The organism is Pseudoalteromonas prydzensis (assembly GCF_001661495.1).
GTDB lineage: Bacteria > Pseudomonadota > Gammaproteobacteria > Enterobacterales > Alteromonadaceae > Pseudoalteromonas > Pseudoalteromonas prydzensis.
In genome coordinates this window covers 230,687-288,019 of sequence record NZ_BDDT01000005.1, presented here as the reverse complement: position 1 = coordinate 288,019, position 57,333 = coordinate 230,687, and the positions used below count along the sequence as shown (strand labels likewise).

Below are 57,333 nucleotides of genomic sequence, written 5' to 3'. Positions count from 1 at the left end.
AGCGCGAGTAACAATGCTTGATTGTCTGGGTCTTTCTTCAATGCATCTTGTAAACTTGCTTGTAATTTAAGTGCATCCCCAGGCGCTGATACTTTTAAAACCTGAGCAAGCTCGTTGTGCTGCTCTGGTTTTTTCAGCATTTTTAATAAGCTTAGCTCTATTTCATTTAGGCGCCCTGCTTTTGCCATCGCAGCTAAGTAACAGCTATGCGCTTTAACTTTTAGGTTTTTAGATAGTTGCTGATACTTATCGGTTAATTGCGATTCTGGTTGTGCCATAAAATAGCTGGTTAATAATATCGACCACTGGCTGTCAGTTAACGCTTTTTTACTCAGTAAACGCGGCATAAACTGCTCAAGCGCAGCCCACTTTTGCTGTTGTACAAGTACTTCGGCATACAGTTTTAGTTCCAAGGCGGTGGCTTTTTTAGCTTCTGCCAAGGCTTTCAATTCACCTGTTACAGTACTGCTGTCACCACTGGCAAGCCATAACTTGACAGCTTTAAGCTGATTGTCTGGACTAATTTTATCTAACTGTTCGATTGCTTTGCTGGCATCATTATTTTGTAGCGCTGCTTTAGCAAGCATCGCATGACGTAGATCCTGCCAAGGCTCTGCCACACTGTTATTGGCAAGCGCCAGTTCAAGCTGTTCATAGTCGCTATTTACTAAGCTCCAAACACCTTGCTCTATCGCGGCTTGTTTACGCTCCTCACTGCGAGCGAAAAAACGATGACGAGTATTGCTGTACATAGACCATATATAGCGAATAAGTTTATAAGTTAAATATAAACCGAGCGCGAAAACCAAAATGGTCGCGCAAAATGCGACGATCGATCCTTCAATAGTGGTTTGATTAAACGAGATTAATACATAACCCACTTCACCTATCAACATAGGTGATACAGCAAGTAAAACTGCAATAGCTAAAATAACTAATATTAAGCGGATCATTTTGCCCACTCCTTGACCTGCTCAGTACTTTGCAAGGTGATAGATGGGCTAAAGTTTAATTGTTCCTTGCTCAGCTCCTGCAGTGCTTTAAGCGTACTTTTAGTTAGCGCATCATCGTGTTTAAAATAATCTTTTACTAATACTTCAGCCTGGCTCAGTGCCGTAAAATAAACGCTGGCTTGTTTCGTCAACAGTGCATCCTGCGCTTGTGCTAAATATAAGCTCAATCGTTGTTGAATTAAGTGACGCTCTTGCTCTGTCAATAATGGTTCTATAGCAATATCTTCACGCTGACGAATTTTAATAAAGTTATCTTTAAATTGCTGCCAAGAATTAGCTAAGTTTTGCTGCCAATCACTGACGTTTTCACTCAATGCATGCTGATCTTCTTGCTCCACTTCTTGTGGTAATGCTACAGCATTAAAAACAAGTTTATCGATTTGTCCTAGCAGGCCATGTAACTGTAAATAAATTGCTTCTATCGCAACGGGTTCAACGGTGCTAAGTGCTTGCAAGTCTTGGTGTATCGCTTGGCGAATAGCGCCCGTGCCCGGATGTTCGGCAAGTAACGTATCTAAGCGAGTTAGTACGGCCGTTGCACCTTGGTAATCTTTTTCAGCCCACAATTTAAACTCAGCCATACGCTGCAAGCTGGTTACTTCTTGTGGGTTAAGGCTATACGCTTGTTGCTCTGCTCGCTGTAACGCGCTTTCTAATTGCTGCTGTGTTTCAGTTTTGCTTGCAGCTAAAGCTGCGGTCACTTTTTGCTCGCTATTAAACAACGCTTGTTGCAAGGTTTGCTGAGCAACTTTAACGGCTTGTAATTCCTTACTAAGTAGTTGATTGTCAGCTGATAGCTGATTGATCAATTGATTGGCTTGCTGCTGCGTATTTAATTTTTGATAAAACTGATAACCCACACCAGATGCCACAATCAACGAAATTAATAATGCTAAGCTGCCAGTTTTACTTACTTTTTGTTTGTTAGTTGGGTTTGTTTTTTGATTCATAGCAAAGTCTTTTTTTGTTGCCGAAGGAGAGTCTGCAACCTTAGCATTCACTTTGGTTGTACTGCTTTGTGCTGCCTTTGTGTCAGCAGGCTGAGATGTTGGCTGTTTATCTTCACTCATAAGGGTACCTTCGCTGATACAAGTAAACATTGCGCTATCACTTGCACCCGCGGCAATGTGTATATTTGCCGAGTCAATCTGCTGCGCCGCAAGGTGTTCGCTAATGCGAGCACTGGCAACATAAAACTGACAGTGTCTTAACCATTCTAGTTGCTGTACGCTGAGCTGGCGAAAAATCGCATCAACGGCCGCATTACTTGTTATGACTATACCTTTAACATCAATGCTTTGCCAGTGGTCTAGCCAGTCAGTTGAATTCCCCTCAACAGGGCTACGTTGATAAACCACTAAATTATTTAAAAATGCACCACGCTGCTTGAGAGTCTTTGCAATAGTAGGGCGGCCGTCTTTGCCTTTCACTAAAACAATATTCTGCCCATCAATCTGCTGTAATGACTTAAGCGCTAACAACCCTTCTGAATCATGTTGCTTCGGGACCGCGGCACGTACGCCAAACGCCTGCCAAATGGCTTCTGCGGTTTGTTCACCAACGGCATAAAACTGTGCTTTGGTATTTATATCCGGCTTAAGGCTCAGCAGCGCATTAACAGCATCTTGAGAGATAAAAATAATTTTATCGGCATTCAATAAGGGGCTGAGCTGGGTGTTGCTTGGAGTGAAATAATCAATCTTTAAAACCGGAAATAAGGTCGCCTGATAACCCTCCTGCGACAGTTGCTGCGCAAGGTCAGCGCCTTTTCCATGTGGGCGAGTTATCAGGATCTGTGACATTTATGCGTCTCTATATACGTCTGCTAAAATTTTATCTGCGCCTAATGCAAGTAATTGCTCGGCCAGTTGTACACCCAGTTGTTCTGCATCAATTGCCTTACCACTGATTTCTGCGCGTAATATTTCGCTGCCATCAATCGCACCAACTAAGCCGCGTAAATGCACTTGTTCGCCATCAACTAAAGCATAAGCGCCAATGGGTACTTGGCAACCGCCTTCTAAACGGCGATTCATGGCACGCTCTGCATTTACCCGAATGCGTGTTTCATTGTGCTCCAGTGGTGCAAGTAGCGCTTTGGTTACTTCATCATCAATACGGCATTCAATACCGACTGCACCTTGGCCATTGGCTGGTAGTGATTGCTCAGGCTCAATAAAAGCTTTAATACGGTCATGCATTTCTAAACGAATTAACCCAGCGGCGGCTAAAATAACCGCATCATATTGGCCATCATCAAGCTTAGCTAAACGAGTATTCACATTACCACGTAAATCACGAATTTCTAAATCAGGTCGCAATGCGCGTATTTGGCACTGACGGCGTAAACTAGATGTACCAACAATAGCACCTTGTGGTAACTGTGCAATGTTATCAAAGCTATTTGATACAAACGCGTCGCGTGGATCTTCACGCTCACAAATAGTGTGTAATGCTAAACCTTGTGGGAAATCTACCGGTACATCTTTCATCGAATGCACGGCAATATCAGCACGGCCATCTAGCATGGCTTGTTCAAGCTCTTTAACAAACAGTCCTTTGCCACCAATTTTTGCTAAAGGTGTATCGAGAATAATATCGCCTTGGGTAGACATAGGCACTAACTCAACAGTAAGGTCAGCATGGAAATGCTCAAGTTGTGCTTTTACAAATTCAGCTTGCCATAATGCTAAGGCACTTTTACGTGTAGCAATACGGATAAGTTGAGATTTTTGTGTCACTTTTTCAGTCATAAAAGGAGTCCAATTAATTTTCTTTGCTAAGTCTTAAAATATGCTAATCAATTACTCAGCTAAAATGCGAAATTCTTTTTGTGCCAATAAACGGCCCTGTTCATCAACAACATCAACGCGCCAATTGCCAACTTGTTCAGGTAAAATAGTTTTATTTGAGAAAGTACGATAGCGAGGAGAGGTCACATCAAGTTCAATGCTTGCTTGCACTTCATCTTCATAGCGCCAAACATGCTTTACTTTTTGTCCTTGCAGATTTTTAAGTTCGCTAAAAAATGCCATCGTGTCAGTAAATTCATTGAAACGTACATCTGCTTTAAATACATTCACAGGTTCACGATCCACAACTTCACGCGTCAGTACCGCACGACTTACTTTGTCAGTATCAATTCGTGCACCAAGTGCAACACTGGCAACATGTGCTGAATCGGAAAAGCTATCAACGGGGTCTGCTACGCCACTTTGTTCTAGCAACTCATCATTGCTATCAGGTGTAACTACAGTGCTAACTGCTGGAGTCTCACTTTGTTCAGGCTCACTCACAGCAACAACTTGTGGCTCTGGCTCAGTTACTAATGCAGTAATATCACCCTGGTTGTTTTCACTAACGGCTGCGATAACGGGCGCTGCCGGGGCTGGTTCAAGCTCTTCACCTTCATTATCTGATGTAGCAAGTGGTATGGCTTCATCTGCAACGGCCTCACTAACTAACGGAGTCGGATTGTCTGTTGGTTGTTGTTCATTCTGCTCTGCGTTAACCGAGCCTAATAGGCTATAAGTAAAAATAACTAACGCAAATACCACTAATAACATAACTGTCAGAATGCGCTTCCAGTGCCATTGATAGGTTACTTCAGGGGCGATAGGTGCTGCCGCACGACTCATATTTGCTGTGATCACTATTTTTTGTTTCATTTTAGCCTCGGCTACTCAACACTATTAACTTAAGCGAGCAATCAACCAATGACGGATCGCCAAAAGCTCTTCCCCACAGACCTGGTGGCCCATTGGGTAATCTTGCCAACTTACCTCCATGTTATGCGCTGTTAATACATCAAACGCATGACGACCAGCCTCACAAGGAACAACTGGATCTTGACTACCATGAGCCATAAATACATTTAAATCTGTGTGTTTTGCTTCTGCGGTTAATTTCTCAGGCACGCACATGTATGTCGACAGCGCCATTACACCAGCCAGCTTCTGCTGTAAGCGCGGTGCTAAATGCAGCGTAATAACGCCACCTTGTGAAAAACCCGCCAAAATAATTTTATCCGCAGCAATACCATTATCAAGCTCTTGGTTAATTAGCTGCTCAACTTTAGCTGCTGATTCACGAACTCCAGTTTCATCAGCCCGTTTGTCTAAATCCATTGATTTAATATCATACCAAGAACGCATTGCCATACCACCATTAATGGTGACCGGTTGCACTGGCGCATGAGGAAACACAAACCGCAAACCTAGCTCATCAGGTAACGCAAGTTGTGAGGCAACAGGTAAAAAACCATCGCCTGAATCACCTAAACCATGTAACCAGATAATCGTCGCTTTATGTTCACCCTTAGCTGGGTACTCTACAAACGCTAAACTCATAACTCTGATTGCCACTGCACAGTTTGACCTGCTTGACGCGTGGCTGCTTCATTCATAAATTGCCAAAACTCAGCGCCTGAGCGGTTATCAATCCACTGATCACCACGTAATTCAAAGTGATGACCATTAAACTTAGTCGCAACCCATACTTGATGTAAAGGCGCTTGCTTATTAATGACAATTTTACTGCGATCCGCAAAAATAATTTCCAAAATGCCTTCGGCAGATTCATAGTCTAAGTCGGCTTCACAGTCATCCACTTGTTCTTCAATAGTGAACATAAGTGCTTCGGCTAATTGGTGGTATTCATGATCAGTCATAATTGTTTCCTTTTACGGGCATTTAGCCAGGTATTCGGTACGAATTGCATGCAGACAGTGTAACAGGAATAAATTCATCCGCGAATAGCTGCATTTTTTAGATATTCTGTTAATCTGCGATTATAAAGCCAGCAACACGATTAATCTAATGAAAGAGATGCATCTTAAACAATTAACACGACTTTCCCCACTCAGTGTACTTCTTATCGCTTTAGCTGGTTGCGGACAAAGCGGGCCATTGTATTTACCAGACGATAAAGTCGAACCAAATCAAAAAGAACAAGTAGCGCCACCCGCTACCAAAACACCATCATCAACAACCGAATCGAAACAGGACCACTAATGGACTTTTTTGACTATAAAAATAATCAACTGCACGCTGAAGACATCGCTGTCAATGAGCTTGCAGCACAATATGGCACCCCTTGCTATATTTATTCACGTAAAACCTTTGAGCGCCATTACCTTGCCTTTGCCGAGGCTGCTAGCAATCACAAAAACTTAGTCTGTTATGCGGTTAAAGCTAATTCAAACATCGCGGTGTTAAACGTGTTAGCTCGTTTAGGATCAGGGTTTGATATTGTTTCCAAAGGGGAACTTGCACGCGTCATTGCAGCCGGTGGTGATGCTAAAAAAGTGGTGTTTTCAGGGGTTGCTAAAACAGCTGACGAAATTGCCTATGCACTAAAGCTGGGTATTAAATGCTTTAACGTTGAGTCTGTATCTGAACTAGACCGCATTTCTCAGGTTGCCAGCGAACTTAACTTGGTCGCACCTATTTCGATTCGTGTTAATCCAGATATCGACGCTAAAACTCATCCATATATTTCTACAGGTTTGAAAGAGAATAAATTTGGTATTGATATTTTGACCGCTGTTAGCGTTTATCAATATGCTGCGTCTTTACCTGGTTTAAAAATCACTGGTGTTGATTGCCACATCGGCTCGCAGCTAACAGAGATCAAACCATTTCTCGAAGCGCTAGACAAAGTACTGGCTCTAATTGACGATTTAAAAGCCAACGGTATTGAACTCAGCCACTTAGATATTGGCGGCGGTTTAGGCGTACCATACAACGGTGAAACCCCACCACACCCAAGTGAATATGTGGCACATATCACCAAGCGCTTAACCAACTACCAACACCTAGAGCTGATTTTTGAACCAGGCCGTGCCATTGCCGCCAATGCGGGAATTTTAGTAACTAAAGTTGAGTTTATTAAACAAAACCAAGATAAGTATTTTGCAATTGTTGATGCAGGTATGAACGATATGTTGCGCCCAGCTTTATACCAAGCATGGCAAAACATTGTGCCGGTAACACCGCGTAATGACGACACACCAACCTGTAACTTTGACATTGTTGGCCCTGTGTGTGAAACAGGTGACTTTTTAGGTAAAGATCGCATGTTGGCATTGCAACAAGGTGATTTACTTGCGCAGCGCAGTGCTGGTGCATACGGCTTTACTATGAGCTCTAATTATAATTCGCGCCCTCGCGTGGCAGAGATTATGGTTGATGGCGAGCAAAGTCATTTGATCCGCGCTCGTGAAACTCTTGAAAGTCTATGGCAAGGTGAGAAAATTTTACCATAAACTTTTTGTAACCAGGCTGCTCTGTGGCATGATTAGCGCAGAGCAACCCGAATTAGAGCGCTATGTTAGTTAATTTTTCCAAAATGCACGGCCTAGGCAACGATTTTGTTGTGATTGATAACATTACACAAAACGTTTTCTTGTCACGAGACCAAATAAAAAAACTGGCAGATCGCCACTTCGGCATCGGCTTTGACCAGCTATTGATGGTTGAAGCGCCTTACTCTCCCGATCTCGATTTCCATTATCGTATTTTCAATGCCGACGGTAACGAAGTAGAACAATGTGGCAATGGTGCTCGCTGCTTTGCTCGTTTTGTGCGGATGAAAGGCCTTACCAACAAGCATAAAGTCACTGTATCGACTAAATCAGGCAACCTCACGTTGTATATCGAAAAAGATGGCCAAGTTACAGTAAATATGGGCCATCCAAATTTCGAACCAAGCAAAATTCCGCTCAAAGCCACTAAGCGTGAACTCACTTATATTATTCGTGCTGATGAACATACCGTATTTAGTGGTGCAGTCTCTATGGGTAATCCGCATTGTGTACTTGAAGTTGACGATATAAACACCGCAGATGTAACGACTTTAGGCCCCTTGCTTGAGAACCACGAACGTTTTCCACAGCGGGTTAACGTAGGTTTTATGCAAGTGATCAACCCTGAGCATATTAAACTGCGGGTATGGGAGCGCGGCGTTAACGAAACGCTGGCTTGCGGTACCGGCGCTTGTGCCGCTATGGTGATAGGCCAAATTCAAAGTAAGCTCTCTACCACGGTACAGGTCGATTTGCCTGGCGGTAGTTTGCAAATTCGTTGGCAAGGTGAAGGCCACCCGGTAAGGATGACAGGCCCTGCTGAACATGTATTTGATGGACAAGTTGCTTTATGAGTCATATTACACCTGAACAAGTTGCTGATTTTTTACGTGAAAACCCTAGTTTTTTGCAGCAAAATAACGACCTTTTGGCGCAACTAGAGCTCCAGCAACATGCACAAGGTGCGACTTCATTAGTACATATTCAGCAACGGCAATTACGAGAGCACAATACGATGCTTAAGAGTAAAATTGCCACCTTAATTGCACATGCCAAAGAAAATGAGCTCATTTATAGCCTGTTTAGCGAATGTCATCGCCAACTGTGGACTAACTACGACTTTAAAACTTTAGCAATTAACCTGCGTAATATTATTTGCACTAATCCTGCCATTAGCGAATGTCACTTGCTAAGGTATGAAAGTCAATTTGATAAGCTAATTGCTCATCGTTTACAACCTGACGGCGTTTATCTAGGTCGCGTGAATCAGCAAGAGCGCGACTTACTGTTTAACGTTGAGATCCAATCAACCGCCCTCTATTTAATTGGTAACAGTCAACACCCAATCGCTATTTTGGCGTTTGGTAGTAAAGATCCTAACCACTTCGAACCAGCAAAAGACAGTTTGTTTGTGCTTGAATTTGTACGCTCATTACAACTTAGATTGCTGGAGCTGGAACAGGAACTTGCATGAGCGAACAGCTCCCGCCTGATATAGATGAACTTTGCGAACAGCTGAGCGATGCATGGCGTACGCCTATTCAACAATTTAGCGACTACCTAAAATTTGAGAAACAATACTCTCCACACACAATAATTCAATACACCAGCCAGCTTGGCTTTGCCGCTTTGTATTTCAGCAAACTTTGCAATGATTGGTCAAATGTGCAAGGCGAGCATATTCGTCGTTACAGTATGCAACTGCGCAGCAAACAATTAAGCGGGCGCACAATTAGCTTAAAACTTAGCTGTATTCGCAGCTTGTATAAATTTTTAAAAACTAAAAATACTAGCCAACAAGCTCATTACCATAATCCAGCAGACGCAATCAAGGGGCCTAAATTTGCCAAGCCATTACCGAAAAATCTCGATGTCGATCAGATGGCTCGGTTACTTGATATTCACGACGACGATCCGCTGGCAATACGTGACCAAGCGATAATGGAATTAATGTACTCTTCTGGTTTGAGGATCAGCGAGCTAGTAGGCGCTAACTTGCAAGATATTAACCGTAGTTCAGCTGAGATTTTAGTCAGAGGTAAAGGTAATAAAGAGCGGTTGTTACCTGTCGGCGGCAAAGCACTCGAATCATTAAATAAGTGGCTAAAACTTCGCCCACAATTTGCCCACCCAGATGAAGTGGCCATCTTTGTCAGCAGTAAAAAATGCCGGATCTCAGCCCGCCATGTACGCCTGCGCATGCAAGAATGGGGTATAAAACAAGGTATTAGCAGCCAAGTACATCCGCATAAATTGCGCCATTCATTCGCCTCACATATTCTAGAATCATCAGGCGACTTACGAGCTGTACAAGAGTTACTAGGACATAGCAGCTTATCAGCAACACAAGTGTACACGCATTTAGATTTTCAACATTTAGCAAAAGTGTACGACAACACTCACCCTCGCGCTAAAAAACGCTAAAATACCGACGAACAAGGAGCTGATATGATCCGCTTTAACCGTGCCATTACCCCTTTTTCTGTACTCAGTTTTGATTTAGATGACACTTTATATAACAACCATCCAATCATCAAAGCGGCTGTACAAGCGCAATTTGACTACCTAAACACACTCCCCAACTGGCAGGCACAAGGCAAAGACTATTGGCAGCAATGCCGAGAACAAGCTGCAATTGATAACCCTGAGCTTGTCGATAACGTCACACAATGGCGGAAAAGCACCCTTCGCGTCGCACTTGCCAAGTTAGGCTATCAAGGCGCTGAGCTTGAACAACATGCCAATAATGCGTACCAAGCATTTGCCGATGCACGCAGCCAGATCACAGTCGGTAATGACGTTCTCGAATTACTTGCACAACTAAGTAAGCATTACCGTTTAATTGCTATAACCAATGGTAATGTTGAAATAGAACGGTTTAACTTAAATGGTGTGTTTGAGCTGGTGCTACAAGCAGGCATTCATGGCAAAGCAAAACCCCACGCGACCATGTTTGAGCAAGCATGCAGCCATTTAAACGTAAAGCCACAGCATATTTTACATATTGGTGATAGTCTAGATACTGACGTACACGGCGCGCACAACGCTGGCTGCCAATCTTTGTGGTTAAATAATCAAGCTGCAAACTATGCTTATAAGGGGCTAGCCGACGTTGAAATTAAAGATATTCAAGCACTAAAGTATTTTTTAAAGTAGCTGAGGTTTAACATGAAAAGGACATTCTCCACAGGCATACTCGTTATAGTGCTTACGGTATCTATTGTACTAAATGGCTATTTATTATGGCCAACAGAATTAGTAAAGCCCAATATAGAAGTTGCTTCACAGCCTCAATTAAAGCAACCGCTGGCTAATTTACATAGCCCTCACTACCAACAAGCGATACAGTATTTTAACCAACAACAATTTAGTGCCGCCGTTGCTAGTTATCAACAACTGCAAGCTGCACAGCCACTACAAGCTGAGCAGCTGTATTTTCAATGGCTAAATAGCGTTAAAGATTGGCTTAACGATAATCAACTAACAACCGCTGAGCGTTTTTTGCATGCGTTTTTAACCAGCCATCCATACAACGTCAACATGTTACAACTTGATGCCGAGCGCTTAGTAAAAAACCAGCAGCCCAACCAAGCGATAGTGGCATTGTTAGCAATTAAACCCCTTGCCAATGAAAGCCAGCTAGTCGCCATCAATATGCGCTTAACGCAACTCACTATTGCGCAACTAAAAGCGCTGCATGAACGCCGAGCATGGCAAACTATTACTGAGCAAACTCTGGCATGGCTTGATTATGATAATGAAAATCCACGTTTTCTATTCGCCCTTGCGCATGCTTATTATCAGCTCAATGATCTGGCCAGTGCGCAGTCAAGCTTAGACCGTTTACCAATAGAGCATCCCCTGCAAAGCCAAACAGCAGCACTACAGACACAAATTAACAATGCCATTAACGGCCTTGATAAAATTCCCTTAGAAAAACGAGGGGCACATTATCTTATTGATATCACTATTAATAACGATGTAAATTCGCAACTGATGATAGATACTGGCGCAAGCTTTACGGTGCTACCAAAGCAACTGCTAGAATCTCTGTACCCACAACCAAAATATATCAACAAGATGAGCGTAAATACGGCAAATGGCCAAGTAAACGCAGAGCACTACCGAGTTGATACTATTAAAATTGGCCAACAAATTTTGCACGACTTTGACATTTTGGTGATCAACAATCATAGTGGCTATGGCCTATTAGGAATGAACTTTTTACAACACTTTAAATTTAATATTAATCAGCTCGACAATCAGCTTGAACTAGAAAAACAATAACCTATATTAAGGACAACCATGACACTCAACGATTTTTTAAGCCGCTTAGCTGAACAACCACAACAGCTTGAATTTAGTGACAGTATGGCAGTGATCGAAGCGAATTATAGCTTTACACCGAGCGCTTTTAATAACCACGGTTTAAAAAGTGCTGCTGGTGAAAATAATGGTTCGTGCAAAATCTTTGCGTTTGCAAAGCTCAATCAACTGAGTAAACAAAATACCTTAGATTGCTTTGGCGCATTTTACCGCGAGGATGTATTAGGTAACCCTGACGGCCACGATCATATGAACATTCGTACTTTTATGTTGGCACCAGAAGCGACGCCATTCTTAGGGCTGACTTTTGAGCAAGAAAACGTACTTATTACATCTATTGGCAGCGAAACCGAAAAATAGCGTATATAATTCAAAATGTGAATTTTAAATAACATCAATGAAGGGGTTTATATGACAGACACCACCAATGCAATAAAGCGTATATCACAAGTATCACGTAAAGACCCTCTTATAGATTTAAAAACTCTCAGTGCTATTGCGAAGTCAGCGACAGTGCACGCAAGATTGAGGGCCAAAATGAATCAAGCGACGATTACTATTTCAAAAAATGGGTACATAGTTAAAGTCTCACCTGATGGTCAAGAGACCAAGGTAAAGTCCCTAACAGCTATCAATAACTTCCCTTCTTTAGCTGATGATTTATGCCAAGGCTAAGACTAATTGCAGGACCTAATGGCTCAGGAAAAACGACACTCACGGATGAGTTAAGACAAAAATACGATGTACCTTTAGGTCAATACACCAACCCCGATGAAATTGAGAAGTCACTGTTAATTGATGACCCAATTAAAAGGTCACAACAAGCTCAATTAATATCAAAAGATTTACGACAAAGCTGGTTAGAAAAGAAAATCTCGCACAGCTATGAATCTGTCATGAGCCACCACAGCCATCTTGATTATATAGCCCAAGCAAACGAGTTGGGATTTCAGAGTTATCTTTACTACGTATGCATAAATGATCCTGAAATTAATTTAGGCCGTGTTGATGAACGCGTTATATCAGGAGGCCACCCTGTCCCTCCCGACAAAATTCTAAGCCGCTATCAACGCAGTCTAGAGCAGTTATATGATATGACTAAGCTTTGTCATAGGGCTTATTTTTTCGATAACTCTAACCAGCTTACCCCTTTCGCTGAAGTAACCCCCAACGGTTTTTTAGATATTAAAGAACAAGCTTATAACAAACTACAACCAGTGTGGTTTCGTAGCCATGTACTACTAAAATGGAAAAAAGATAAAATCCGTATTATTCGCTAATTTCATGCCTAAAGTCGCTTTTCCATAAAGTAGCGAGAGCCTGAAAGCGGGTAATTATCTAATTGGTATTTGACTGTATAGCCGTTTTTTTCATAAAACGGTTTTGCTTGAAAATCTAAGGTGTCTAACTGGGCCCACTTAGCGCCAAGCTGTTGCGCATGTTCTTCAATTGTGTGCAATAGCTGAGTTGCTAAGCCATGACCCCGTGCGATATCAGCGCACCACAACCAACTTATCATTAACCAATTGCCAAATACTTGGCCTGTTATCCCTGCCATTACCTGTTGATTTTCGTCAACTAACTTAAATCCTAAAGGAATTCTTTGCGCATCAAAATGTGTTTGATTAAAGGCAACAACCCGGCCTTTCAGTTGTATTAAAAATTCCTCACTGGCATCATCAATCAGTGTGTACATAAGCACCTAGTCATTAATCAAAACCTTAGTATAAATTATTTTTCCCATAAGGGACTTGTAACATATTACTGGTTATTTTCTCGCTCTGGCCACACATTTCGTCATAGGCACTAGTATGTCGCAGTAGCATTTGCATATAACTGAGGTGCTCAAAGCGTTTTTGAATATGCAGTGGGCTTAACCCGCGAATAAAATCGCCCTTGTCGTCCGTAACATAGTATTCAACGTTATTAATCATCACAGAAACTTGATACAGCGCCATTTCCAGTGAATGTACAATGACTTTTTGCAAAGGCTGGTGATTTTTAAGTTCTGATAATTTAATCGCCATCGGGTAACCCTTTTAACAGTAGATTAAGTTATCTGTACGCAGTTTTGATATACTTTGATCAATTTAAATCGTAGTGAATTAATTAATGAGCGAGAAAACCCGCCTAGCTAAATACCTTGCCCATGCAGGCGTCTGCTCTCGTAAACAAGCCTCACGTTTAATTGATGACGCGCTAGTAAGCGTAAATTCTCGCCCTGCAAACCATATTGATCACGTTGATGATAGCGACGATATTCGTGTCAACGGCAAGCGCATTCAAGGTAAAGCCGCACTGGTTTATTATGCCTACCACAAACCTGTGGGGATCGATTGCAAGCTTAATCAGCATGATCCAAGCAGCTTAATTCATCATCTACCAACAGCGACCCGAGTTTATCCAATTGGCAGACTAGATAAAGATTCTCGAGGCCTGCTAATACTGACTAACGATGGGGCGTTTTGTAATCAGCTGATCCACCCTGACTTTCACCAACCAAAACGCTATTTGGTCACCGTTGATAAACCTTTGGATGACGACTTTTGTCAAAAAATGGCGCAAGGCGTTCCTGTAAATAAACAAATAACCTTACCTTGTACGGTACAAAAAATAGCGCAGTGCCAGTTCAGTATCATTTTAAAACAAGGACTTAATCGCCAAATCCGGAAAATGGCGCATTACTGTGGCTATAAGGTGATTGATCTATATCGTGAGCAAATTAGCGATCTTAATCTGGCTACGCTCAACCTCCCTGAAAACAGCTACCTTAAAATCAATAAATTCGATATCTTAAAAAATTAATTAATTTTTGCACAAATTAGTTGCAAAAAATGATTACAGGTGTAATCTTAACTTAAAGATTACATTTGTAGGCTATATATTGATGATTGAATTATCCAAAGCTGAGTTTGAAGTACTTGATGCACTGTGGCTTAGCTACCCAGCTACAGCAAGCCAGATCATTGAACGTTTAAGCGATGAAAAGCAGTGGCACGAAAAAACCATTAAAACCTTACTCGGTCGTCTTGTTAAAAAAGGCGCTCTGAGCTTTGAAAAAGATGGCCGCCAATATATTTATACCCCCTGTATGGAACGTGCTGAATACACCCTCAAAGAAAGCCAAAACTTTATTGAACGATTTTTTAGTGGCCGCATTGCACCTTTAGTAAGTGGTTTTGCGAAATCGGAGCAACTTTCTCAACAAGACATCAACGAGCTTAAAAAAGTCATTGATGACTGGGAAAAGCAGCAAAAGTAAGGATTCAAGATGCTAGAAATAACTTTTAACTGGCTTATTGAGCAACAGTGCCTGCTCAGCATCCTGATAATTAGCCTGCTTCTTTTAGAGCGCTATGCATTAAAATGGCTCAGTGCAAACTTTGTCTATAAGCTGTGGCTGTTAATTCCCGTTACGCTGCTACTCGCTAATTTACCAGCGCACTTAAAACCACTCCAAAATGCCGCAATAAGCACTATGCTGATCACCCCAAATCAAGCCTTGCTGCCTGATTTCAGTATTAATTGGGCGCTGCTATATGGCCTTGTATTGTGTTTATTAGCTTTTATCGCCATGTTGTCACATCAACGCTTTATCAAACAACTGCGTTTGACTGCTCTTAACGATGAGCTATTTGCTAAGGATAATCCAGATATTCAGTTACTACAAAGTGATGCTATCAGTACACCGATGGTGATTGGTTTATTACGTACTCAGTTAGTGCTGCCAACGGGCTATCTGCAGAAAACCGATAGCGCTTCGTTAAAACTCATCATTGAACATGAACAAGTACATATAAAGCGCGCCGATAATCTACTCAATACGTTGCTACTGATGACGACTTTGCTGTTTTGGTTTAACCCATTAGCATGGCTAGGATACTTGAGCTTTAGACGCCTGCAAGAGCTTTCATGTGACGAAAAAGTACTAATTAATAAGAGCACCCAACAACGAATTTTATATAGCAAGGCCCTCATAAGTTGTGCTGCGAATAGCCGTGCAGGCTTGATGGCTTATTCATACTATGGAGATAAAAACACTATGTTACAACGACTCAATCAAATCAAACATAACGGCAATAGTTCAATGATTGCCAAAGGGGCACTGCTGATTTTCGCCGCAGGCATGTTAAGCAGCGTGGCGATTGCTAAACAACCAGCAGCAAAAACCGCTAAGCAAGCAATTTCACCGACTATGCGAATTGAGCCTTTCTACCCAATACAAGCTGCTGAACAAGGTATAAGTGGTTCAGTGGTTTTAAAGTACGATATTAATCCAGCAGGAAATACGGCCAATATCTCGGTAGTTAATGCTAAGCCTGAAGGCGTATTCAATAGGGAAGCGAAAAAAGCATTAAAGCAGTGGCAATACAAGCCTTCAGATTCAGGCTTTAAAGATGTATTGGTACAGCTAGACTTTGCTATAGATAAGCATTACACATCAGAAGATCTAATTGAAAAAATAACCGTCGCGGCTAAATAGGTAATAAAACGCAAAGACCCTAAAGCAAGCGCCTTGTTTAAGCCGCTTGCTTTGGCGTTTTAGTTGTTTTTAAATACACACAACAATCATGGCAACTGCGGTTGCTAATCCAGCAAACCAGACTAATGAGCGCAATACATCTAAATTTAGATAATAAAAGATACAATATAAAACACGCAAAATAATATGGGCGATAGCTAATAATTCAGTAACTTGATGAACATTATTAGTTCCTAAAACAACCGCTAACGCCACTGCAAATACTGCCAGTGATTCAAAGCAATTTTGATGTGCAGCCAACGCTCTTGCACCAAAGCCCGTTAGTTTAGACTGCTGCTCTCTTGGGTGTTTATTGTCGTAGCCATTTAGCTTGTTCATCGCAATCGCTAAGGGTGCTTTTGCAAGGTAAGGCATCAACACAGCGAGTAGCGCACAAATTAATAAAGTAGTCATTGTTGCTCCTTATCATTATTCTCATCAACTTAACATAGCTAAGTGGATAGTGTAAAAAATCGAGCAATAAAAAAGCCGCCATTGCTTACTAAACAATGGCGGCTAACAATAACATCACTTTAACTATAGCTCAGTGCGAGTATTTTGCAGCTGTGACATATTGTCGCAGTTGAGATATTTTCATTTTTGCTATTCTTAGTTCGCTTTAAAACCTCGGCACTGATACCGTATCCAACTCCCTTACTTGTTGTTTTTTCATTATGACTTGGATATTTTTAACAATTTTAGCCGCTTTTATGCAGTCATGGCGCAACGCTTTACAAAGTAAGCTAAGTGCACATGTCAGTGTTGCCGGCGTTACTTTAGCGCGCTTTATACTGGCAAGTCCGCTTGCATTAGCTTATTTAATTGCATTATATAGCTACCAAGATGCGCCACTGCCCACTTTCAATGTTAGCTTTATGGGTTACATTATTGGCGCCAGCATAGTACAAATTATTGCCACAGGGCTGATGGTAAAATTATTTAAAATGAACAACTTTGCCGTTGGTGCTGGGCTTGCGAAAAGTGAAGCGTTGGTTGCTGCTATTTTAGGAGTGTTATTTTTTGGCGCGACACTATCTTTACTCGGCTGGCTTGGCGTATTTCTAGGTTCAATTGCAGTATTGTTATTAAGTGGTATTACTAATATTAAGCACTTTAGCCTCAAAACCGCCTTGTTAGGTTTAGCTTGTGGCACTGCATTCGCCCTTTCTTCATCATGGATCAGAGAAGCAAGCCTAAGCTCAGGACTTGCGTTTCCTTATTCTGCCGCCTGGGTTTTACTGCTTATTATTAGCCTACAAACTATCATGCTCTGTGGCTACATAGCTGTACGGGAACGCCCTACATTTCGCGCAATGTGGGAACATAAAAAAACCACCAGTGCCGTCAGCTTTTTTAGTTGCATTGGTTCAATTGGCTGGTTTAGTGCGATGAGTTTACAACATGTCGCCTATGTTAAAACCTTAGGGCAAGTAGAAGTATTTTTTACTATTTTGATCTCAGTGTTGTGGCTCAAGCAACCATTAAAACGCCAAGACAGCGCAGGGCTGCTATTAATTGCCATTGCGGCGGTGTTAGTGATGTTGCCTTCGATATAAGCAACAACGGCGGCTCACTGCAACGTGGCCGCCTTTCATTTTTTAATCCACTGGATTAATGACTAATTTTTAAGGTGATCACGCCGCTGATGATCATCAACACACCGGCAATACGACCAAATGTCGCCGCATCGTTATAAAATAAAATACCGACAATAAATGTTCCAGCAGCACCAATACCAGTCCATACCGCATAAGAAGTACCCATAGAGATATCACGTTGCGCCAGCCACAGCATAAAACCACTGGCGACCATAAACACCACTGCGATACCTATACCCAACCAGCGGTTTTCTCCATCCTGTGACATTTTTAACCCCACAGGCCAACCAATCTCCAATAAACCGGCAATAATTAAATAAATCCACGCCATTAACTTTCTCTCTTTTTCAATATTACGTCATATAAGTCTTTACGACGGTCTTTTAAATTACGCACTGTGCCCTCACTGTGCAGCACTTTTAATTTATCCATATCTAAATCACTAAATAACAGCATTTCAGTATTGGGGGTTGCTTCATTAAGCGTCGCATCATGAGGGAATGAAAAATCAGACGGTGTTAATACTGCTGATTGTGAATACTGCACATCAAGACTTTCTACTTCCGGTAAATTACCCACAGAGCCGGCAATAACCACGTAGCATTCGTTTTCAATCGCCCGTGCTTGTGCACAGTGACGCACTCGTAAATAACTGTTTTTGGTGTCAGTCCAAAATGGCACAAACAAAATATCTAACCCTTGTTGCGCTAAAATACGCGACAGTTCAGGGAATTCCACATCGTAGCAAATTTGAATACCAACACGTCCGGCATCTGTATCAAATACCGCTATTTTATCACCGCCTTGGATCACCCAGTCATTTTGTTCGTGCGGGGTGATATGAATTTTACGTTGTTCATCAATTTTACCGCTACGGTGACATAAATAACTGACATTATAAATTTTATCGCCTTCGGCCAAGGGCATTGAGCCGGTAATAATATTAGCGTTATATTCAATTGCCATACGCGACATCGCATCACGGAAAGTCTCTGTATATTCAGCGAGATAACGAATAGCCTCGGTTTGATTTCTTTGCTCTGACAGCCCCATCAATGGCGCATTAAAAAATTCAGGGAAGAGAATAAAATCACTTTTGTAATCAGACACAGTATCTACAAAGTATTCAACCTGAGTAAGCATTTCTTCAACCGACTCAACACTGCGCATTTGCCACTGCACCGCACCAACACGTACTATCGATTTTGTTGATTCAAGTACCGTATCAGTCGGTTCAAACATAATGTTATTCCACTCCAATAACGTGGCATAACCAACCGAGTTTTGATCTTCAGGTAGGTATTTTTTAAGTAGACGCTTCACTTGAAAATCATTCGATAATTGAAAACTTAAAATTGGGTCATACAACTCTTTATGATCAACTTTGGCAATATATTCTGTTGGGCTCATGTCATTACTGTGATTGTAATAACGTGGGATCCGTCCACCAGCCAAAATAGCCCGCAGGTTATACTGACGACACAACTCTTTACGCGCATCATAAAGTCTGCGCCCTAAACGCATGCCACGATGTGTAGATGAAATAACCACATCTAAGCCATATAAGGCATCACCATCAGGATCACTAAATACCCGATCATGACCATCCACAATATCTTCATAAGTGTGCGGATTTGAAAAGCGCGTGTAATCTACTTGCACACTCAAGGCAATGCCCACGAGTTTACCATCGTCGACCATCCCCAACTGACCTTCAGGGAACTGATCAATCAGCCGGAAAATAGTATGGCTAGGCCATGCCCCCCCTAAATCTGGATAAGCTTGATCCATTAAGGTCTTTATTTGTGGATACTGCTCTTTCGTTAAATTACAAATCTCAAGATGGGTTTTTTCTGCCGACATACACAACTCCTTTAGGCGTAGGACATTAAATTCGGTTAACCAACTGGCACAATACCTAATTAGCTCTGAACGCTTGCTTAGCACAGGTTATTTAGTTTTTAAGATAGCACCAACAATAGGGTTGAAGTAAGTAATCTAAGCATTTATTTTTACTTTAGTTAAAACATTATTGGTTTACCGCCGCCATCTGATTTAGTCAATATCGTACACTTTACAGGACCCTAAACAGGGAATAATCACGGATAATTTTTACTCTTAGCAAACTCACCTATACTCTTAATTCGGCATAAATAATCAGGAGTTGCTTTGTCAACACCGACACAAAATCATCAAAACCTAAACCTTGATAATGTTGAAACCATTAAGTTTCAAATAATCCAAAAAGTGGCCTGTTTTGCCCTCGTGATCCATGTTGTATTAATCTTTATTTTTGCTCAATTAGGTGTGTTTCTTCTTGCTTTTGCAAATATTTTTAGCGTGTTAGCGTGGGCAACTGGCATCATATTAATTAGCCGAGGACTGGGTTCCTTGGCGCTGCGGGTGTTTTCTATTGAAGTAATACTACACTCTATTTTAGTTTGCGCCACTTTGGGTTTAGAGCTAGGTTTTCAATTTTACCTCTGGACAGTGTCATGCTTACTATTGATAGATTATCAATTGAAGCTCAAGCAAGCGCTTATCTATAGCTTTGTACTCATTTTAACTTTTGCTGCATTATATTTATGCTTTTCAGATGTAGTTTATACTTATGCATACAGTGACTTTGTACAGTATATTGAAGTCGGTAATATCATTATTGCTGGTTTACCTATGGTTTATGCCATTGGCTTGATCAGAGAGATCACTATCTCTCAGCGTATTGAATTAACGGATATGGCAGCTAAAGATCACCTAACTAAACTGTATAACCGCCGCTTTGCAAAAGAACTTATTTTAGCTGCATATAAAGAAAGTGCATTTACTGACAAGAAAATATGTCTAGTGATGGCTGATATAGATTTTTTTAAGCGTATTAACGATAGTTGTGGTCATGAAAAAGGCGATTCGATCTTAGTCGCTATCGCTAATTTAATTACTCAACATATCAATAAACAAGGTATCGCTGTACGTTGGGGTGGTGAAGAATTTTTAATTGTACTCACCAACAGCAATGAAAAAGATGCGTTTACTCATATAGAAAATATGCGTCAGAGCATTGCTGCAATGACTTTTCCCGTAGATGGTCAAAAATTAAATATCACTATGAGCTTTGGTTTAATACAGTGGCAACCTAACGCAAGCTTGGAAGAAATGCTGCAGCAAGCCGATGCAGCACTTTATAAAAGCAAAAAAAATGGTCGTAATCAAACAACAATAGCCACGGCAGAACACAACAGCGCACCCAGTTAAAGCCTATTTAAAGGTGTTATAATGATTTCATGTGTTAATATTTGTGGCAATAACGGCGTTGGTTTTGCCGCTATGTAATCATCAAATCCTGCGCGATAAAATGGCGATAGTGGATGCCCTGACTGGCCCCCAGGTATTGCCATTATGGCATTTTCGAGATGCCCAGGCTGAGCAATAAAGCGCTGTGATGCCCCAAAACTGCGCCCCTGTACTGCGGGCATATAACTATCGCCAAAACCGGCGGCGATCGGCATATTCAAAAACTTACTTAATTGTGGAATTTGCTTTGCAAATGGGTGTTCAATCACCAATTCATTGACTTTACCCCACTGCCAAGCATGTAAGTTACTGCCAAACTCTGCGGTTAACTTGCTGACAACTTGATTAAATGAGTCAGATAACTGCGCATCCCAATCGCTAAATTGTGGGTTTAACCAGCTACTTGGTTGCTGCTCAATTAACAGCCATATCGCCGGTTCTAAATCTCGCTTAACATACTTTAACGAGCCATCATGAGTATGCAGTGTCGCTTGCATAGCTGAAAACACGCTATTAATGACTTCATCACGGTAACGCCTAACCAAGGTATAACCTATTGACGTTGCACAAGCGCATGCTTGCCAGTTTTCAAGCTCTGTTATGTATTGCTGATTAGCCGTACTATTTTTATTCAGCTGTTTTAGCAAGAGGCTATGCCAAGGTTGTAAAAAACGCGCCTGGTTATCATGTTGTAATTGGTTAAAATCAGCTTCATTAAATTGCTGTTTTTCATATAAACGGTCGCGAATTTGGCTCGAACGAGCCCCTAACGCATACCCACCATTACCAAAACGTAAATCATCTTCAGCCGATACCACTCGAGAGTTTCCTGTCCATAAACGGCCATCAACAGGATTTTTAACCGCTGGTCTTTGTTGTTCATTTTGCTGCCAACCCGTTGAATAATCACTGGCCGCTACCGCCAACTCACTGGGTTTAATACGCCCAGGAATTGCCCCCATATTTTTCCAAGCCGCATTACCTTGGCCATCTACCACCATTAAGTTTTGTACCGGGATCCCTACGTCACTGGCTATGCTCAATGCATCATCCACAGTCTTTGCTTGTTCTAATTTCAATAAATTCATATCAACGGCGTAGGGTTGATGCCCCACCCAACTAAGCGCATAAGGCTGACCATTAATTTCTTTAACGGGCCCAAACTCACTCAGTGTAAGCGGATATTCCTCAAACGATCCATCGGGTAACGCTAAGTGTTCAACTACTTGCCATGTTTTATTGTTATCCGTTAATGCAATCCAATCCGCAGTATCGAGGTAGCCATTAGTAAACCCCCAGGCAATATTGTTATTAGTGCCTACCACAATGGCGGGTGCGCCAGGTAAGGAAACCCCTGTCACTTGGCTCGCTTCTCCTGCCATTGCATAGTTAAGTTGCGCACGATACCAAATAACCGGCACCGCCATCGACAAGTGCATATCATCCGACAGCATCCCAGCCCCAGTGGTCGTTAACTGCCCAGTCACTGCCCAGTTATTGCTACCACGTTCTTGGTTTGCATCGATACTTAATAACGCTTGCAAGCTTTGCTTAGGAAACTCTGGAATACCTAATGTATATGGGGGGAGGTTACTGCCATCTAAAGCCGCTTGATACTGACTGGGTTGCGTTAAAAAGCTGACCATTTCAGTACCATAAATATCAGCAATTTGAATAAGCGCCTGATCCCGCTCAAAGGTCGCAGTTTGTAAGTCTAAATACATACTGAAGATCACCAACAAACTGTCTTCACTACGCCAAGGTTTTTGCTCTGCGCCCGTTAAGATGTATTCAAAGCTAGTAAAACCAATTTGCGCTAAGCCTTCATTAACGCCTGCAGTGTAACTTGCTAATAATGCTCGATCGGCCTCTGGTAATTGCTTAACAATGGCCGCACTGCGCTTTCTTAATTGATGAAAACGCATTTTCTTATCTAACCCTATTGCCGCCTTACCAAATAACTCACTCAATTCACCTGCCGCATTACGACGCAATAAATCCATTTGAAAGAACCGGTCTTGACCATGCGCAAAACCTAAACCATAGGCAGCATCAAGTCGGTTCTTGGCTGAAATAACCGCTTGGCCAAGTTGATCCCGAGAAATTTTCACCGCCTGACTTATATTATGGCTTCGCCCCTTACCATCTAACGCCGGTAAACTGATTGCCAACACGCCATAAATAACAGCCGTTGCAGCTAACCCTAAAATAACGATTGCCAACACCAACCACTTGATTATTTTAAACATGAACCAGTCCTTTCACTGTGAGTTAGCTCTATCATAACCATAGTTTTATGAAAAATAATGTTCTGCACTAATTTTCGCGTAAATAAATTACAGCGTTCCATATTTAGCTCCTTCACAATGACGGTAAGCTCGTTCATCTGGCAGCTAACATGCGGTTATTTAAATAAAAAATAAACAACCCTATTTATCAGTACTATTTTTATTTACACGATTAATTGACTATAGTTGAACAGCCGTTTCTTAAATGCACAAGTCGCAAATGCCATTGTTACATACTCATGATCACAAACAGATCTATAAATTTAAACTGACATTTTGGTGTTCGCTGTTTTTTATATTATTGATCGGTCTAGCCATCGATCAGATTAGTTATAACCGTGCTCAAGCGTCTCATCGGCTATTGATTCTATCTGAAGTGAGTAGCTATAAAACTCAGCTAGAATCAACATTAGTGTCGAATATTCAACTAGTGCGAGGTTTAGCCGTAGCAGTTGCCGCAGAGCCTAATTTAGATCAACACAGATTTGCACAAATCGCCGCGCCATTATTCGAAACCTCGTCCGAGCTGCGTAATATCGGCGGTGCACCTGATATGGTGATCCGCATGACTTATCCGCTTGCAGGCAATGAAAAAGCGATTGGCCTAAATTTTTTAGAAAATAAGGCGCAACGAGCTGATGCAATTCGCGCGCGTGATAACAATGAAATAGTGATGGCAGGCCCACTCACGTTAGTTCAAGGAGGTAAAGCCTTAGTTGCCCGAGTTCCTGTTTACCTTCCCCCTAATAGACAGTTTTGGGGATTGCTTTCTGTGGTACTCGATATTGACAAAATATACTCTAAAGCAGGTATCTACGAATTAGAAGAACATTACGATGTGGCCATTCAAGGGCGTAATGGCTTAGGGTCTCAAGGGGAGTTTTTCCATGGAGATCCGAAAATTTTAGAGCATGACCCACTTTCGTTTAGCTTAACTTTTCAAGGAGGAGAATGGATAATTTTTGTTTCTCCAAAAGCAGGCTGGACACCACCAAGCTCTGCAATCTGGCCGTTAAGGTTAGCAATTTTTACGATCTGTGGACTATTAATTTTGGCATTTTTAGTTTTCTTAAAAATGCTCAATCGTCAGCTACAAAATGAAAAGATGCTAGTCACCATGAGTAGCCTAGCAAAAATTGGCGCCTGGTCATTTAACCTAGAAACGCAACAGGTATATTGGTCAGATATGACCAAAGAAATTTTCAAGTATCCTTTAGATGAGCAACCTAGCTGGCCAAAAAACCTGGCTTACTTTAAAGCCGGAGAAAGCCGCGACACGATCAAAGCACTGGTAGAAAGAGCGATCAAATACGGGGAAAGTTATGAAGTAGAACTGGAAGTCATTAATGCTCAAAACCAATCCGTGTGGGTATTAGTGCATGGCGAAGCAGAAATTCGTAATGGCCGCTGTGTGCGGATTTTTGGTTCGTTGCAAAATATAAACACCCGTAAATGTATAGAACTAGAAAATAATAAAACCGCCCTGCACAACGAAGCTCTTGCCTCTCTTACCGTTAATAGCGCAGTGTTAACGGGGAATTTAAAACAATCAAAAGCTATTATTACCCAATCAGTGTGCGATGCCTTAAATGTAGAACGCGCCAGTATTTGGCTATTCAATGAAGCTAAAGATCAGTTACAGTTATTTGCCCTCCACGGCCAGCACGCTCCTGACAATAAGATATTGCAAACATGGCAAAAAAGTGAGCTTCCAAGCTTTTTTTCCGCCATTGATCATCACGCGGTGATCTGCGCTCCCAATGCACTAAACAACGAGTTGACCACACCACTAACAGAATGTTATTTAGCACCTTTAGATATCCAATCTATGCTGAGTGCCTCGATTCCAGCAGGAAGTGGAGCAATTGGTATTGTCTGTGCAGAGCATTGCCTGCATCCACGCACATGGTCTAGAAACGAAGAAAGTTTTCTAATCGCTGTGGCCGCTTTAATTGGTAGCTTATATTCAAGCGAACAACGTATAGAGACAGAGCAACAGTTAGTAACAGCAAAGGAAGCAGCAGAAAAAGCAGTAGCCGCTAAGAGTGAGTTTTTGGCCAGTATGAGTCACGAAATTCGTACCCCTATGAACGGGGTACTCGGTATGCTTAATATTGTGCAGCAAACCCAACTCGATCCTCAGCAAGCTCACCACATTGAGCTTGCGCAATCATCAGCACAATCACTGCTGAACATTATTAACGATATTTTGGATTTTTCAAAAATTGAAGCGGGTAAATTACACATTGAAAAGATTGCCTTTAATTTACCTAAATTACTGGGAGAAATCGTCGAGTCATTTGCCCTCAAGGTAGAGCAACAAAATACCAAGCTGGTTTTGGATGCAAGCAATATAGATGTAAACAAAGTGATTAGCGATCCAAACAGGCTCCGACAAATTATTAATAACTTGCTCGGTAATGCGGTTAAATTTACTCACGATGGAGAAATCATTGTCATCGCCGAGTTAAAAAATACCACGGATGACACCTTTTTAGAATGTTCAATTATTGATACTGGGATTGGTATAAAAGCCGATAAACAAGCCTCTTTATTTGACTCTTTTACGCAAGCAGATACCTCAACGACTCGCCAATATGGTGGCACAGGTTTAGGGCTGGCGATTGTTAAGCAACTGTGTAATTTAATGAATGGGGAAGTTAGCTTTATCAGTGTTCACGGGCAAGGAAGTACGTTTACCTTTTCAATTCAAGTGCAACCACTACTAAGTCGAGAGCAAGATTTACCGAGTCATTTAATTAAAAATAAGCACATTTTAATTATTGATAGCTGCCCTTTAAATAGTGCACTTGCTCATAAACAGCTGCAAGTATGGGGTGCACATGCTGAAATTGTGAGTCATTACCCAACTATCACTACGTATTTAACAACTAGCAAAGCTGAAATTGATGCTATATTACTTGATTATAGCTTTATTAAACAAGTTGATAGCGCAGTAATAAAAGCACTCCAAAACTACCTAAATGAGCATCAAATAAAACTGATCCTAATGGCGCCAATGAGTTTCTCGCAAGCACACACCAGCTTGCCTATTAATATTGACTGCATGATATTTAAGCCTTTGACTCCCTCTGATTTATTTGACTCTCTGGCTAATGACAAGTTTATTGAGCAACAGCAAAGTAACCCCGTACCACATACCAAGATTGCAATTAACAACCTAGACTCTGCAAATCAAGAGAAAATTCTGCTCGTAGAAGACAACAAGGTTAATCAAGTGGTTGCCAGTGCTTTACTTAAGCAAGCTGGTATAAATTTCGATATCGCTGAAAACGGCCTTGAGGCGATAGCAAAACTAAAAAATAATGTTGCCCAGCCATACAAATTACTATTAATGGATTGCCAAATGCCTGAAATGGATGGCTATCAAGCAACTCGTGCTATTCGTAATGGGGATGCTGGAGCGCATTATAAAAATGTTCCGATCATTGCTTTAACCGCCAATGCGATGCAAGGCGATAGAGATAAATGCCTACAAGCAGGTATGAGTGATTATCTAACCAAACCGCTCGATTTTGAGACGCTTAATCCGAAACTTCAACAATGGCTTGATAAACAATAAAAGTGTAAGCTTAGGCATAACAACAGAAGGATTTATTATGCAACTTACAGCTATTGAACAACGTGTGATTGGCTGCTTACTTGAAAAACAAAGCACCACGCCAGAGCATTACCCGTTGTCTCTCAATGCATTGACTAACGCATGTAATCAAAAATCGAACCGAGAGCCGGTATTAACCCTAAGTGAAACACAAGTACAAGAGGCGCTAGACACTTTAATCGCGCAGCGCTTAGTCACACAAGATGAAGGGTTGTCGGGACGCGTTACTAAATTTGCACATCGTTTTTGCAACACCGAGTTTGGTAACTTACAATTTACAGAACAACAGCGCGCCATTATTTGTCTCATGTTATTACGTGGCCCACAAACGCCTGGTGAATTAAGAACCCGCAGTAATCGACTTGCAGAGTTCAATAATGTGAATGAAGTTGAATTAACACTAAATACCTTAATCGACTTAGAGTTTGTAGTAAAACACCCGCGCGAACCAGGTAAACGTGAAAGCCGTTACAGCCATTTATTTGCTGATCCACAAAGCGCCATTACTGTTGCTGTTGAGCCACCTGAGTTGCCCTCACTTAAAGCAGCTGAACTCAATGAGCTACTAACAGAAATTGATGAGTTAAAAGTAGAATTACAAAAAATTAAACAACACCTAGGGCTTTAATTTAGCCTCTGGCAATAACATAATAATGACAACATAAACTATTAGGAGCCAGCATGCGTGCCGAGATCATGGCTGAAATGAAAGTTCAACCGAAGATAGACGTTGACCAAGAAATAACCCGACGCGTTAACTTTATCAAAAACCGCCTTGTGGCAGCACACTCACGCTCTCTGGTGCTGGGGATCAGTGGTGGCGTAGATTCATCTACCTGTGGCCGTTTATGCCAACTCGCCGTTAATGAATTAAATGCACAGCAACAAACTGACCAATATCAATTTATAGCTGTTCGCTTGCCCTACGGCATTCAAGCCGACGAAGCTGAAGCACAACTTGCGGTTGACTTCATTCAACCAAGTAAACGCCTAACGGTTAATATCAAACCGGCCGCAGACGGTATGCATCAACAAGCATTGGCGGCGGTGGTTGGCTGTGGTGAAACACTGCCTGAACAAGCACAAATTGATTTTATTAAAGGCAATGTTAAAGCGCGCCAACGTATGGTTGCGCAATATGAAATTGCCGGCTTTTGCCAAGGGCTGGTAGTAGGTACTGACCATAGTGCTGAGAACATCACTGGTTTTTACACTAAATTTGGTGATGGCGCCTGTGATTTAGCCCCTCTATTTGGTTTATCAAAGCGCCAAGTGCGCGCTCTGGCAAAACAATTGGGAGCACCTGATTTACTGGTAAATAAAGCGCCCACAGCTGATTTAGAATGCGATCGTCCAGGTCTTACCGATGAAGAAGCTCTTGGTTTAAGTTATGAACAAATTGATGACTTTTTAGAAGGCAAAGACGTCAGTGATGAAGTCACTGAAAAGCTCATTGCTATTTATCATCGCACTCAACATAAACGCCAAGCCATTCCAACAATTTACGATTAATTTCACAAGACGAAACTGAGTGTAGGCCAAAAGCAATAAATAGCCTGCACTCATGATCCTTCTCTTATCGTCAACCGTAATATACAACACAGTCATACAGTGGTGACTTTGCCATGCTAATAGGTGAAACATTACTGTAATTTAGTTTATAGTTATCCCTATAAGTAAATCGCGTAACATAGAGAATACAGCATTTTATGACATCGCCCATTTTAATCACTGGCGCAGGCCAACGTATTGGCTTAGCACTGGCTCAGCATTTTATTGCCGCTGGCCAAGCTATTATTGTGACTTACCGCACTCGCCATAAAACAATTGACGATTTAGCGCAGCAAGGGGCTATATGTATTGCAGCAGATTTTAGTGACGATACTGCTATTGCAGAGTTTATTAAAGAGTTAAAAAGTCATACAGGCAGTTTAAAGGCAATTATTCATAACGCCTCAAGCTGGGATTGTGAAGCCAATAACCCAGACAGCGCGACACTGTTTGATAATATGATGCGCATTCATGCTAAGACGCCTTACTTGATCAATCTTGCCTGCAGTGAACTATTACAATGCTACTACGAGCAATACCATCAACCCGCCGATATCATTCATTTAACCGATTATGTTGTCGATACGGGCAGCCCTAAACATTTAGCTTATGCCGCCAGTAAAGCAGCGCTTGATAATCTCACTAAATCGTTTGCTGCTAAATATGCGCCACAGATCAAAGTTAATGCAATTGCACCTTCGTTGATTATTTTTAATGAAGACGATGATGAAGCGTATCGTGCTAAGACCTTAAAAAAATCATTAATGGGCATCGAACCAGGTTGCCGTGAAATCATTAACAGTGTCGATTTATTACTAAATAGCCATTACATCACCGGGCGCTCATTACCCGTTGATGGCGGCAGGCACTTAAAATAACTAATTTAAAACTGAGAAATTTATGCATAATGAATTAAAAAATAGTTACCAAGAGATCATTGCCGCCGTAGGCGAAGACCCACAACGCGAAGGGCTACTAGACACACCAAAACGTGCCGCCAAAGCAATGGAGTATTTAACTAAAGGTTATCGTCAAACGTTAGACGAAATCACCAATAATGCCGTATTTACCTCTGATGCTGACGATATGGTGCTAGTACAAGACATTGAGCTTTACTCAATGTGCGAGCATCATTTACTGCCTTTTGTTGGCCGCTGCCACATTGCTTATATCCCTAACGGCAAAGTTCTGGGTTTGTCGAAGTTTGCACGTATTGTTGATATGTACGCACGTCGCTTTCAAATTCAAGAGCAGTTAACCCATCAAATTGCTAAAGCGGTAGAAGAAGTCACTGGTGCCAAAGGCGTGGGTGTTATTGTTGAAGCAAAACATATGTGTATGATGATGCGAGGTGTTGAAAAGCAAAACTCTAGCATGCGTACTTCTGTAATGTTAGGTAATTTTAGAGCCGATCCAAAAACCCGTAATGAGTTTTTGCAGCTTGTAAAAGGCTAAATCTATGGCCAATGCAATTATTCATGTAACTAACTTACGACTGCGAACTTTTATCGGCTTTAACCCCGATGAGCGTGAAAAAAAACAAGATGTAGTGATCAATTTAGAAATTCACTACCCTGCTGAACAAGCCTGTGAAACCGACCAAGTAGAACAAGCACTCAACTATAAAGTGATCACCAAGGAAGTTATTTCGTTGGTCGAACAAGGGCACTTTTTACTACTTGAAAAGTTGGTCGCGGAGATACTCGAGGTGTGCCATCGCCACTCTAGCGTCAATTACGCTAAAGTGCGGGTTGATAAACCGCACGCCTTGCGCTTTGCAGACTCAGTGTCACTGACGCTCGATTGGGCTAAATAAGCTTAACTGTGGATAATTAATTTATCCAACCCTATGGCAAAGGCCAGCACCACTAAATAACGTGCCCCTTTGCCAAGGGTAACAATCCACAAAAAGGTCCACCAGCGTACCTTAAAAATTCCACCCACCACGGTTAATGGATCGCCAATAATCGGCACCCATGCTAAAAATAAGCTGTACACACCATACTTTTCAAACCTAAGCTGTGCTTTCTCAATATTAGCTTGTGAGACGGGAAACCATTTGCGGTCTTTAAATCGCATTACTTGCGTGCCCAGCCAATAATTAACACAACTACCTAACACATTGCCCACCGTTGCACTTAGCCACAACAGCCAAAGTAAATACTCACCTTTTGTGACCATCGCAGTTAGTACAACTTCTGATGAGCTGGGCAACAAGGTTGCAGAGACAAACGCGGTAAAAAATAACGTTAAATAAGCCATCTAAATCTTTTTAAAGCATATAAAAAACCCAGCAAAAGCTGGGTTTCAATAAAACGTGGCTTATTTTATCAAATTTAAACTAAATGGATAGCTAAAGGGTTTGCCATCATTAGCTTTAATTGCACCAACCACCACCATAATAAACGAGAAAATCGCTACCACTGGCAATAAAATTACGCCGATCACAGCAAACATTAAAATAAAGCAGATAATGTAAGCTATCAGCATAGTGATTTGAAAATTAATTGATTTAAGGCCATGTTCCGCCACTAATGGCATTTCTTCCTTTTTAACTAACCACACAATCAATGGACCAATAATACTGCCCATTGGGATTATAAACCCGGCTAATGCGCTTAAATGACATAACATCGCCCATGTGCGTTGCTCTTTATCGACCACAACTGGTTCAACCTGTTGATTTTCTTCCATTATCATCTCCTTGTTTTTTGTTTATAGTGACTGTTTTAGGGCATAATGTCTAGATTATAATCAGTATGAAAATAAAGAGGTGTCTCGCTTAACTTTGCTTGATGGGCATAATAAGGCCGATTGCATTGTCGTGATAACTTCGTGAGGTTTTCTTGATGTGACTATTTGATACTCATTATGAATCATCAATAGTGAAGAGTATGTGTTTGAACTTGCTATGTCAGCCTCAACGGCGCTGCAAACAAGCATCAATCCAACGTTGATGCTTGTCACTAAACATTACTTTTTAATACCTGCTAAATCTAAAATGAAGGCATAGTTAAGAGCAGTGTCTGCAAGACTTTTGAAACGCCCTGATGCACCACCGTGCCCAGCTTCCATATCGATTTTGAACAGTAACTTATTATCGTCTGTTTTAAACTCGCGTAGTTTTGCTACCCATTTTGCAGGTTCAAAATATTGCACCTGAGAGTCATGCAATCCTGTGGTTACTAACATATTTGGATAAGCCTGCTTGCTGACTTGATCATACGGAGAATACGATAGCATATAGTCATAATACACTTTGTCGTTTGGGTTCCCCCATTCACCGTACTCATTGGTGGTCAGCGGTAAACTAGCATCAAGCATAGTTGTTACCACATCTACAAATGGTACTGCGGCAACCATGCCTTTATAAAGCTCTGGCGCTTGATTTGCCACCGCCCCCATTAATAAGCCGCCAGCACTACCGCCCATAGCAAATATGTTATCGGGTGCGCCATACTGCTGGCTAACTAAACTTTTAGTCACATCGACAAAATCATTAAAGGTATTCTTTTTATTCAAAAGTTTGCCATCTTCATACCAAGGACGCCCCAGCATTTGGGAACCGCGAATATGGGCTATCGCAAATACAAAGCCACGGTCAAGCAAGCTTAAACGACCACTTGAGAAACTTGGATCCATGGTTGCACCGTACGAGCCGTATGCATATTGTAGCAGTGGATTGGTGCCGTCTTTGTTAAACTTATCTTTACGATAAACTAAACTTACCGGTACTTTTACACCATCACGCGCTGTAATAAATAACCGCTCCGATGCATAGTTATCAGCGTTAAACTCGCCAACAACTTGCTGCTGTTTCAGTAAGGTTTTATCACCCGTATTTAAATCAATATCATAACTACTGCCGGGTGTAGTCATACTAGTGTAGTAAACACGTAAATTAGGGTTATCGAGCTCATTATTGCCATATGCATGGATCATATAACTGCTGTCGTTAAAGCGCAGTTGTTGCTCAGCACCTGTGGTTAAATTACGCACCGTTAACCTAGACTGACCCATTTCACGTTCTTTATAAACTAAGTGATTTGCAAATAAATCAATCCCTTCCAGCTTCACTTCATCACGAGCTGGGATCACTGTTTGCCAGTTTGCTTTATCGTGTGCCTTATCTTTGTGCACTTTCATTAATTGAAAATTCACGGCATTCAAGTTGGTCACTATGTAATAAGTGTCAGCCAACTTTTCGATACTATATTCAAGGTTTTCTTCGCGTTCGATTAAGCGCTTAGGGTGTGCTTTAACATCATTTGCATCAAGTATTGATACGCCAGAAGCACTGGTACTTGCATGGAAAATATAAATTTCTTGCTGATCTTTGCTCTTACCAATACCTGTATAGTAACTGGTATTGCTCTCTTCATAGATCAACTCATCTGCTGCTTGCGATGTACCTAAGGTATGGCGATATACTTGATAACCTAACAAGGTTTGTAAGTCTTTTTTAATGTAATAAAAGGTTTTATTATCATTAGCCCAAACGATATCACCATCCGTGCCTTCAAGTTTATCCTCAAGCAGTTTCCCTGTGCTCAAGTCTTTGACTAAAATGGTGTAAATTCTACGGCTTACCGTATCTTCGCCATAGGCTAATAAATTACCATTAGGGCTGACTGATAACCCCGTTGCCGCATAATAATCATGCCCTTTTGCTAACTCATTAACATCAAGAATAACTTGCTGGTCGCTGCCCTTTACGTCGCTGCTGCGTACATACGTTGGGTATTCATTGTCACCACGCGTTTGTGATGAATAATAATATTGACCACGTTTAGTTGGCACCGAATCATCGTCTTTTTGAATGCGCCCTTTTAGCTCTTCAAACAAGCGGGCTTGCAAAGACTCAGTGTGTTTAAGCATTGCCTCTGTATAATTGTTCTCTGCGTTGAGATGCGCGATTACCGCAGGGTCTTGACGTTCATCGTCACGCATCCAATAGTAGTTATCGATACGCGTATCATCATGAATAGTCATCGCAAATGGTATTTTATTGGCTACTGGCGCTGTAATTTCCTGCATTACATTTTCTTGTGCCGCAGCTTGCTTATTTTGGGCTACGATTGTTGAGTTTTGTTCTGGTGCTTTATTACAACCCGCTAAGACCGCAAGCGACAAAATCGCTAACGCAAATGAGTACCCTTTTTTCATTATTTTTCCCTAAAGTTATTATTGTTTCACTACTAGCAATATATCTAAGTACTGTCTAGTTACCTATATCAGTTTGTAAAACAATGTAAAAAGGGAGCCTAAGCTCCCTTTATATTTGATTACCACTGTTAGTAAAGCTAATTAGGCATCACTAAAAGTCTATTCATTACTTTTGTTTACGACGACGCATAAATGCAAACGGTGCAGCAAGTAATGATAACCAGGCTAATGAACCACTATCGCCGTCATTGTCATCATCATCGTTGCTCACTATGTTCTTCACTCGAACATCAACACTTACACTTTGTGAGCTGTTACCTGCAGAGTCAACAGCTACAACATTAAAGGTAAAACTTCGCTCATATTCGTAGTCAATATCACCTGCGACGACTATTTCACCCGCAGCATTAACTGTAACTAAGTTAGTGCCTGATACCTCAAACTTAATAACTGGTGTAACATCTGCATCTGGGTCGTTAAAGCTCAAGGTACCTATCACTGTACCTAGTGGCGTATTCTCATCAACCGTAAAGCTCTGATTAGCTTCAATAGTAGGTGTTGACTCTAATGCATCTTCCGTTACGTTAATAGTCACTTGTACAGCTTCAGAAGCATTACCAGCGCTATCAACAGCAATTACCGAAAGTTCAATAGTAGGGGTTACATCATAATCAACTGCTCCTGAAACAGTGATTTCCCCCATGCCATCAATGCCAATACCATCATGACCTTCAACAGTATAACTTACGATTGGTGACATATCCGCATCTGGATCAGAAGCTAGAAGCTGCCCTATTATTGTGCCTATTGGGGCGTTTTCTTGCACCGTAAACATTTGCCCGTCATCGATCTGAGGCGACATTTCAAACGCTTCATCTGCAAGGTTGTTAACCATTACAGTCACCATTGCAGGTTCTGAAATATTACCCGCAGCATCAGTTACAACAACCTCTAACTCTACACTCATTAGCCCTGCGTCATAATCAAGCACCTCCTGATCCATGACAACAACATCACCTTTTGCATTAACAGAAACAGCAGTAGACGTTGAGCTTAAAACAATAAACTCAGAAACAGGGTTTGCTAAATCTGCACCAGGCGATGCTTCTAGTGAACCAATCACAGTACCTGTCGCTGTGTTTTCGTCAACAGAAAACTCCGCATCAGTGATTTTTGGTGCTGTGCTACCATCACTGCTTGGTGTTGCAACATACATTTGCGAGCCATTTACAGATAAAATTATAAAGTCAGAACCTGTATTAGTGAGCATTGCAGACATACCTGGCTCTAATTTTTCCACACGAGAGCCTGTCTCATCTTCTAGTGTTGCATAACTATCTTCAGATGCATCTCTAAACGTGTAGCTACCCATTGCAACATCACCAGAGTTTGTCGCAATAGGTGTCCATAAGGCTTTTTCTACTCTAAAGCGCACAGTAGCCGTAGTCGCTCCATCCTCAACATCTTCAGCAGTTAAACCAAAAGCACTAATACAACTAAGCATAGTCAGGTGATTGTTACCTGTAATTTGCGAAATCCCGTTAAGCTGACCTGACCCAGAGCCATACCCGTGGGTAAACGTCAACGCTGCTGCCGCAGAAACATCTTCTTCAAACCACGCTTTATAGCCATTTTGTACCGTGTAATCATATGCACCATCTTGGTCTAAGTCGAAGTCGACCATAAAACCAGACACATTATTCAGTAATACACCATTATTAAGCACTACAGTAGTTGTGGTGAGATAGCCATCTGAACAAACATCAGTAGGGACAGCAAACGTCTCTATTGAACCACCGGCAATATCAAATCGATGACCTTCATTATCATCCTCTGCGACTATTGGTGCAAAAACGGGCTCAAAGGTAGTTGCGCCTATATTTGTAATTTTATGTGCAGTACCATCTTCTGTAGTAACAGGTTCAATGCTTATTTCAGCATTTGCCCGTGGTAGCGCATGATAAACTAAGTGAAAAGCAGGCTCATTACCGTCAGAAAAAACCAATGCGCCATCCAGCTCTACATTAGTTATTACTTCAGAAGCATCTTTATGAGTAATGATATTAGAGTGATCTAATATTTTTGACTCACCGTCTGCACTACTTGGTTGCATCTCCCATGCCGGAACATTTGTTGGATCAATGGTGGCTGTCACATCAAACGAAATAGTTTGCCCAGCAGGCACGGTGATTGTTTCAGGGTAATCCAATGCAAAAGAACCGCGCTCAATGTCGTTTTGATAGCGCTGCTCAAGTGATAGTGTATAAACCTTTACTTGATGAGAGAAGTTTTTAACTTCAATTGTTTTGGTAATCTCTACTGGTTCAGACGCATTTACTAACCCAAATGCTAAAGCTGCCTGCTTAGTGTCTTTGGCCCATGCAGCAACAGGCAAGTTTGCAGCTTTATTGACATCAACTAAACCCGCACCTATGTAGCTAATCGGCGCAAGCGCTGTATCTGGATTTAACTCTCTGGGCTCCATAGTCACATTCAAGTTTGCCGTATTCATTAATGTTGCTTTTAGCTCTAAAGCATTGCGTTCGGGCTGCGCTTCTTTTAATAAGCTCACCGCACCTGCAGTGATAGGACCAGAAAACGAAGTACCCGTTGCGCCAGATAAACCATCACCTAACCCTGGGTGAGCCGTCATAATATTTACGCCTGGTGCAGTAATTTCTGGTTTTAGATGGTCTCCTCCCCCCATTGATGGTCCACGAGACGTAAAGCTAGCAATAGCCCCTTCTAGTACACGTTTTTCTAACTGGAAGGTATACTCTGGTTGCTCGTCTGCTGCGAGCATCTCTTTTAACTGCGTACCTACATTCTGGGTTACTGAAATAACGCGAATAGTGACTTGGTCGCCTTCAGGGCCTGCCGACATTCCTGGCGCTGGCCCAGCAGCATTGTTCGCAATAATTACAAATGCAGCACCGCGCTGCTGGGCGCGTAATGCCTTTGCAGAGAAGCCACACGCACCACGGTCAATAATCACACCTTTCCCTGTAAAGTCTACGTCTTCTGCAAAATCTTCACAGGCAGTTTGGTTTGCATCAGGATAAACAAGTTCAGTCTCTTCACTTGTAAACTGAAATTCCCCCTGTTCACCGAAACTGGCAGAGCCTGATTCTACCGGTTCACCATTAACCTCGTTAAGGTATACATCATCAGGTAATACTGGGTGCGTCATTGCCCCTACTGATAGGGCATTTTCAGTTGTGCTTGGACCACCCACTATAAACGGGTAATCACCATCATTACCTGCGGAGATTACAACATTAGTGCCTAATTTAACTGCTTCATTAATAAACACACCTACGGCATCTTGAGCAATAGTACCGTAGTCACCACCTAGCGACATATTGACCACATCAACACGGTCGGCAATATCACCATCACCATTTGGATCCATTGCATTCTCTAGCGCTTGTAATTGCGCTAAACCTGGGCAACTTATATCACTACATACAGAGTAAACAAACAAATCGACATTGGGTGCGATGCCATTTACTGAATGCGATACATGCGTACCATGGTTAGTGTCTACATCAATTGGGTCTGCATCATTATTAATGTAATCATAGCCCCCCAATACCTTACCTTGTGGCCAATCGACGGCCGCAGGATCCGAAGTGGCTGCTGCATAAGCTTCATCAGTACCTGCACCACCAAATGCTGTATGGGTATAATCAATACCTGTATCAAGCACTGCTACACGAACCCCTTCACCTGTCGCTAAGCCATTACTTACTAGTGGCGTTGCTTCTATATAATCAGCACTATCTGCTACATGAAGATTATAGTCATAAACAGGCAAAATATCAGCAACTTGAGAATTACCCAATAACCTTTCAACATTCGCTTTATTACCATTAACAATGATTGAGCTAACAAGTGTTGATGTTTTCGCAATCACCTGTAATTGCAGCCCCATATCTTGAATCGTATTTTCTACACTGAGTTGTGCAGAAACGGCATTCGCTTTAACAGTGGCAATATCCTGACCAAATTTACTTGCTGACATTGTTGCTGGTGTCTTTAGCTTAACAACCCAACTTGTGGCTTCATCACGCGCTTGAGTGTGCTTAGTAACAGCAGTCGATTTAAACTCTGTTTGACCTGATAAGTTATATTTAGTGTAATTATTATTTGCTTGTGCTGAACCACATATAGCACTAGTTACGGCCAGTGCAATGGCTGAGCGTTTAATCGCTTGTGAGTACATATTAATCCCCTGGATAGTTATGTTTCGTGTTATTTGTTGTATGATGAAACATGGTTTCAAAGTCCAATATATAGTTACCACCCCTAAAATTGCAACAGCTCGATTACATAGTAATTACAATTAAACCTACCACTTAATTTTAAAGGTGGTAACTTACTGTAATATAAGTCGATTGCAATTCGATATGTTTGTAAATAAATGTAAATAGAGGCGCAATGAACTCCGACGTTATAAATATTTTAACTATGGCAAAAGTAATCCAAACTGCCGTAGCTCCCGTTTTCTTAATAACCGGTATCGCGGCAACTCTCGGGGTGCTTTCTAACCGTTTAGCGCGTATCACCGATCGTGCTCGCCAGCTTGAACGAAAATTAAAAGTCAGTACCGATGAAGAGTTTAATTCTTCTTTAACCACTGAACTTCGAGCTTTGTTAAAACGCTCTCGCTGTATTCATATTGCTTTTAGTTTAAGTGTATTAAGTGCGGTGCTTGTGTGTGCCGTGGTTATGCTGCTGTTTTTATCGCATATTCAATCTATTAATTTAGGTGTTACTATTGGCATCTGCTTTGTTGGCGCAATGGCATTGCTTATTTGTGCGTTTATGTCGCTACTCGGTGAAGTATTCTTAGCAACTCGCAGTATGCGCAGAGGAATGATATTTGCCGATATTGATATCAATGACTAAGTACAATCTTTGTTATTGAATTCAATAGCAGTTCAGTTTAACCGCAATAAACTTGAATAATCGCACGTGCTAATATACAACAACAGTTATTCAAGCAATGAATGACTAATAAGGGGCAAAAGGAATGAAATTAAAGCAATTACTTTTAGGTGCAACACTCGGTGCACTGACGTTTGGTGCAACTGCCAATACAGCATTTGAAAAGCCAAGTGATGCTATTGAATACCGCCAAGCTGCGTTTTCAATGATCCGCGTACAAATTGGCGATATGGGCGATATGTTAAAAGGCAAAGTGCCTTTTGATGCTGAACGCTTTAAACACCGCGCAAACAACGCAGCAGCATTAGCAAAAATGCCGTGGGAAGCGTTTGTTGAAGGCTCTGACAAGGGTGATACATCTGCGTTGCCTGCCATTTGGAGTGATAACGAAACGTTCATGAAAAAAGCGGTCGCTTTCCAGCAATACGCTGACGAGCTTGCTGTTGCTGCACAAACCGGAGATAAAAAAGTAATCGCCAAAGCATTTGGCCCATGGGCTAAAGGTTGTAAAGATTGCCATTCATCATTTAAAGATTAATCTCTAGCAGATTTTTACACTAAAACGGCGCTTAACTAGCGCCGTTTTTGATTTACTTTTTACGTTAACTGAACAAGTAACTGAGTGGCTCTGAGCCCCATGTCACCATTAAGCCAGCCAATAACAGTACAAAAATAACAACCGCCAGCCAAGGTGACTTGGTTACCTTAATTTCACTGCCACGGTCCTCTTTATCCGCGTAACCGGTCACCATCGCTTTGACCAGTTTTTTTCCTTTTAGACGGTAAATAACAATCGCCGCAACGTGTAAAATAATCGCATAAAACAGCAGGTCAAAGTTTTTATGGTGCAGCCATCCTGCCCATTCAACCACTTGGCTTGATGCATACTCCACCAACGGCCCATCAGTTAAAATATCATCGGTAGTCATTAAGCCGCTGAGTAACTGCATTAATAATAAAATAAAAAATGCAATAACCATGTAACTACCTGCAGCGCCATGGCCTAGCTTGCTATCACCCTCCTTTAAAGATTTAAGTACCGCCATCGGTGAGTGAATAAGTGCTGTTAGTTTTGCCGTTTTACTTCCTAAAACGCCCCATACAAGCCGAGTTAACAGCAATGCTAATGTGAAATACCCTGCGACAAAGTGCAATTCCATCATGCCTTCTTCAGCACTAAAATAGAGCGCTGCGATAGCAATCACTAATAACCAATGGAAACTACGGATAAACCCGTCCCATACTTTAACTTTCTGCAAAACTTGCTGATCCATCGAAATTATTCCCCTTAAATGCGTCTCTTACGTAATAATGCCACAGACTACTTTTTCCACCTATTGAACTCGTCGAACAGCGATTTATTATGCCGCCAACAACGAGCAATTTTTTACAAGCTTTGTATATCAGTTTAGATATACTCAATCTTAATTATCTTAAAATAACAAAAGTGGTGCTAATGAAAGATGAACAATCAACTTTTTTTTACCATGAAAAATTAGGAGGGTTAGAGGCTTTACAAGCAAGCTTTACGCGTCAAAACTTTTCTCGCCATAGTCATGAAGGCTATACAATTGGCTTAATTGATTGTGGGGCACAAAAATTTTATCGTAGTGGCAGTAATCATATAGCACCGAAAAATAGTATTATTTTAGTCAATGCAGATCAAATTCATAACGGCCAAACAGCCACTGAATCGGGTTGGGCGTATCGTGCCATGTACCTTCGCCCAGAGCAATTTGATGCACTCTCTCAAGAGCTAAACGGTATTCGCTGCGGCGCACCGTATTTTGATAGTGCTGTTTATGACAATCAAGCTTTAACCCGTCAGTTAAACCTATTGCTAAACTGCTTAACTAGCAATGCTAACAATGCTAACAATGCTAACAATGCTAACAACCAGCTTCACACCGAAAGCTTATTTTATAGTGTAATGACTCAGTTAATGCTGTCGTTTAAACAAGACTGCCGACAATTAAAGCAACTAAAATCAACAGCAAATCTTACACATGCGCAACAATACCTCGATGCCTTTTGTTGTGAAGAAATTAGCCTTGAGCGGCTTGCTGCGCTTAGTCATATGAGTCCATTTCATTTTATTCGCCAATATAAAAAACAATATGGTTTAACCCCCCACGCGTATCAAATACAACGCCGGATTTTGCAGGCAAAAACATTATTAAAACATGGCTTAAACGTTAGCCAAACGGCAAGCGAATGTGGCTTTCATGATCAAAGCCATTTACATCATCACTTTAAATCTCGGCTTGGCATAACACCGGGTCAGTATCGCAATCTCTTTAGTCCTGACAAAAATGCATATGCAAACATCAACTAACGTTATTATTGCAATCTAAAACCAGCTCAATATAAACAAGCAGCAAAACTAAATCAGCTTAAAGTAATAAAGGGGAAAACAGTGAGAAAGGCGTTATTAAAAGGGTTCTTGGATATGCTACCGTTGTGTTTAGCAGTGATCCCATGGGGCATATTATGTGGCTCTTTGGCAATCCAAAATGGCTTTACTGCTATTGAAACTCAGGCTATGTCATTACTGGTATTCGCAGGCTCAGCGCAGCTCGTTGCCATTGAGCTTATCGCGGGTAACACGCCATTACTGACCATTTTATTTACCACCTTTATTATTAGCTCACGGCACTTTTTATATGGCTTGGCAGTGCGCCATAAAGTGATTGATCAGCCTATGCGTTGGCGTTTACCGGTCAGTTTTGTACTGACCGACGAGTTATTTGCGTTTTCACATCACCGTAAAGCGTATCGCACCAAACTGCGATTAGTTTATGCCCTCAGTGCTGGATTTAGCTTTTATATCGCATGGAATTTATGGACTTTAATTGGCATCGTGGCGGGCAGTTTACTACCGGATTTAACTAATCTTGGCCTCGACTTCGCTATCGCCGCAACTTTTATTGCTTTAGTGATCCCAGGCATTAAAAACCTTGCCACATTAGCAACAGTGATCACCGCGGGAGTGATGGCAACGCTACTTAAAAGCCAAGGCTTTGAATTATGGCTGGTAACCGCAGCATTAACTGCGATGAGCCTGGGCTATGTTATTAGTCGTGCGCAAACTAAAACGGAGCAAATCGTATGATGACCACGATTCTATTAATGGCCTGTATCACCTTTTTTACCCGCTATTTATTTTTACATCGCGCCCTACCATTTAAAGTTGGCCCAAAAATGCAGCAGTTTTTAAGCTTTAGCGCGCCAGCTGTTTTAACAGCTATTTGGGTACCAATTGTATTTGTAACCGATGATGGAATAAATTTAGATTGGCAAAACCCATACCTTAGCGCCGCTGTGGCAGCCATTATTGTCGCCTATAAAACACACAATATTTACTACACAACCTTGGTTGGTATGGGTTTATTTTTGATCTTAAATTAGCCTCTTTTTGGCTAATTTAAACGCTGGCTAATAAAATAGCGCGGCTTTTATCTAGAGTGACCTGCCCACGTTCGCCAATAGCCGTCATACCATGGCGTTCAAGTTGCTGAACAATTTTATCAGCAACGTCTTCGCCTAACTCATAATCACTTAAACGCGTTGGCATATTCACACTGTGGAAAAACGCTTCAGTGGCAGTAATTGCCTGCTCAATCGCGGCATCTTCATCACTAATGTCTAATCCTAATACACGCTCTGCGTACTGTAAGACTTTACCGCGCTTAGTTTCTTTTTGCTCAGCCATCATCCGTGGTAACACAATCGCAAGCGTTTGCGCGTGATCAAGACCATACATAGCGGTCATTTCATGGCCTATCATATGAGTAGCCCAATCTTGTGGCACACCCGCACCAATTAAGCCATTCAGTGCCATTGTTGCTGACCACATAATGTTTGCACGTACTTGGTAGTTATCAGGCTCACTGAACGCTTTAGGACCCTCTTCAATTAAGGTCATTAAAATACCTTCAGCGAAACGGTCTTGCAGCTTAGCACCTACATCATAAGTTAAATACTGCTCCATAGTATGCACAAATGCATCAACAATGCCGTTCGCCACTTGGCGGTTCGGTAATGAAAAAGTCACTGCAGGATCAAGTACCGCAAACTTTGGCAATACCAGTGGGCTGGCAAATGCAAGTTTTTCATGAGTATCAAGGTTTGAAACAACACTATTACCGTTTGACTCAGAACCGGTTGCAGGTAAGGTTAATACCACACCAAGCGCAATAGCAGATTTAATCTCGCCACCTTTTGATAAAATATCCCATGGCTCACCATCATAATTTGCCGCCGCAGCGATAAACTTACTGCCATCAGCGACTGAACCGCCTCCCACAGCAAGAATGTAATCAATCTGTTTTTCTTTCACTAAAGCAACGGCTTTCATACATGTTTGATAACTTGGGTTAGGCTCAATACCGGCAAACTCAAACCAGGTATGCTCACTTAACGCATCAACGACTTGATCATAAACGCCATTACTTTTAATACTGCCGCCGCCATAAGTAACCAGTACTTTTGCGTCTGCTGGGATCTCATTTTTAATTAAAGCGATTTGTTGTTCGCCGAAATGAATTTTGGTTGGGTTTGCAAAACTAAAATTTAACATGCTTGCTCCATTGCTTGACAGTTTGCTCTCATGAGCCAAATTAGGTGACTTAATAATTGTAGGGGTTTAATGATTTATTAAAAGAGCAAGATCGGATAATCACTTTTGCACAGCTGCAACAATAGATGCTATAAACTAATATTACTTAATATTTGAGAACTAACTTATGTGGCATGGCCTTGATGAATTTTTACATGTAGTTGAACATGGCAGCTTTACTAAAGCAGCCAAAGTCATGGAAGTATCCACATCTCATATTAGTCGCCAAGTACAGCAACTTGAAAACCGCTTAGGCTCATTGCTATTTCAACGTACCACGCGAAAAATAAGCCTCACTGATGCAGGCCGCGAATATGCCGTGAAGCTCAAAGCAATTAAGCAAGAGCTCATTGATGCCAATACTCAATTGCAAGGCGAGCAACGCCAGCCTAAAGGACTTATTCGTATAACAGGTGCAGGAGAGTTTGTTGCAGCCAATGTTGCACCAAAAATTGTTGAATTTGTGAAGCGCTATCCAGAAGTCGAAATTGATATGGACTTTAATAACCGCAATGTTGACCTAGTCGAAGAAGGCTTTGATTTAGCAATTCGCTTTGGTCGTATGCAAGATTCCAACTTAATTGCCCGACCACTTAGTCCTCGGATCATGACCCTCGTTGCCAGCCCTGGATATTTAGCGCACCATGCGACGCCAACGACACCACATCAATTATCGGATCATAATTGTTTAATCGCAATGGGTAGACGTTGGCGGTTCAATTTTAACGGTGATATCAAGGAAGTAAAAGTAGCCGGCAATTGGCGCAGCAACCATCCACGAGCACTGCTTGCTGCAACATTAGCAGGGTTAGGAATTGCCCACCTAGCCACCGATATTGTTGATCAGTATGTTCAACAGGGGCAATTAATGACCTTACTTGATGAATTTCAAGTAACCGACAACGCTTCATGGCTAGTCTATCCGCGTAAAGACTTAATGCCTTACCGAGTGCGATTATTGATCGAACATTTGCTAGCACAGTTCAATGATTAGAATTTAAGCTGTATGTCTGTCGCAACTCAGGATAGAATTTAGCAAACAACAATAATAAGTGATTACCATGAACGACTTTCACCAACTTTCAGCTACTAATCTTCAAGGTCACACAATTGATTTTTCAGACTTTACAGGCAAAGTCGTATTAATTGTTAATACCGCCAGTAAATGTGGCTTTACCCCGCAGTATGAAGGCTTGCAACAATTACATGAAAAGTACGCCGAGCAAGGCTTAGTAATTATTGGTTTTCCGTGTAACCAGTTTGGTAAGCAAGAACCTGGTAGCGCCAAAGAAATCGAGCAAGGGTGCCTGATCAATTACGGCGTAGACTTTGTTATGATGAGCAAAGTTGATGTCAATGGCGAGCATGCCCATCCAGTTTTTAGGCACTTAAAATCTGCATTACCGGGATTTATAACCCGTAAAATAAAATGGAATTTTACCAAGTTTTTAGTCGGCCGTGACGGTGAGGCAATCAAACGGTTCGCACCATTTACAAAGCCGCAGCAAATCGAAGGCGCTATTATTAAAGCCCTTAAAAGCAACACCATGTGAGCCACTAAAAGCAATAAAGAGGCAAATTGCCTCTTTATCTAAATTATCACTTAGTCGTTTAAATACTCATCTAAGTCATCTTCGCCCAAGTTTTTACGCAAGCGTTTTTGCTCAAGGTAGTCTTCCAACTTTTTCTTAACCTTTTGCTTATTCTTGTCGTGTTGATTACGCCCGACCATTTCGTACTCGTCTTCAACAAAATCGTCATCTAGCGCATCGTAACTAAATGTCTTACCCACAACCCACTCCATAAAGTGTTTGAGACCAATTAAGGATTTTTATCACTGTCATTGGTGAAATTAAAAATGTTCAGCACAATTTCATATCGCGAAAGTGCACCAAAATAAAGCCACGACCCAATCTTAAAATGGTGTCATGTCAATATTGTGAATAAATAGCGCTAAATTTTAATTCTGGAAAGTGAGAGTTTTTTATCGAAACGATAAACATCTTTTATTAACGAGGCAAAATTAGTCAAAATGACTAAAAAGTAGTTTTATTATTATTTTTTAGCTCTGCTAAAAACCGACAAAAATAGATTAATTCATTGTTTTTAAAGGTTAAAAATTATTGGCATCAAACTTGATTAGTATTAAATACGAAAAATACGTACTCGTTAAAATCAACACATTGGCAGGATATTAAAATGAAAAAATTACTATTAATCGGTTCTTTATTTATTGCTACAGGGGCAATGGCGCACACTGATAATGAGACTAATATTTCTTTCAGTGGCGATTCTTGCGACGTTGAATTCAAAAATGACGTACGCATCAAACCAAATGAGCTAGAAATCTTCACCGCAGACAACAACACGATGAGCTTTGTCGAGCAAGGTGAGCTAAAAATAAATGGCCAAACTGTGGCACTTAACGGCCAACAGCGCCAAGCCATCACGGCGTATTCGAATAGTTTGCGCAGCCAATTGCCAGAAGTTGCGAACATCGCTCTTGAAGGTGTAAAAATTGCTGGCGTCGCCATTGAAGAAGTGGCAAATGCATTCAATATTGAAGGGCTAGATAGCATTAATGATCTAATGGCTGATATTAAAATAGAAGTTGAAAACACCTTTTATCAACAAGGCACATTTGTAATGGGACAGCAGAGTTTTCAGCAATTTGGTGAAAACTTTGAAAGCCAGTTTGATGAGCAAATAGAAAGTGCTGTGCAATCTGCCATGATGCAATCAATGGGCAGCATTTTAATGGCGGTAGGTTCAGAACTAATGGGCTCAGGTGGTGATATGCAAGCCTTTGAACAACGCATGGAAAACATGGGGGCAGAAATCGAAGCCAAAGTTGAACAACAAGCGAATCAATTAGAAAAACGTGCTGACGCATTGTGCGGTAACTTTTCTACTATTGCAGAGCAAGAGCAACAACTGGTTAAGCTAGTGCCAGAATTAAAAGATTACCAATTGTTTAGTTATAAGAAAAATAACTAAGCAGATTCTAAGCGAACTATTAACTAGCCAATAAAAGTTTGATATCCCTTTAGCAGCACTCTTTTTAAGGTGCTGCTTTTTTATTTTTAGCTAAATGCACAAGTTCACCCAACCTATTTATTGCTTGTTCAAGTTTTTCACTCCATGGCAAACCATAGCTTAACCTAATGCAACTACGGTATTTATTGGTGGCCGAAAAAATATAGCCCGGAGTAATACTGATCCCGTTTTCGAGCGCTAGCTGAAACAATTTAACGCTGTCATACCCGCTGCCTAAATCAATCCAGATCACACAGCCTCCTTGTGGATCACTGATCCGTGCAGTGCTCGGAAACGCTCGTTGTAAACACCAGATCATCCGTTCTTTGTTGTTGCGTAAACGCTGTTTGAGTAGCTTAAGGTTACGTTCGTACTCACCACTTTGCACAAACTCATATAACGTCCACTGATTGATCAGCGAAGTAGAGCAACTCAATGCGCGTTTATAGCGCCGAGCTTGAGCAGCAAACTTACCAGCAATCAGCCAGCCAACGCGATAACTCGGTGCAGCCGTTTTTGAAAAAGAGGCACAAGTAAGCACTAAGCCTTTCGTTGAATAAGCTTGCGCTGGGGTGCCTCGTTGTGCAGTAAAATGTAGATCACCGTAAACATCATCTTCAATCAATACCACATTATGAGACTCTAACAATGCGACCAGATCTTTACGCTTAAGATCAGGCATGAAACTGCCAACAGGGTTATTGATCGAGGTAGAGAAAACACAGGCTTTGATGTCATGATCTTGCAAAGCCTGACTCAGATCATCAAGCCAGATCCCATCATCAGGACATAGCGGGATCTCCAGTGCTTTCAACCCTAAACTTTCGATCAATTCAATAATGCCAAAATAACAAGGTGACTCAATAGCAATCACATCGCCCGCTTTTGCTACACACTTAAGGGCAATCGCCAATGCTTCTTGTGCACCGTTAGTGATCACCAACTCTTGTGGATCAACACCAATACCAAAATCTAAATAGCGATGGATCAATTGCTTTTTCAGCGGAGCAAATCCGTCAATAGCCCCATAATTAATGGCACGACTGCCGGCAATCGACATAACTCGGCGCATTGTCCGACTGAGCATTTTATCGGTTGGCGCTGCCGCCACCGGATTAGCAATGCCAAATGGCACCACCCCCGCTTGGTGAATTGCATCATAAACTTGCTCTATCAACACTTGCATATTCACCGCAACGGGCTCACGACTGAGTTTTACACGCTTTGGTCGCGCTAATTGGGTAGCCGATGACTTTAAAAAATACCCTGATTTTTCACGTGCCTCTACTAATCCCTGTGCTTCAAGCGATTGATAAGCCAATTTAACTGTTGGAATACTGACTTTAAGTTTGTCGGCCATTTTACGTAGCGAAGGTAACTTTTCACCGGGTAGTAAAGTGCCTTGCTCTGATAGCTCACGGATCAGCTGCATAACTTGCAAGTATAAAAAATCATGATTACTTTTACTTACGACTAATGACATCTGATGCCTCTCAAAATAGTTTTATCAATCGTTAAAATCTGTACAGGTTGCATTTCTAGTTTTCTGTATATGTTAAGTATACAGAAGCACATTAAAATAAACACTTAATCGACACGCTAGGATCGGCCATGAGAAGCATCGCGCTTTATACTTTAACAGTTTTGATTTGGGGCTCTACCTGGCTCGCAATTGAATTTCAATTAGGTGACATTGCAGTTGAAGTATCACTGTTTTATCGCTTTAGTTTAGCGGCCATATTAATGTGGATTTGGGTAAGCGTTAAAAAGTTACCTATGAATTATAGCCGTCGCGATCACGGTTTTTTTGTATTACTGGCGTTGTGTAACTTTGGCCTAAATTATTTAGTACTGTATTGGGCACAAAACTATTTAACGTCTGCCATGGCATCTATCGCATTTTCAATGTTACTGCTAATGAATATAGTAAATACTCGCCTGTTCTTTGGTAAACCCATAGCAAAACGCATTTACAGCGGTGCATTAATTGGCGTTGTGGGTATCGTAAGTTTGTTCTGGCCACAATTACAGCAGTTCGACTTAAGTAATGGGGCGTTGGTCGGTTTACTACTTGCGTTAACCGGCACCTTTGTGGCTTCATTGGGTAATATGGTGAGTGTTCGCAACTCCCAGCAACAAATTGGTGTGATGCAAGGCAATGCCTGGGGCATGCTCTACAGTGCAATTGGACTACTATGTTATGTATTTATGGCTGATGCTAGCTTAAGCTTCTCTGCCCCTGCTAGCTACTGGTATTCATTAGTCTATTTAGCAGTGTTTGGCACCGTCATCGCATTTGCTTGTTACTTTGCGTTGTTGAAAAATATCGGTCCAGAGCGCGCCAGTTATGTCATTGTGTTATTTCCATTGGTTGCAGTGATTTTAAGCACATTATTTGAAGGTTTTATTTGGCAGGCCAATACATTTATCGGTTTTAGTTTAGTGCTAGTGGGTAACGCAATTGTACTAACACCCACAAAAAGAATTAAAGCGTTTATCGAGTTACATAAGGCATCACTTGCCAATAAACGCTCCATCCCCAGTTAGAATACGTTTATAACGTAGCTAACGCCAAAAGCGCCTACTTGTTAGGCGCTTTTTTATTGCTAACATATTATCTAAATTTAGCACTGCGGCATGCAAAAACGCAGCGCTTGCGGATGAATAGTCACAGTAGCCGGGGTCATCCCCACTAGCTCCCCATCTGCTTCTATCAATAAACCTGGGGTATCGATATTCGCAGTGTTTAAACGCTGATAACTAAGCCCTTTCATACCATGGTGGTTACGCAGTAATAAGCGTATAAAACTATATAAGTTACCAAGCAAACCCCGTCCTGCCATTGTGTAACACTCTAAATAGCCATTATTTAATTGTGCTTTAGGCGCTATTTTTAATCCCCCACCAAAATAATGGTAATTAGCAAATACCGTAATTAAGTTATGATACTGAGATTGCTGCCCAGCAAAGCGGCCCTCTAAGTGCGCGGCCTGATAGGCTAGTAGATGCTTAAACCCAGCAAAACTATAGCCTAATGGGGTTAATGCAGGCTTAGCTTGCAATGCATTTACTACATGCGCATCAAAGCCAACCCCCGCAATATTAATAAAGTAACGGTTATTTATTTGGCCAATATCAATTTTAACTTCGTGATCACTAAAAATAGCATCACGCCAAGCCAAGTTGCTGCAGCCAAAGCCACGAGCAAAATCATTGCCTGTTCCTTGTGGTAATAACGCTAATGAGCAATTTAATGCCATCAAGGCGTTCACAGCTAAATGCAAGCTACCATCACCACCAAGCACAACAACACGCTTTTGTGACCGCGCCAAAACCGCTATTTTTTGACAATCATCACTAAAATGGCCTGTTGTATAAAAAATAGTGTTATCAATGCCACGTTTTTGACATTGATCTAATAACCAAGCGCAATTTTTTTTATGCTTTTTTTGCGTGCTTGGTTTAATAATTATTAGCATCTGACTACCCGACCACTTAAAAACATAAAAATAGACTTTTCAAAAGATAAATTAATCTGAATACTTACTCACTTTTTGTATTTTGTAATGCATAAAAAACATCAAAAATAAAATAAAGCCATTATATTTAAAGTATTAATACATTTAAAATATTCATAACCATGCAAAACGAACTAATAAAGCAAACTTAACCGCAAGTTAATAACCGCACTTCACATTAGTTATTTCTATCCGACCACCCTAATTTTTATCGTTTTATTTTTGTGCAATTTAGAGTCAAAATAGCCGTGTTGTCAAAACAGACATAACCCGGAGCAAAGTAATGAACCCAGTAAATACTTTAAACGAAAGTGCAGCTACCCATGTTGCAGTAAAACCGACCAATCGCAAAGCAAAAATGCTTGCCAGACTAAACCGTTTCGGCAAAAAGCTAGCTCTTGGCGGCGCAGTTCAATACAAGTAATCACCCAACCATGATTACTTTAGCGGTGCAGCAAACACCCAACCACTAAATGAAACTACTTATTTAGCTCCCTCGTTTGCTGCAACCCCTTCTTTAAACTCCCTAAAAACACCTTTTTTATAAAAAAACCTGTTTTTTAGAACAAAAAAACAGCAAACGATCTTTTTCCTATTTACACACCCCAATCACCTGCGTATTATTCTTTCCCAACGGAGAGATGGCAGAGTGGTCGAATGCACCGGTCTTGAAAACCGGCAGGGGTTTATAGCCCCTCTAGGGTTCAAATCCCTATCTCTCCACCATTATTACGTTTTGGTGGTTCACTCGATCATCAAAATGACAGTTTATGCGCCGGAGAGGTGGCCGAGTGGCCGAAGGCGCTCCCCTGCTAAGGGAGTATAGGGTTTGTAGCTCTATCGAGGGTTCGAATCCCTCCTTCTCCGCCATTTAATAACGAAGAAAGCCCCGCAATTTATTGCGGGGCTTTTTTTGTTGTTAAAAATGGCAGAAGGCGGGTGAGAACCCTCGACCAGGGTTCGACCAAATGTCAGGAACATTTGGGGCCGCTGCAAGCGTCGCGAAGCGATTGATTACATGGACGTAAGCAAGCCCATCCCCACGTTTGACACTAATACTAGTCTAAAAAGCCTATCGTTTTATGCCCGTAACCTTTACACCGATGAAGGAGGGTGAGAACCCTCGACCAGGTGAGACCAAACTTTGTCAGGAACAAAGTTAAACGCACGCAGTGCGGCCAGAAAACTAAACTCTAGATCCCTTCCGCTAAGTTGTGTAATGTAATATCAAATAGAACACATAAGTCAGCTCTTAAACCAAATTCAAAAATCGTTCTGACTTTTCTTTTTAAAAACACCAAAATATTTTCTAAGGCTACAAGTTGAATAACAGTGAGGACAAAGAAAGTGGTATTTTATATGCAGTTTTTACAACTGTATTATTGTACTTCCTTTTCAAAATCACTTTAATTTACACAATAGTTTCAGACCGACATGCTTCTTGTCTAAGCTCTCGCTGGGACAACATTGAAGTAGTTATTACTCCTTTTTCAGCATTCTTAATTTTAGCAATGTTGAGTTGTATTTGGTTGTTCCTTAGTTGTTTAAAATATAAAAAGAAAGTAGGTAAAGCAGCCTATCTAGTATTTTTTTTCGCAGCGATATTCTATTATTTTTGGTTTAAAGGTTTTTACGGCTTTTGGTTACTAATGGAGTATGAGCAGGACAAAATAACCCTATCTCAATTTTTTAACAAAACTGGGGGCGATGAGTTATTTAAATTATATGATGGGCATCACGAAATTCAGATATTGTGCCAACCATATAATCACAATGCAGATAAAAAACCGGATAACTAACTGATACATCATAGTAATGCAATAGGTTGCTACCTATTAAATCAATACTTTAACCTAGCCTAGGTATTCTCTCGTAACGATTGGGTGAGCAGGTAAAAATTCATCGCAGATAAACGGCCTTGTATTGATACAAGCCTGTAGATTATTTTTTTTTGTATGTTGTCGGGTTTCGCTGCGATCAAACTCACCTACAGTGCTTCTGCGTAAAACGGGTAAAGAGGCTAAACAGTCTCTTTATCTTAATAACCCAAACTAAACCCATCGGCATCTAAATGCGCGGGGAAGCTTTGCTTAAAAAGCTCAAGCGGCTGTTTATCCAGCGTGGTAATAACAACCTCAGCTGCGTTATCAGTAGCGGCTGCTAACGTATCACCTTTGAAGTCATACACTGCCGTGCCGCCATTGTGCGCGACGCCATTAGCATCATCACCAATACGATTAACGCCAATCACATAACACTGGTTTTCCATTGCGCGCGCCATTAGTAAGGTGTCCCATACTTTGCGTCGTGCAGCAGGCCAGTTGGCGACATTAACCATCACATCGTAGTCGTTGCGATTACGCTGAAATACCGGAAAGCGTAAGTCGTAACATACTTGCGGTAAAATTCTAAAACCATTAAGGGTGAACACTTCACGTTGCTGCCCTGCGGTTACAAAATCCCCCTCTTTACCTAAACAAAATAAATGCCGTTTGTCGTAGAACTTAACCTCGCCATTGGGCCATACCCAATAAAAGCGATTAGCTTTTTTATCGCCTTGCGTTACCAATACCGAGCCGGCAATGACCGCATTGCTTGATTTTGCCGAAGTAATCATCCAATCAAGCACTTTACCTTGCGCTAACTGATGATCCGGCTCTGCGCAATCAAGATTGATAGCAAAGCCGGTGGCGAATGTTTCTGGCAATAAAATAAGCTCTACTGATTTATCTATATCAGCTATTTTATTGCTAAAGTGTGCCAAGTTAGCGTCTTTATCTAACCAATCAAGCGATGTTTGTATCAGTGCTAGGGTTAAAGTTGACATAAAATCTCCGCGGCTTGTAATAGCGTGGCGTCATGTTTGGCAAAGCATAAGCGAATAACTTTATCGTTGCTTGGTTGCTGATAAAACACGCTCAGTGGAATGGCGGCAACCCCTGCTTGCTCTACTAGCCAGTGGCAAAACTCTACATCATTGAGATCTGATACATCACTGTAATCAAGTAGTAAAAAGTAAGTGCCTTCACTGGGTAAAATGGTAAAACGACTCTCTTTTAGTGCATTACTAAGTACATCACGTTTTTGTTGATAAAACTCACTGAGCTCATCCACATGCTCACCTTGCTGCTCTAGCATATCGGCTAATGCGTGTTGCGCAGGGGTGAAGCTTGAAAAAGTCACATATTGGTGAATTTTACGAAACTCCACCGCAAGTGCCGCGGGTGCGATGCAGTAACCCATTTTCCAGCCAGTGCTATGAAAAGTCTTGCCAAAGCTTGAGATCACAAAGCTGCGGGCAAACAATTGCTCATCACGCAATACACTTAAATGCGGCTGCTTATCAAAGGTTATATGCTCGTATACTTCATCACTTATCACATATAAATCATGCTCGAGAACCAAAGCTTTGAGGGCATTTATATCGTGCTGTTTTAGCGTTTTACCACTTGGGTTGTGCGGAGTATTAATCATAATAGCCCGTGTTTTACTATTTACTACACTAGCAACTACTTGCCAATCAATTGCATAACTTGGAGCCTGTAAAGCAATATGAACTGACTTACCGCCAGCCAGTTCTATCGCAGGTTGATATGAGTCATAGGCGGGGTCAAATACGATAACTTCATCGCCTTTACGCACTAATGCTTGAATGGCTACAAATAAGGCCTCGGTCGCACCTGAGGTGACGGTTACTTGCTGCGCTGCATCTATCTCCGCTGCATATTTACGTTTTACTAACTGAGCAATTTGTTGCTGTAGACGTGGTACGCCAGCTGAAGGTGAATATTGATTAACCCCTTCTAATACATAATGATTAAGCTGCTTTTTAAGTAACTCTGGCGCATCAAACTCAGGAAAACCCTGCGATAAATTAATGGCTTCAAATTGATTTGCTAAAGCGGTCATTTGACTAAAAATACTGGTGCCTAAATTTGGCAATTTACTTTCAAACACTGGTTACCCTTAATGATGGTTTTGCGCCCAAAGCGATGCTATCATTGCTGTTAACAGAAGTATAGCCGTCTAAATTAGCTAGAGGAATGTATGCATAACAATACCGCTATTTCGGAACTTATAGAAGCAGGAAAATGGATCAGTCAACGTGGTTGGGTACCGGCCACAGGTGGTAACTTTTCAGCGCGAACCAATACTGGCTTTGTAGTGACTGCCAGCGGTTTTGACAAAGGACAATTAGGCTCACATACCTTTATAGAACTAGATCATGCAGGTAATCGCAGTGCTAGTGCCGCCAAGCCATCGGCAGAAACTGAACTGCATTTAAGTATGTATAAACTAATTCCTTCAGCTAATTATGTATTACATACTCATTCTGTCGCCGCAACAGTATTATCACGAGTTATTAAAGGCCACAGCCTAGATTTACACGGCTACGAAATGCAAAAATCATTAACTGGCATAACCTCACATTTAGACACCTTAAGCATTCCAATTTTTGATAATGACCAAGACATTGACCGCCTTAGCTTATTAGTCAGCGATCACCATCTACATATCCCGATCGAGCACGGCGTACTTATTCGCGGCCACGGTTTGTATGTTGTGGGTCGTACAATCGGTGAAGTTCGCCGCCAATTAGAAGGTCTTGAGTTCTTATTTGCATGTGAATTAGAACGTTTAAAATTAGTAGGATTAGAATCATGATCAAAGCACTACTGACCGATATTGAAGGCACCATTACCCGTATTTCGTTTGTTAAAGACATGCTGTTTCCATATGCAGCAAAACAACTTCCTGAATTTGTAAAAGCTCAGCAAACACAAAGCGCGGTAGCAGAGCAAATTGCTGCCGTAAAAGCGATTATTGAGCAGCCTGATGCCAGTATCGATGTGGTAATTAACACTTTGCTTGCATGGATCCGTGACGATAAAAAAATCACCCCATTAAAACAGTTACAAGGCCTTATTTGGCAAACTGGCTATGAAAATGGCGATTTTACTGGTCATTTATACCCAGATGCCTACCAGTTCTTAGTTGCGCAGCAACAAGCTGGCCAGCAACTATATGTGTATTCATCAGGCTCAGTAAAAGCCCAGCATTTAATTTTTAACTACTCTGACTTTGGTGATATTCGCTCCTTATTTACTGATTACTTTGATACTAACGTGGGCGCTAAACAAGAAGCCACCGCTTATGAAAACATCATTGCCCAATTACCTTTTGCCGCTCATGAAGTGCTATTTTTAAGTGATGTTGCCGCAGAGCTGGATGCCGCTAAAGCCGCTGGTTTAAAAACCCTACACTTAATTCGTGATGGTCAAGCAAGCTCGCCTGCACATAACTATATTAACGATTTCAGCCAATTTACCGCGGAGCATTTAGCATGAGCCAACTGACTATTTTTGCCGATTGTAACGCCAGCAATGCATTATTAAATACCCAAGATGCAGCACAAATTGCCGCTGAGCTGAATAAAGTAAATGTACGATTTGAACAATGGCAAGCAAGCGCTGTTATTAACGCCGATACCAGCCATGAAGATATTATTGCAGCCTATAGCAAAGATATTGAGCGCCTAAAACAACAAGGCGGCTATCAAACTGTAGACGTTATTTCGCTGGCAAAAGGCAACCTAAATGCCGCCGAGTTACGTGCTAAGTTTTTATTTGAACACACCCATAGCGAAGATGAAGTGCGCTTTTTTGTAAAAGGCCAAGGGCTATTTTGCCTACATATTAACGACAAGGTATATCAAGTGCTTTGCCAGCAGGGTGATTTAATTTCAGTTCCTGAGCTGACCCCACATTGGTTTGATATGGGCAGAGATCCTGAGTTCACCGCGATCCGTTTGTTCAATAATACCGAAGGTTGGGTGGCCCAAAGTACTGAGTCTGAGATTGCTAAGCAATTTCCGTTATTGGACAGCAGCAGTTAATAAAGGGATAAAATGGAAAGGTTATTCTCATACGGAACACTGCAATTAGCGCAAGTACAGCTTGATACTTTTGGCCGTTTGCTTGAAGGTCAAGCCGATACACTAAAAGGCTACGTGGTAGGCGAAGTTGAGATCACCGACGCCGCTGTGTTAAAAAGCAGCGGCCAGCGGTTTCACCCAGCATTAATTAAAACAGGCCTTGCAACAGACACTGTAACCGGCACTATTTTTACTATCACCTTAGAGGAACTTGCTAACGCAGATAGCTATGAAGTTGATGACTACATCCGTATAGCAGAGTCATTTAGCAGCGGTATTGATGCATGGGTGTATGTGGCAAAAGGCTAACGTCATATCAAAGATGACTTAAACAACTTAACTCTGTAGTATATTTTCAGTGTTAGTTTTACTCAATTAAGTGAATGTGAAATGGTCAACGAACAATATCAAAAGTCAAAGCAACAACTTGCGTATTCTCGTAAGCAGGTTGAAAAAGCTGGCCGTATTTTTCGTAAAAAAGAAGGCGATTTTGAATTTGCTACCGAAGTCATTCAAAATTATCGCGCAGCCCATTTATACCCACTGACCATCATCAAAAATTTAATATGGAAACACGTAAAAAAACTTAACTTGCTTGATTCTGCTACTATTGTTCGTCGCTTAAAACGCTTACCGACAATTATTGATAAACTGCAACGTGAGTCATTAGACGGTAAAAATGAAAATGCCATCAGCCTTAAACGCATGCACGATATAGGTGGTTGCAGAGTTATTTTAGACAATTTAGATAACCTGTATAAGCTCAATACGAGTTTAGATTCCAGTCGAACAGTCCATAGCGTAAAGTCATATGATTATATTGAAAACCCTAAAACCACAGGCTATAGAGGCATTCACCGCGTTTATAAAAGCTATAACAATCTAGATTCGCACGATTACAAAGGCTTTCAAATCGAAGTTCAGTTACGCACTCGACTCCAACACCTATGGGCAACCACTGTTGAGATAGTCGATATCATTGAAAAAGAAACACTGAAAACCAACCCACAAGCCGCTGATACAGATTGGCAGCGATTATTTTTTATCATGGGTGAATTTCTTGCCGTTAAAGATGGCTCAAATCAATTAAGTGATGAACAATCACAAAACTTTATTGATGAGTTAGCTGCCTTAAACAAAAAGCTTGCAGCATTTCATAAACTCGATGCGTTTAACCGCGCTTTCCAAGTTGATGAAATTAAAAACAAATCAAAAGATACGGGGTTTGCTTTACTTGTTCACAACACCGAAACTCAAATGGGTCGGGTCTTTTTGTACGCAGCCAATAAAAAACAAGAAGCGTTAACGCACTATGCAGAGCAAGAGCGACAAACACACAACAACGTATTGCTAGTAGCTGGAAGTGACTTAAAGTCGATAGAAAAAGCCTACCCCAACTACCTTAATGACACTTCAGAGTTTCTTTCAGAGTTCAGCCGTGTATTACTGGGTTAAATTTTAATTTAAATCTTTCAGTTTACCAGCTAACACTTGTTGTTGGTTATAAACGCCAGTATCTAACACCCAGCCCGTGATTAGCTTTGCAGGGGTTACGTCAAACGCTGGGTTGTAAACGTTAGCATTTGTTGGTGCCC

At 41.4% G+C, this 57,333-nt stretch carries 61 protein-coding genes and 2 tRNA genes (2 of these 63 only partly in view); 39 read left to right on the top strand and 24 right to left on the bottom strand.

Going from position 1 to position 57,333, the window contains the following annotated elements:
* The 6 genes from A7968_RS12155 to cyaY all read right to left on the bottom strand — a co-directional run.
* On the bottom strand, positions 1-953 hold the 5' portion of the coding sequence (locus A7968_RS12155) for a heme biosynthesis HemY N-terminal domain-containing protein (protein ID WP_064666847.1). The gene continues 157 nt to the left of window position 1, outside the view; the window shows 953 of its 1,110 coding nt (coding positions 1-953); the start codon lies at positions 951-953; the stop codon falls past the left edge of the window.
* Complete coding sequence (locus A7968_RS12150) at positions 950-2,815, bottom strand: uroporphyrinogen-III C-methyltransferase (RefSeq protein WP_064666846.1); 1,866 nt, start codon at positions 2,813-2,815, stop codon at positions 950-952. Before A7968_RS12150 ends, A7968_RS12155 begins: the two co-directional genes overlap by 4 nt.
* Entirely contained in the window at positions 2,816-3,754 is a 939-nt protein-coding gene (hemC, locus tag A7968_RS12145; protein WP_064666877.1) for a hydroxymethylbilane synthase, read from the bottom strand.
* Positions 3,755-3,817: 63 nt separating this feature from the next.
* Positions 3,818-4,681 (bottom strand): DUF2914 domain-containing protein, encoded by an 864-nt coding sequence (locus tag A7968_RS12140; RefSeq protein WP_064666845.1) that lies wholly within the window; start codon positions 4,679-4,681, stop codon positions 3,818-3,820.
* Positions 4,682-4,705: 24 nt separating this feature from the next.
* The gene (locus A7968_RS12135) at positions 4,706-5,362 is read right to left on the bottom strand and encodes an alpha/beta hydrolase (RefSeq protein WP_064666844.1); all 657 of its coding nucleotides are present in this window, start codon (positions 5,360-5,362) and stop codon (positions 4,706-4,708) included.
* Positions 5,359-5,682: an iron donor protein CyaY gene (gene cyaY / locus A7968_RS12130; RefSeq protein WP_064666843.1), complete on the bottom strand. Its 324-nt coding sequence runs from the start codon at positions 5,680-5,682 to the stop codon at positions 5,359-5,361. Before cyaY ends, A7968_RS12135 begins: the two co-directional genes overlap by 4 nt.
* Before the next feature lie 148 nt (positions 5,683-5,830).
* Here cyaY and lptM point away from each other — a divergent pair, with 148 nt between their 5' ends.
* The 10 genes from lptM to A7968_RS12080 all read left to right on the top strand — a co-directional run bounded on the left by lptM (position 5,831) and on the right by A7968_RS12080 (position 12,923).
* A complete protein-coding gene (gene lptM / locus A7968_RS12125; protein WP_064666842.1) occupies positions 5,831-6,025 on the top strand; it encodes an LPS translocon maturation chaperone LptM in 195 nt (64 codons plus the stop codon).
* Positions 6,025-7,278 (top strand): diaminopimelate decarboxylase, encoded by a 1,254-nt coding sequence (gene lysA / locus A7968_RS12120; RefSeq protein WP_064666841.1) that lies wholly within the window; start codon positions 6,025-6,027, stop codon positions 7,276-7,278. The genes lptM and lysA overlap by 1 nt, the downstream gene beginning before the upstream one ends.
* A 62-nt stretch (positions 7,279-7,340) precedes the next feature.
* The gene (gene dapF / locus A7968_RS12115; protein WP_064666840.1) at positions 7,341-8,171 is read left to right on the top strand and encodes a diaminopimelate epimerase; all 831 of its coding nucleotides are present in this window, start codon (positions 7,341-7,343) and stop codon (positions 8,169-8,171) included.
* Positions 8,168-8,791: a DUF484 family protein gene (locus A7968_RS12110; protein ID WP_064666839.1), complete on the top strand. Its 624-nt coding sequence runs from the start codon at positions 8,168-8,170 to the stop codon at positions 8,789-8,791. The genes dapF and A7968_RS12110 overlap by 4 nt, the downstream gene beginning before the upstream one ends.
* On the top strand, positions 8,788-9,741 hold the full coding sequence (locus A7968_RS12105; RefSeq protein WP_064666838.1) for a tyrosine recombinase XerC: 954 nt from the start codon (positions 8,788-8,790) through the stop codon (positions 9,739-9,741). Before A7968_RS12110 ends, A7968_RS12105 begins: the two co-directional genes overlap by 4 nt.
* A 24-nt stretch (positions 9,742-9,765) precedes the next feature.
* A complete protein-coding gene (locus A7968_RS12100; protein ID WP_064666837.1) occupies positions 9,766-10,473 on the top strand; it encodes an HAD-IA family hydrolase in 708 nt (235 codons plus the stop codon).
* Between the two features lie 12 nt (positions 10,474-10,485).
* On the top strand, positions 10,486-11,604 hold the full coding sequence (locus tag A7968_RS12095; RefSeq protein WP_064666836.1) for a TIGR02281 family clan AA aspartic protease: 1,119 nt from the start codon (positions 10,486-10,488) through the stop codon (positions 11,602-11,604).
* A gap of 18 nt (positions 11,605-11,622) precedes the next feature.
* Positions 11,623-12,003 carry a HopJ type III effector protein gene (locus tag A7968_RS12090; protein ID WP_064666835.1) on the top strand — a complete coding sequence of 127 codons (381 nt, stop codon included), beginning with the start codon at positions 11,623-11,625 and terminating at the stop codon, positions 12,001-12,003.
* 51 nt (positions 12,004-12,054) lie between these two features.
* A complete protein-coding gene (locus A7968_RS12085; protein ID WP_064666834.1) occupies positions 12,055-12,318 on the top strand; it encodes a hypothetical protein in 264 nt (87 codons plus the stop codon).
* Positions 12,306-12,923, top strand: a complete 618-nt coding sequence (locus A7968_RS12080) for an ATPase (RefSeq protein ID WP_064666833.1) — start codon at positions 12,306-12,308, stop codon at positions 12,921-12,923. Before A7968_RS12085 ends, A7968_RS12080 begins: the two co-directional genes overlap by 13 nt.
* 8 nt (positions 12,924-12,931) lie before the next feature.
* Here the strand turns inward: A7968_RS12080 and A7968_RS12075 are convergent, their stop codons facing one another.
* A complete protein-coding gene (locus A7968_RS12075; RefSeq protein ID WP_064666832.1) occupies positions 12,932-13,339 on the bottom strand; it encodes a GNAT family N-acetyltransferase in 408 nt (135 codons plus the stop codon).
* A gap of 25 nt (positions 13,340-13,364) precedes the next feature.
* Positions 13,365-13,670, bottom strand: a complete 306-nt coding sequence (locus tag A7968_RS12070; RefSeq protein WP_064666831.1) for a DUF6482 family protein — start codon at positions 13,668-13,670, stop codon at positions 13,365-13,367.
* A gap of 85 nt (positions 13,671-13,755) precedes the next feature.
* On the opposite strand from A7968_RS12070, the gene A7968_RS12065 reads away from it, so the two are divergent.
* From A7968_RS12065 to A7968_RS12055, 3 genes are all read left to right on the top strand, one after another.
* Positions 13,756-14,448: a pseudouridine synthase gene (locus tag A7968_RS12065; protein WP_064666830.1), complete on the top strand. Its 693-nt coding sequence runs from the start codon at positions 13,756-13,758 to the stop codon at positions 14,446-14,448.
* 82 nt (positions 14,449-14,530) lie between these two features.
* Positions 14,531-14,905: a BlaI/MecI/CopY family transcriptional regulator gene (locus tag A7968_RS12060; protein WP_064666829.1), complete on the top strand. Its 375-nt coding sequence runs from the start codon at positions 14,531-14,533 to the stop codon at positions 14,903-14,905.
* 9 nt (positions 14,906-14,914) lie between these two features.
* Complete coding sequence (locus A7968_RS12055; protein WP_064666828.1) at positions 14,915-16,126, top strand: M56 family metallopeptidase; 1,212 nt, start codon at positions 14,915-14,917, stop codon at positions 16,124-16,126.
* Positions 16,127-16,195: 69 nt separating this feature from the next.
* Here A7968_RS12055 and A7968_RS12050 read toward each other — a convergent pair whose 3' ends face one another.
* On the bottom strand, positions 16,196-16,579 hold the full coding sequence (locus A7968_RS12050; protein WP_064666827.1) for an MAPEG family protein: 384 nt from the start codon (positions 16,577-16,579) through the stop codon (positions 16,196-16,198).
* A gap of 260 nt (positions 16,580-16,839) precedes the next feature.
* Between A7968_RS12050 and A7968_RS12045 the strand changes: the two genes are divergently transcribed.
* The gene (locus tag A7968_RS12045; protein ID WP_084448173.1) at positions 16,840-17,721 is read left to right on the top strand and encodes a DMT family transporter; all 882 of its coding nucleotides are present in this window, start codon (positions 16,840-16,842) and stop codon (positions 17,719-17,721) included.
* A gap of 55 nt (positions 17,722-17,776) precedes the next feature.
* Here A7968_RS12045 and A7968_RS12040 read toward each other — a convergent pair whose 3' ends face one another.
* Both A7968_RS12040 and A7968_RS12035 read right to left on the bottom strand, forming a co-directional pair.
* Positions 17,777-18,094 (bottom strand): DMT family transporter, encoded by a 318-nt coding sequence (locus tag A7968_RS12040; protein ID WP_064666825.1) that lies wholly within the window; start codon positions 18,092-18,094, stop codon positions 17,777-17,779.
* On the bottom strand, positions 18,094-19,626 hold the full coding sequence (locus tag A7968_RS12035; protein ID WP_064666824.1) for a bifunctional GNAT family N-acetyltransferase/carbon-nitrogen hydrolase family protein: 1,533 nt from the start codon (positions 19,624-19,626) through the stop codon (positions 18,094-18,096). The genes A7968_RS12040 and A7968_RS12035 overlap by 1 nt, the downstream gene beginning before the upstream one ends.
* A gap of 306 nt (positions 19,627-19,932) precedes the next feature.
* Between A7968_RS12035 and A7968_RS12030 the strand changes: the two genes are divergently transcribed.
* A complete protein-coding gene (locus A7968_RS12030; RefSeq protein WP_064666823.1) occupies positions 19,933-21,015 on the top strand; it encodes a GGDEF domain-containing protein in 1,083 nt (360 codons plus the stop codon).
* Here the strand turns inward: A7968_RS12030 and A7968_RS12025 are convergent.
* Positions 21,012-23,303 carry a penicillin acylase family protein gene (locus A7968_RS12025; RefSeq protein WP_064666822.1) on the bottom strand — a complete coding sequence of 764 codons (2,292 nt, stop codon included), beginning with the start codon at positions 23,301-23,303 and terminating at the stop codon, positions 21,012-21,014. The genes A7968_RS12030 and A7968_RS12025 overlap by 4 nt on opposite strands.
* Positions 23,304-23,562: 259 nt before the next feature.
* Here A7968_RS12025 and A7968_RS12020 point away from each other — a divergent pair, with 259 nt between their 5' ends.
* The 6 genes from A7968_RS12020 to folX all read left to right on the top strand — a co-directional run bounded on the left by A7968_RS12020 (position 23,563) and on the right by folX (position 30,331).
* Entirely contained in the window at positions 23,563-26,925 is a 3,363-nt protein-coding gene (locus A7968_RS12020) for an ATP-binding protein (RefSeq protein WP_064666876.1), read from the top strand.
* Positions 26,926-26,962: 37 nt separating this feature from the next.
* Entirely contained in the window at positions 26,963-27,592 is a 630-nt protein-coding gene (locus tag A7968_RS12015; RefSeq protein ID WP_064666821.1) for a YceH family protein, read from the top strand.
* Between the two features lie 53 nt (positions 27,593-27,645).
* Positions 27,646-28,476 (top strand): NAD(+) synthase, encoded by an 831-nt coding sequence (gene nadE, locus A7968_RS12010; protein ID WP_064666820.1) that lies wholly within the window; start codon positions 27,646-27,648, stop codon positions 28,474-28,476.
* A 197-nt stretch (positions 28,477-28,673) separates the two neighbouring features.
* Positions 28,674-29,393, top strand: coding sequence for a dihydromonapterin reductase (folM, locus tag A7968_RS12005; RefSeq protein ID WP_064666819.1), 720 nt, complete (start codon positions 28,674-28,676; stop codon positions 29,391-29,393).
* A gap of 22 nt (positions 29,394-29,415) precedes the next feature.
* Entirely contained in the window at positions 29,416-29,970 is a 555-nt protein-coding gene (folE, locus tag A7968_RS12000; protein ID WP_064666818.1) for a GTP cyclohydrolase I FolE, read from the top strand.
* 4 nt (positions 29,971-29,974) lie between these two features.
* Positions 29,975-30,331, top strand: coding sequence for a dihydroneopterin triphosphate 2'-epimerase (gene folX / locus A7968_RS11995; protein WP_064666817.1), 357 nt, complete (start codon positions 29,975-29,977; stop codon positions 30,329-30,331).
* Positions 30,332-30,333: 2 nt separating this feature from the next.
* Here the strand turns inward: folX and A7968_RS11990 are convergent, their stop codons facing one another.
* The 4 genes from A7968_RS11990 to A7968_RS11975 form a co-directional block, all read right to left on the bottom strand.
* A complete protein-coding gene (locus tag A7968_RS11990; protein WP_064666816.1) occupies positions 30,334-30,777 on the bottom strand; it encodes a YqaA family protein in 444 nt (147 codons plus the stop codon).
* 60 nt (positions 30,778-30,837) lie between these two features.
* Positions 30,838-31,209 (bottom strand): DUF4870 domain-containing protein, encoded by a 372-nt coding sequence (locus A7968_RS11985; protein ID WP_064666815.1) that lies wholly within the window; start codon positions 31,207-31,209, stop codon positions 30,838-30,840.
* Positions 31,210-31,488: 279 nt separating this feature from the next.
* The gene (locus A7968_RS11980; protein WP_064666814.1) at positions 31,489-33,681 is read right to left on the bottom strand and encodes a S9 family peptidase; all 2,193 of its coding nucleotides are present in this window, start codon (positions 33,679-33,681) and stop codon (positions 31,489-31,491) included.
* Between the two features lie 166 nt (positions 33,682-33,847).
* On the bottom strand, positions 33,848-37,906 hold the full coding sequence (locus A7968_RS11975; protein ID WP_064666813.1) for a S8 family serine peptidase: 4,059 nt from the start codon (positions 37,904-37,906) through the stop codon (positions 33,848-33,850).
* 215 nt (positions 37,907-38,121) lie between these two features.
* Between A7968_RS11975 and A7968_RS11970 the strand changes: the two genes are divergently transcribed.
* Positions 38,122-38,592 (top strand): DUF2721 domain-containing protein, encoded by a 471-nt coding sequence (locus tag A7968_RS11970; RefSeq protein WP_064666812.1) that lies wholly within the window; start codon positions 38,122-38,124, stop codon positions 38,590-38,592.
* A gap of 124 nt (positions 38,593-38,716) precedes the next feature.
* Complete coding sequence (locus A7968_RS11965) at positions 38,717-39,169, top strand: c-type cytochrome (protein ID WP_064666811.1); 453 nt, start codon at positions 38,717-38,719, stop codon at positions 39,167-39,169.
* 64 nt (positions 39,170-39,233) lie between these two features.
* Here the strand turns inward: A7968_RS11965 and A7968_RS11960 are convergent, their stop codons facing one another.
* On the bottom strand, positions 39,234-39,890 hold the full coding sequence (locus tag A7968_RS11960) for a cytochrome b/b6 domain-containing protein (RefSeq protein WP_157586733.1): 657 nt from the start codon (positions 39,888-39,890) through the stop codon (positions 39,234-39,236).
* Between the two features lie 197 nt (positions 39,891-40,087).
* Between A7968_RS11960 and A7968_RS11955 the strand changes: the two genes are divergently transcribed.
* The 3 genes from A7968_RS11955 (at position 40,088) to A7968_RS11945 (ending at position 42,039) form a co-directional block, all read left to right on the top strand.
* The gene (locus A7968_RS11955; protein WP_064666875.1) at positions 40,088-40,966 is read left to right on the top strand and encodes an AraC family transcriptional regulator; all 879 of its coding nucleotides are present in this window, start codon (positions 40,088-40,090) and stop codon (positions 40,964-40,966) included.
* A 114-nt stretch (positions 40,967-41,080) separates the two neighbouring features.
* A complete protein-coding gene (locus tag A7968_RS11950; protein WP_064666809.1) occupies positions 41,081-41,743 on the top strand; it encodes an AzlC family ABC transporter permease in 663 nt (220 codons plus the stop codon).
* Positions 41,740-42,039: an AzlD domain-containing protein gene (locus A7968_RS11945; RefSeq protein WP_064666808.1), complete on the top strand. Its 300-nt coding sequence runs from the start codon at positions 41,740-41,742 to the stop codon at positions 42,037-42,039. The genes A7968_RS11950 and A7968_RS11945 overlap by 4 nt, the downstream gene beginning before the upstream one ends.
* Positions 42,040-42,055: 16 nt before the next feature.
* Here the strand turns inward: A7968_RS11945 and A7968_RS11940 are convergent, their stop codons facing one another.
* On the bottom strand, positions 42,056-43,210 hold the full coding sequence (locus A7968_RS11940; protein ID WP_064666807.1) for an iron-containing alcohol dehydrogenase: 1,155 nt from the start codon (positions 43,208-43,210) through the stop codon (positions 42,056-42,058).
* 166 nt (positions 43,211-43,376) lie between these two features.
* Here A7968_RS11940 and A7968_RS11935 point away from each other — a divergent pair, with 166 nt between their 5' ends.
* Together A7968_RS11935 and A7968_RS11930 are read left to right on the top strand one after the other, a co-directional pair.
* The gene (locus tag A7968_RS11935) at positions 43,377-44,243 is read left to right on the top strand and encodes a LysR family transcriptional regulator (RefSeq protein ID WP_064666806.1); all 867 of its coding nucleotides are present in this window, start codon (positions 43,377-43,379) and stop codon (positions 44,241-44,243) included.
* 67 nt (positions 44,244-44,310) lie between these two features.
* The gene (locus A7968_RS11930; protein ID WP_064666805.1) at positions 44,311-44,802 is read left to right on the top strand and encodes a glutathione peroxidase; all 492 of its coding nucleotides are present in this window, start codon (positions 44,311-44,313) and stop codon (positions 44,800-44,802) included.
* A gap of 50 nt (positions 44,803-44,852) precedes the next feature.
* On the opposite strand, the gene A7968_RS11925 is transcribed toward A7968_RS11930, so the two are convergent.
* Entirely contained in the window at positions 44,853-45,041 is a 189-nt protein-coding gene (locus A7968_RS11925; RefSeq protein WP_029216238.1) for a PA3496 family putative envelope integrity protein, read from the bottom strand.
* A gap of 407 nt (positions 45,042-45,448) precedes the next feature.
* On the opposite strand from A7968_RS11925, the gene A7968_RS11920 reads away from it, so the two are divergent.
* The gene (locus A7968_RS11920; RefSeq protein ID WP_064666804.1) at positions 45,449-46,246 is read left to right on the top strand and encodes a YggN family protein; all 798 of its coding nucleotides are present in this window, start codon (positions 45,449-45,451) and stop codon (positions 46,244-46,246) included.
* A 64-nt stretch (positions 46,247-46,310) separates the two neighbouring features.
* On the opposite strand, the gene A7968_RS11915 is transcribed toward A7968_RS11920, so the two are convergent.
* Positions 46,311-47,768 (bottom strand): aminotransferase-like domain-containing protein, encoded by a 1,458-nt coding sequence (locus A7968_RS11915; protein ID WP_064666803.1) that lies wholly within the window; start codon positions 47,766-47,768, stop codon positions 46,311-46,313.
* Positions 47,769-47,896: 128 nt separating this feature from the next.
* Between A7968_RS11915 and A7968_RS11910 the strand changes: the two genes are divergently transcribed.
* On the top strand, positions 47,897-48,832 hold the full coding sequence (locus tag A7968_RS11910) for a DMT family transporter (protein WP_064666802.1): 936 nt from the start codon (positions 47,897-47,899) through the stop codon (positions 48,830-48,832).
* A gap of 77 nt (positions 48,833-48,909) precedes the next feature.
* On the opposite strand, the gene A7968_RS11905 is transcribed toward A7968_RS11910, so the two are convergent.
* Entirely contained in the window at positions 48,910-49,764 is an 855-nt protein-coding gene (locus A7968_RS11905) for a diacylglycerol/lipid kinase family protein (RefSeq protein ID WP_064666801.1), read from the bottom strand.
* A gap of 322 nt (positions 49,765-50,086) precedes the next feature.
* Here A7968_RS11905 and A7968_RS23350 point away from each other — a divergent pair, with 322 nt between their 5' ends.
* The 4 genes from A7968_RS23350 to A7968_RS11890 all read left to right on the top strand — a co-directional run bounded on the left by A7968_RS23350 (position 50,087) and on the right by A7968_RS11890 (position 51,602).
* On the top strand, positions 50,087-50,227 hold the full coding sequence (locus A7968_RS23350) for a hypothetical protein (protein ID WP_167542975.1): 141 nt from the start codon (positions 50,087-50,089) through the stop codon (positions 50,225-50,227).
* Between the two features lie 211 nt (positions 50,228-50,438).
* Positions 50,439-50,529, top strand: a tRNA-Ser gene (locus A7968_RS11900).
* A 51-nt stretch (positions 50,530-50,580) separates the two neighbouring features.
* Positions 50,581-50,673: transfer RNA gene (locus A7968_RS11895), tRNA-Ser, on the top strand.
* Positions 50,674-51,125: 452 nt separating this feature from the next.
* A complete protein-coding gene (locus A7968_RS11890) occupies positions 51,126-51,602 on the top strand; it encodes a hypothetical protein (RefSeq protein ID WP_064666800.1) in 477 nt (158 codons plus the stop codon).
* A 239-nt stretch (positions 51,603-51,841) separates the two neighbouring features.
* On the opposite strand, the gene A7968_RS11885 is transcribed toward A7968_RS11890, so the two are convergent.
* Positions 51,842-52,630, bottom strand: a complete 789-nt coding sequence (locus A7968_RS11885) for an amidohydrolase (RefSeq protein WP_064666799.1) — start codon at positions 52,628-52,630, stop codon at positions 51,842-51,844.
* A complete protein-coding gene (locus tag A7968_RS11880) occupies positions 52,618-53,760 on the bottom strand; it encodes a methionine aminotransferase (protein WP_064666798.1) in 1,143 nt (380 codons plus the stop codon). Before A7968_RS11880 ends, A7968_RS11885 begins: the two co-directional genes overlap by 13 nt.
* Positions 53,761-53,850: 90 nt before the next feature.
* On the opposite strand from A7968_RS11880, the gene A7968_RS11875 reads away from it, so the two are divergent.
* The 5 genes from A7968_RS11875 to A7968_RS11855 all read left to right on the top strand — a co-directional run bounded on the left by A7968_RS11875 (position 53,851) and on the right by A7968_RS11855 (position 57,193).
* Positions 53,851-54,468, top strand: a complete 618-nt coding sequence (locus A7968_RS11875; protein WP_064666797.1) for a methylthioribulose 1-phosphate dehydratase — start codon at positions 53,851-53,853, stop codon at positions 54,466-54,468.
* The gene (mtnC, locus tag A7968_RS11870) at positions 54,465-55,151 is read left to right on the top strand and encodes an acireductone synthase (protein ID WP_064666796.1); all 687 of its coding nucleotides are present in this window, start codon (positions 54,465-54,467) and stop codon (positions 55,149-55,151) included. The genes A7968_RS11875 and mtnC overlap by 4 nt, the downstream gene beginning before the upstream one ends.
* The gene (locus tag A7968_RS11865) at positions 55,148-55,699 is read left to right on the top strand and encodes a 1,2-dihydroxy-3-keto-5-methylthiopentene dioxygenase (RefSeq protein WP_064666795.1); all 552 of its coding nucleotides are present in this window, start codon (positions 55,148-55,150) and stop codon (positions 55,697-55,699) included. The genes mtnC and A7968_RS11865 overlap by 4 nt, the downstream gene beginning before the upstream one ends.
* A 12-nt stretch (positions 55,700-55,711) precedes the next feature.
* A complete protein-coding gene (locus tag A7968_RS11860) occupies positions 55,712-56,047 on the top strand; it encodes a gamma-glutamylcyclotransferase family protein (RefSeq protein ID WP_064666794.1) in 336 nt (111 codons plus the stop codon).
* Between the two features lie 81 nt (positions 56,048-56,128).
* Positions 56,129-57,193, top strand: coding sequence for a RelA/SpoT domain-containing protein (locus tag A7968_RS11855; protein WP_064666793.1), 1,065 nt, complete (start codon positions 56,129-56,131; stop codon positions 57,191-57,193).
* A gap of 3 nt (positions 57,194-57,196) precedes the next feature.
* Here A7968_RS11855 and mtnA read toward each other — a convergent pair whose 3' ends face one another.
* Positions 57,197-57,333, bottom strand: the final stretch of a protein-coding gene (gene mtnA / locus A7968_RS11850) for an S-methyl-5-thioribose-1-phosphate isomerase (protein ID WP_064666792.1). 889 nt of this gene lie beyond the right edge of the window; 137 of the gene's 1,026 nt are visible here — the last part of the coding sequence; the start codon falls outside the window, past its right edge; the stop codon is at positions 57,197-57,199.

Coding starts and splice junctions, on each gene's coding strand:
- A7968_RS12150 (WP_064666846.1), bottom strand. CDS start 2,815: ATGTCACAGATCCTGATAACTCGCCCACATGGAAAAGGCGCTGACCTT.
- A7968_RS12140 (WP_064666845.1), bottom strand. CDS start 4,681: ATGAAACAAAAAATAGTGATCACAGCAAATATGAGTCGTGCGGCAGCA.
- A7968_RS12135 (WP_064666844.1), bottom strand. CDS start 5,362: ATGAGTTTAGCGTTTGTAGAGTACCCAGCTAAGGGTGAACATAAAGCG.
- cyaY (WP_064666843.1), bottom strand. CDS start 5,682: ATGACTGATCATGAATACCACCAATTAGCCGAAGCACTTATGTTCACT.
- lptM (WP_064666842.1), top strand. CDS start 5,831: ATGAAAGAGATGCATCTTAAACAATTAACACGACTTTCCCCACTCAGT.
- lysA (WP_064666841.1), top strand. CDS start 6,025: ATGGACTTTTTTGACTATAAAAATAATCAACTGCACGCTGAAGACATC.
- dapF (WP_064666840.1), top strand. CDS start 7,341: ATGTTAGTTAATTTTTCCAAAATGCACGGCCTAGGCAACGATTTTGTT.
- A7968_RS12110 (WP_064666839.1), top strand. CDS start 8,168: ATGAGTCATATTACACCTGAACAAGTTGCTGATTTTTTACGTGAAAAC.
- A7968_RS12105 (WP_064666838.1), top strand. CDS start 8,788: ATGAGCGAACAGCTCCCGCCTGATATAGATGAACTTTGCGAACAGCTG.
- A7968_RS12100 (WP_064666837.1), top strand. CDS start 9,766: ATGATCCGCTTTAACCGTGCCATTACCCCTTTTTCTGTACTCAGTTTT.
- A7968_RS12095 (WP_064666836.1), top strand. CDS start 10,486: ATGAAAAGGACATTCTCCACAGGCATACTCGTTATAGTGCTTACGGTA.
- A7968_RS12090 (WP_064666835.1), top strand. CDS start 11,623: ATGACACTCAACGATTTTTTAAGCCGCTTAGCTGAACAACCACAACAG.
- A7968_RS12085 (WP_064666834.1), top strand. CDS start 12,055: ATGACAGACACCACCAATGCAATAAAGCGTATATCACAAGTATCACGT.
- A7968_RS12080 (WP_064666833.1), top strand. CDS start 12,306: ATGCCAAGGCTAAGACTAATTGCAGGACCTAATGGCTCAGGAAAAACG.
- A7968_RS12075 (WP_064666832.1), bottom strand. CDS start 13,339: ATGTACACACTGATTGATGATGCCAGTGAGGAATTTTTAATACAACTG.
- A7968_RS12070 (WP_064666831.1), bottom strand. CDS start 13,670: ATGGCGATTAAATTATCAGAACTTAAAAATCACCAGCCTTTGCAAAAA.
- A7968_RS12065 (WP_064666830.1), top strand. CDS start 13,756: ATGAGCGAGAAAACCCGCCTAGCTAAATACCTTGCCCATGCAGGCGTC.
- A7968_RS12060 (WP_064666829.1), top strand. CDS start 14,531: ATGATTGAATTATCCAAAGCTGAGTTTGAAGTACTTGATGCACTGTGG.
- A7968_RS12055 (WP_064666828.1), top strand. CDS start 14,915: ATGCTAGAAATAACTTTTAACTGGCTTATTGAGCAACAGTGCCTGCTC.
- A7968_RS12050 (WP_064666827.1), bottom strand. CDS start 16,579: ATGACTACTTTATTAATTTGTGCGCTACTCGCTGTGTTGATGCCTTAC.
- A7968_RS12045 (WP_084448173.1), top strand. CDS start 16,840: ATGACTTGGATATTTTTAACAATTTTAGCCGCTTTTATGCAGTCATGG.
- A7968_RS12040 (WP_064666825.1), bottom strand. CDS start 18,094: ATGGCGTGGATTTATTTAATTATTGCCGGTTTATTGGAGATTGGTTGG.
- A7968_RS12035 (WP_064666824.1), bottom strand. CDS start 19,626: ATGTCGGCAGAAAAAACCCATCTTGAGATTTGTAATTTAACGAAAGAG.
- A7968_RS12025 (WP_064666822.1), bottom strand. CDS start 23,303: ATGTTTAAAATAATCAAGTGGTTGGTGTTGGCAATCGTTATTTTAGGG.
- A7968_RS12020 (WP_064666876.1), top strand. CDS start 23,563: ATGCCATTGTTACATACTCATGATCACAAACAGATCTATAAATTTAAA.
- A7968_RS12015 (WP_064666821.1), top strand. CDS start 26,963: ATGCAACTTACAGCTATTGAACAACGTGTGATTGGCTGCTTACTTGAA.
- nadE (WP_064666820.1), top strand. CDS start 27,646: ATGCGTGCCGAGATCATGGCTGAAATGAAAGTTCAACCGAAGATAGAC.
- folM (WP_064666819.1), top strand. CDS start 28,674: ATGACATCGCCCATTTTAATCACTGGCGCAGGCCAACGTATTGGCTTA.
- folE (WP_064666818.1), top strand. CDS start 29,416: ATGCATAATGAATTAAAAAATAGTTACCAAGAGATCATTGCCGCCGTA.
- folX (WP_064666817.1), top strand. CDS start 29,975: ATGGCCAATGCAATTATTCATGTAACTAACTTACGACTGCGAACTTTT.
- A7968_RS11990 (WP_064666816.1), bottom strand. CDS start 30,777: ATGGCTTATTTAACGTTATTTTTTACCGCGTTTGTCTCTGCAACCTTG.
- A7968_RS11985 (WP_064666815.1), bottom strand. CDS start 31,209: ATGGAAGAAAATCAACAGGTTGAACCAGTTGTGGTCGATAAAGAGCAA.
- A7968_RS11980 (WP_064666814.1), bottom strand. CDS start 33,681: ATGAAAAAAGGGTACTCATTTGCGTTAGCGATTTTGTCGCTTGCGGTC.
- A7968_RS11975 (WP_064666813.1), bottom strand. CDS start 37,906: ATGTACTCACAAGCGATTAAACGCTCAGCCATTGCACTGGCCGTAACT.
- A7968_RS11970 (WP_064666812.1), top strand. CDS start 38,122: ATGAACTCCGACGTTATAAATATTTTAACTATGGCAAAAGTAATCCAA.
- A7968_RS11965 (WP_064666811.1), top strand. CDS start 38,717: ATGAAATTAAAGCAATTACTTTTAGGTGCAACACTCGGTGCACTGACG.
- A7968_RS11955 (WP_064666875.1), top strand. CDS start 40,088: ATGAAAGATGAACAATCAACTTTTTTTTACCATGAAAAATTAGGAGGG.
- A7968_RS11950 (WP_064666809.1), top strand. CDS start 41,081: ATGCTACCGTTGTGTTTAGCAGTGATCCCATGGGGCATATTATGTGGC.
- A7968_RS11945 (WP_064666808.1), top strand. CDS start 41,740: ATGATGACCACGATTCTATTAATGGCCTGTATCACCTTTTTTACCCGC.
- A7968_RS11940 (WP_064666807.1), bottom strand. CDS start 43,210: ATGTTAAATTTTAGTTTTGCAAACCCAACCAAAATTCATTTCGGCGAA.
- A7968_RS11935 (WP_064666806.1), top strand. CDS start 43,377: ATGTGGCATGGCCTTGATGAATTTTTACATGTAGTTGAACATGGCAGC.
- A7968_RS11930 (WP_064666805.1), top strand. CDS start 44,311: ATGAACGACTTTCACCAACTTTCAGCTACTAATCTTCAAGGTCACACA.
- A7968_RS11920 (WP_064666804.1), top strand. CDS start 45,449: ATGAAAAAATTACTATTAATCGGTTCTTTATTTATTGCTACAGGGGCA.
- A7968_RS11915 (WP_064666803.1), bottom strand. CDS start 47,768: ATGTCATTAGTCGTAAGTAAAAGTAATCATGATTTTTTATACTTGCAA.
- A7968_RS11910 (WP_064666802.1), top strand. CDS start 47,897: ATGAGAAGCATCGCGCTTTATACTTTAACAGTTTTGATTTGGGGCTCT.
- A7968_RS11905 (WP_064666801.1), bottom strand. CDS start 49,764: ATGCTAATAATTATTAAACCAAGCACGCAAAAAAAGCATAAAAAAAAT.
- A7968_RS23350 (WP_167542975.1), top strand. CDS start 50,087: ATGAACCCAGTAAATACTTTAAACGAAAGTGCAGCTACCCATGTTGCA.
- A7968_RS11885 (WP_064666799.1), bottom strand. CDS start 52,630: ATGTCAACTTTAACCCTAGCACTGATACAAACATCGCTTGATTGGTTA.
- A7968_RS11875 (WP_064666797.1), top strand. CDS start 53,851: ATGCATAACAATACCGCTATTTCGGAACTTATAGAAGCAGGAAAATGG.
- mtnC (WP_064666796.1), top strand. CDS start 54,465: ATGATCAAAGCACTACTGACCGATATTGAAGGCACCATTACCCGTATT.
- A7968_RS11865 (WP_064666795.1), top strand. CDS start 55,148: ATGAGCCAACTGACTATTTTTGCCGATTGTAACGCCAGCAATGCATTA.
- A7968_RS11860 (WP_064666794.1), top strand. CDS start 55,712: ATGGAAAGGTTATTCTCATACGGAACACTGCAATTAGCGCAAGTACAG.
- A7968_RS11855 (WP_064666793.1), top strand. CDS start 56,129: ATGGTCAACGAACAATATCAAAAGTCAAAGCAACAACTTGCGTATTCT.